The sequence below is a fragment of the Pelosinus baikalensis genome, assembly GCF_020819555.1.
GTDB lineage: Bacteria > Bacillota > Negativicutes > DSM-13327 > DSM-13327 > Pelosinus > Pelosinus baikalensis.
Window position 1 is genome coordinate 57672 of record NZ_JAJHJB010000011.1, and the last position, 57671, is coordinate 115342.

Consider the following 57671-nt stretch of genomic DNA (forward strand, 5'->3'; position numbering starts at 1 on the left):
ACGATCACTAGCAGCATGCCGATCGCCAATACGAGTATATAACTATTCTGCTGGATTAAGTTGGTTACATTTAACGGTTGTAAGAGTACACCCTTGCTGACAATTTCAAAGAATAGTACAATCGATACTAATGCAATAACCATACCATATTCTCTGATATTACTTTTAAACATCTGCTTTAGAGTTTCCATGACGATCCCTCCTTTATTTACTCATTACATATTTCATAATTCTTTCTTGTGATGCTTCCGTCCCTGCAAGCTCTCCAGTAATGCTGCCTTCACTCATAACATATATTCGATCACACATTCCCAGTATTTCAGGAAGTTCTGAAGAAATCAATACAATGCCTTTTCCATCCTTAGCTAGCTTATTAATGATGCTATAAATTTCAAATTTAGCTCCTACATCAATTCCTCGAGTAGGTTCATCCAGAATCAGAACATCTGGCTCTGTAAAAATCCATTTGCTCAAAACGACTTTTTGCTGATTTCCACCGCTCAAATTTACAGTGTTTTGCAAAACACTGGAGCATTTAATATTCATCTGCTGAAGACTTTTCTCCGCCACTAGAATTTCTTTATTATCATCAATTACATAATGGCTTGCGATATTTTTTAAATTAGCCAAGGTAATATTTCTTTTAATATCATCATTTAATATTAAACCATACTGTTTGCGATCTTCCGTTACATATGCAACACCTTCTTCAATCGCCTGGCTTACATTTTTCAAATGTATTTCTAAGCCATTCTTATAGATCTGCCCACTTATTTTTTGACCATAGGATCTGCCAAAAATGCTCATAGCAAGCTCTGTTCTCCCTGCCCCCATGAGTCCTGCAATTCCTACAACCTCACCTTGCTTAACGTGAAAATTAACATTATGAATCACTTTACGGCCACTATGTAGATGGTGGTATACATTCCAATTCTTAACTTCAAAGATGATATCGCCAATAGCTGCATCTCTTTTAGGGTATAGCTCCGTTAGTTCTCTTCCTACCATGCCTTTGATAATTCGATCTTCTGTAATATGATCGTTTCTTACATTCAAGGTTTCAATGGTGGCTCCATCACGCAACACGGTAATGGAATCAGCAATTCTTGAAATTTCATTTAATTTATGTGAAATAATAATTGAGGATATTCCCTGCTTTTTAAACTCCAACAATAATTTCAAGAGATTATCACTATCATCTTCATTCAATGCCGCCGTAGGTTCATCCAGAATTAACAATTCAACTTCCTTTGATAAGGCTTTAGCAATCTCAACTAATTGCTGTTTACCAACTCCTATATTGGTAACCAAAGTACTTGGCAATTCTTTGAGTCCTACTGTCGCCAACAACTTTTGGGTACGCATAGTAGTTGCATGCCAGTCAATAAGACCGTGTTTGCCTTGCTCATTGCCAAGAAATATATTCTCTTCTATGGATAGATAAGGGATGAGGGCTAATTCCTGATGAATAATAACAATGCCTAATTTTTCACTTTCTTTAATATTTTTGAACTCACACAATTTTCCTTTATAATGAATATCCCCTGTATAAGTCCCATGAGGATATACTCCACTTAACACTTTCATTAAGGTTGATTTTCCCGCACCATTTTCGCCCACCAGTGCATGAATTTCGCCTTTTTGCACTTGCAGATTTACATGATTTAGAGCTTTAACACCTGGAAATGTTTTAGTAATATCTATCATTTCTAGAATAACATCTTCCATATATCCTCAACTCCTTGCTATATCGCTCTTTGGCATTAGGCCATTCATAATTTAGTAATGACTTTACAGTCATCACTAAATTATTTTGGCCCGGCAATCCCTTACTATTTAAGTTGATCTGCAGTATAATATCCGCTTTCAACCAATATTTTTTCGTAGTTTGATTTATCAACAGAAACAGGTACTAATAAATAGGACGGCACTACTTTAACACCATTGTTGTAGGTTTTATCATCATTGGTTGTTGCTTTTTTACCGTTAAGTACTGCATCCACCATATCAACAGCTACTTTAGCAAGATCTCTAGTATCTTTAAATACAGTCTGTGCTTGTTCACCCTTAATAATGGATTTAATGGAAGGAGCTTCCGCATCTTGCCCCGTAACAATAGGCATTGGCTGTGATGGGGTTCCATATCCAACAGCCTTCAAGGAAGAAAGAATACCAATACTAATACCATCATAAGGAGATAAAACAGCATCTATTTTTGTCCCCGTATAGTTCTTACTTAGCAGATTATCCATTCTTGCCTGGGCAGTAGCGCCATCCCACCGTAATATAGCACAGAGGCCCATATCCATTTGCCCACTTTTCACAACTAATTTCTTCGAATCAATATAAGGTTTTAAAACCGACATAGCGCCATCAAAGAACATGTATGCGTTATTGTCATCCGGTGAACCACCAAAGATCTCAATGTTAAACGGACCTTTCCCTTCTTTTAAGCCTAAGCTTTTTTCAATATAAGCAGCTTGCAGAACTCCGACCTGAAAATTATCAAAAGTTGCATAGTAATCTACATTTGCAGTCTTTTTAATTAAACGGTCATAAGCGATAACGGGAATATTTTTATCTTTCGCTTTTTGCAATACAGTTGTTAAGGATTCACCATCGATATTGGCGATCACCAATACATTAGCGCCTTTTGTAATCATATTCTCAATTTGTGCAAGCTGGTTTTCAACATTGTCTTCCCCATACTGTAAATCAGTTTCATACCCTTTAGCTTTTAGTTGCTTAACAATATTATCACCATCTGCTATCCATCTAGATGACGACTTCGTAGGCATTGCGATACCTACTTTCTTCTTATCGCTGCTGCTGGGAGCTGAACTAGGATTTGAACCACATGCGGTCAACATTAGTACCATGGCAAACATCAGTAATAAAGCCACTACCTTTTTCATTGAAATCTCCCCTTCTTTTTATTCTTGGTAGCCCCAATCCACTAATTTTCGTTATACCTTCATCACCTACTTTCAGTCTATTAAATACATCAATTAACCTTGTACAATCGCCTAAATAGTACGAATATTTAAATTATAGCATCAATTCATGTTTTTTCAATTATAAATTAATATATTAATTTATTTTTTAATTAAATCATGAATGTTACACGAAACCATCTATTACTGTCTTTTATTGAAAAGGATTTTCGTCTTTATACATCATTGAAGGAGGCTGATTAAAGGCAATGTCCTGTACACCAAGCATCTTCATTACGGCAAATAATACTTTACCTGCATGTTTAAAGGCAATACCTGCATGATGGGGATACTGCTTACCAATCAATACATGGCGATAAAATCTGCCCATTTCCTGAATGGCAAAAATGCCAATACCGCCAAAAGAGTGAGGGTCCACGTCGATTATTTCTCCATTGGCTATATAACTTCGCAGCTGGCAGTCAGCGGTACTCTGAAGCCTAAATAAACTAATATCCCCTGGTCTTATGGCTCCTTCTAATGTTCCCCTGGTAATATCAGGTTCTGCACTCGGTTCTAACAATCTATGCATGATGAGCTGATATTTCATCGCCGAATCCTTCATACAGCAAGAAGGTGTATTGCCACAATGAAAACCCATGAATAGATCCGTCAGTTGATACCCGGCAAACTGCGCCTTATTCTTGTCATACATATCCTTAGGTACACTGTTATTAATATCAAGTAAGGTCGCCGGCCTATTCGTCGCGCAGGTAATAATGTATTCGCTTACCGCACCATAAATATCCGTTTCACAAGCTGCGGGAATTCCCTTAGCAGCCAGTCTTGAATTCACATAACAGGGAACAAACTTAAATTGAGTCTGAAAGGCTGGCCAACATTTATTGGCAAATACAGCATATTCGGATGCTCCAAGATTATTTTCCATCCAATCCAGTAGTGTCAGCTCATACTGGGCAAGTTTGGGAAGTATACCTGGATAACCATTTCCGTCCTTAAGCTCATCAGCCATTTCTCTTACGATTGCAGGAATTCTTGGATCATTTTCATGTTTCAAAAAGGAGTCAAAAAGATCCAGTTCTGAGTTTTCCATAATTTCAATACCTAAATCATATAAGGGTTTAATAGGTGCATTACATGCTAAAAAGTCATGTGGTCTAGGTCCAAAGCTAAATACCTTCAATTTTCCTAGTCCTAATATGACTCTGGCAATATTTTCGAAATCCCCAATCATCCCTGCAAGTTCATCAGCAGTACCAACAGGATACTCAGGAATATAAGGAACTAACTTACGTAATGCTAAATTATAAGAGGCATTAAGCATACCGCAGTATGCATCCCCGCGTCCCTTAATCAGATTAGCTTCGGTCTCTTCCGCTGCTGCCACAAACATTGCCGGACCAGTGAATTTTTGTGCAAGAATGGTTTCTGGTCCTTCCGGTCCAAAATTCCCAAGATAAACAACTAACGCATTTACACCTGCCTTTTGCAATTCCTCCAAGGCTTTAAGTACATCCTTCTCATTTTCAACAGCAGTTTGTGCTTCAAAAATTTCAATATTCTTATTCTCACACGCCTCTGCAACTGCTTTTCTTCGTTGTTCGCTAAGCTGGAGGGGAAAACAATCTCGACTGACAGCAACTATACCAAGTTTTACTTTTGGAATATTAATCATTCCTATTATCTCCTTTATCATTTGCTCTTTAATTATTAAGCGTTCTTCAATCAGCTATTTTGCCAAATGATAATATAAATCGTTCCACCGAAGCTCTTTCTTCAAATCACGAATCGTAGTCTCATGATTAATCAAAACAAATTCAATTCCAGCTATTTCGCTAAAATCTTCTAAATGTTCTTTCGTTACCGCTTGGCTAAAGCCGCTGTGATGGGCTCCACCTGCCAAAATCCATGCTTGTGTACCAACTTTAAGATCAGGTTGTGGCACCCAAAGGGCTCTAGCAACTGGAAGTTTCGGTAAATCGTAGTCTGGAGCCACCACATCAAGTTCATTTACGATCAATCTAAAACGACTACCCATATCAATAATTGTAGCATTGAGTCCTCTGCCAGCAGCTACATTGAATACCAAGCGCACAGGATCATCCTTACCACCGATAGAGAGGGGATGAATCTCCAGTGAAGGCTTTTGCTCAGCAATAGACGGGCATACTTCCAGCATATGAGAACCGAGCACCTTCATATTGCCGTCTTCTAAGTGATAAGTATAATCCTCCATGAAAGAAGTTCCGCCTGTAAGACCATAAGACATTACTTTCATGGCTCTAATGAGCACCGCAGTCTTCCAATCCCCTTCACCGCCAAAACCATATCCAGCTGCCATTAAACGCTGGCATGCCAGCCCTGGCAATTGTGATAAACCATACAAATTTTCGAAATTTGAGGTAAAACCTTTGAAATGACCAGCTTCCAAGAATTTTTTCATGCCTAATTCAAGCTTGGCAGCATCTTCTAATGAGGCCCGCTTAGCCCCACCTTGGGTTAGTTCGTCGTGCATTACGTATGTTTGTTCATATTCAGCAATCAATGCTCGAATTTCGGCATCACTGACACCATCCACATACTTAGCCAGATCACCTAAGGCATAACCATTAACAGAGTATCCGAATTTCATCTGAGCCTCAACCTTATCACCTTCTGTCACGGCCACTTCTCGCATATTATCGCCAAAGCGAGCAAATTTAGCACCCTGTAAATCGTTCCAAGCCAATGCTGCCCCGCACCAAACAGCCAGCTTCTGGATTACATCTTCATCCTGCCAAAATCCAACAATAACCTTACGTGCTCTCTTCATTCTCGTACAAATAAATCCAAATTCTCGATCACCATGGGCAGACTGATTGGTATTCATAAAGTCCATATCAATGTTTGACCAAGGAATATCACGGTTGTACTGCGTATCAAGATGGGCTAAGGGTTTATTTAATATCGTTAGACCACCAATCCACATTTTCGCTGGTGAAAAGGTATGCATCCAGGCAATCAGACCGATGCAACTATCTGTGCTGTTTGCTTCCACACAAAGATTATAGATAGCATCTGAATTGGTCAATACAGGTTTAAAAACAACTTTTACAGGTATTTTCTCATTTTCCCCCAGTGATGCAGCAATCGTTTGCGAATGCTGGGCTACTTCTTTTAGTGTATCTTCACCATAAAGATGCTGACTGCCAGTTATAAACCATACTTCTTTGCTTTTTAAATTCTTAAACATGATAGTAGTCCTCCTTTTTGCTAACCCCATATCACAGTTTGTTTTGTCCATAATAGGCGTTTTTGCCATGTTTTCTTAAAAAGTGCTTATCCAATAGCAGTTGATCCATGGCTTTGACCTCTGAATTCGCTGAGCAAGTATAAAAGGCCATTTTTGCCAACTCCTCTAAGACTACTGCATGATAGACAGCATCATGGGCATCTTTTCCCCAGGAGAAAGGACCATGATTGGCGACTAGAACCCCTGGAACATGAAGCGGGTTTCGCTGCTCAAATTTCTCCACAATCACATTACCCGTTTCTTCTTCATATTCCCCTTGAATTTCTTCTCTACTTAGATTACGCGTACAAGGAACTTCGCCATAAAAATAATCTGCATGAGTCGTACCAAAAGCCGGAATCGATTTTCCCGCCTGGGCCCATGCTGTAGCACAGGTAGAATGAGTATGAACAACTCCGCCAATCGCAGAGAAATTCCGGTATAAGACTATATGAGTGGGCGTGTCAGAAGAAGGTCGAAGGTTTCCCTCCACCTGGTTTCCCGCCAAATCCAGCACCACCATATCTTCAGGCTGCATCGTATCGTATTCTACACCACTAGGCTTGATAACAATCAAGCCCTTTTCCCTGTCAATACCACTGGCATTACCCCAAGTAAATACGACCAATCCATGTTTTTGTAAATTCATATTTGCTTGCCATACTTGTTGTTTCAGGTCTTCTAACATAACGATCCCAGCCTCCTTTTTTACTTCACAATCATTTTACACTCTACAACTTTTTGTATTTTTCTTAATTTCTTTAAGCCGTTTCATAACATCATTAGCACCACGGCCAAAATAGTCATGTAAGATTTTATATTCTGCATACAGCTTTTTATAGCGAGCAACATTTTCTGGATTAGGTATATATACCTGCTTTATACTAGTCATCTTCGCTGCCGCATCGAAAATAGTGTCATATCCCCCAAATTCTTTGCCTGCGGCAACAGCACCAAACATTGCAGCGCCCAATGCGGGTGTCTGCAATGAGGTAGCAACACGAATCTCTAAGCCCGTTGCATCCGCATAAATTTGCATTAGCATGTTATTTTTCTGGGACAGCCCACCGCAAGCATACAATTGTTCAATTGGCACCCCTGCATTGATAAATGTTTCGACAATCATATTGGTACCAAAGGCAGTAGCTTCTATAAGTGCCCGATAAATTTCCTCTGGTTTGGTAAGCAAGGTAGTTCCGAGCAGCACACCCGTCAGATTGGTATCAACAAGTACGGAACGATTGCCATTCCACCAATCAAGAGCCAATAAACCACTTTCTCCAGGAACAAGTTTGCCAGCCTTCTCTTCTAGTAATTGATGAATATTAATATTTCTCTCACTTGCTTGGGCAAAGTAGCTGCCGGGAACACAGTTTGCTACAAACCATTCAAAAATATCTCCTACAGCAGACTGACCAGCCTCATACCCAAAATAGCCGCCAACAATACCATCCTCAACTACACCACACATACCATCCACTGTTTTTTCTTCTTCGCCTAATACTAAATGACAAATTGATGTACCCATGCTCATAACCATTTTACCCGGCGTAACAACCCCTGCCGCTGGAACGGCAGCATGAGCATCCACATTGCCCACTGCTACAGCCGTGCCTGCTTTTAGTCCCATTTGTTTGGCCATGCCAGAAATCAAGCCTCCAGCTTTGCTGCCAATCGCTACAATGGGACTGTTTAATTTTTCTTCCACCAAATTTTCTAATCTGGGGTCTAAAGCTTTAAAAAAATCTTTTCCCGGATATCCGTCTTGCTTATGCCATATTGCTTTATAACCAGCAGTGCAGCTATTACGTACATCTATCCCGGTCATTTGCATGGTTACCCAGTCAGTGGCCTCCATGAACCGATCAGCAGCTTCATAGATTTCAGGTGCTTCATCGAGAATTTGCCAAATTTTCGGAATTATCCATTCAGAAGAGATCTTGCCGCCGTACCGAGCTAAGAAAGTCTCACCACGGGCAGCTGCAATGCGATTCAACGAATTGGCTTCATCCTGAGCAGCATGATGTTTCCACAGTTTGACCCAAGCGTGAGGATTATTTCGGTATTCTGGAAGCTGGCATAAGGCCCTGCCATCTTTAGCCACAGGCAGCATAGTACAAGCAGTAAAGTCAATCCCCAAACCAATTACATCTGCTGGGTCTATCTGAGAATCCATTAAGACTTGTGGTACTGCTTGGTATAAAACATCTAAATAGTCTTCCGGATTTTGCAGTGCCCAGTCATGCTCTAACTGAATATCAGTACCTGGTAATTGTTTATCAATTACACCATCGGCATAAGGTACTACTGCCGTAGCAATTTCTTTACCGGTTTCCACCTCAACAAGCATTGCCCTACCAGATTGCGTCCCATAATCAATTCCAATACTATACTTTTTATTTCCCATATTACTGACCTCCTTTTATTAAATAGTGATACTAACATCAAAAAGAATTGAAATTAAGAGATAAAGAGCTATTTTGCCAATGAAAAAATGTCCAATATTTGAGAAATTAAATTTTTTATATTATTAAATTTTAAATTTACTATATGGAATTATATTCCTTATAAGATGTATAATTACATTATTTTTATTAAAAGCACCTATTTATAAAGTAATTAATTAAATATTAAATTAATTACTTTATAAATACGCTATAGCTTTTGAATTTCCTTCTTTTTAGAAAGAAAAATTTCTTTTTTTCCTAAATATAAATAAAAATAAAATACCCCCTCTATAGACAGTTACTGGGTCTATACCCCTGTCTAGAGAGAGAGCATTCCTATTGGGAATATGTTATACATTTTTGATTAAATACTTTTTTCGCGTAATTGTTTCCAACACACGTCTCCTTGATCACATCATCAAAGTGCTACACTAAAAGTATATGTAGTGGTTGTTGTCGAAATTTGATCTTTCTGTAGAATGCAGGGTGGAAAATTAGAATGATGAATTGCATCAGGAAGTCCTTGGGTTTCAAGACACAATCCTAAATAGCGTCTAGATTTTACCCCATAAATATCGAAATCACCTGGTATGTGGTTCCCCGTATAGAGTACTACCCCCACTGCATCTGTTTCGATAGTCAAAACACGTCCGCTTTCCTCATCCTGCAAGACAATTTCTCCATTATGATTACTGTCTAAAACAAAGGGATGATCATAGCCTTGTCCGGCTATAGTATTTTGGGGATTAATAGAATTAATTCCCTCCATTATTTTCCGACCAGTTCTAAAGTCAAAAACCGTATCCGTAACATCCAGCAGCTTACCAGTTGGAAGCAGCTGCTGTGTTAGTTCCAAAAAGCGACTACTATCTATTTTTAAACTGTGTTGAGAGATATCTTGTTTGAAATTGCCGCTTAAATTGAAATATGTATGATTTGTAGGATTGAACAACGTAGTTTTATCTGACTGTCCGCGATAATGAATGATGAATTCATTCTTGTTATTTAACGTATAGGTTATTTGAGCCGTCAGTACTCCTGGATATCCCCCTGCACCATCCAAACTGGTATGAGAAAATTCAATAGTATCCTCTTCCTCTTTATCAGCTGCTGTTGCGTCCCATACTACATTATGAAAACCCTTTGGTCCACTATGAAGATTATTGGGACCATCATTGCTGGGCAATGTGTAGTTTTCCCCCTCTAATACAAACTGTGCATCACGTATTCTTCCAGCTACTCTGCCCACAACTGCACCAGCGAATATAGAATTTCTTTGGTAATCTGCTAACTCTTGAAATCCGATTACAATATTTTCATAATTACCTCTGCGGTCAGGTACTATAACCTTAGTAATAATGCACCCATAATTCAAACAAGAAATTTCTACACCACCATTTTTTAACGTATATTCGTATACCTCTTGCTCATTTACTTTGCCGAATAGTCGCTTGCTGATTGGCATGATTTTCACTCCTTTGTATCGTAGATATTTATATCAATAGTATACAACATCCTTTTCACCACTTCCTTCTTAACAATAATCCTTACCTATCACATTAGGCTAAACTACAAGGTTACTATCATCAATTCAGAATTATCTTTTCTGTATCTTTATCAAAAATATGTATTTTATTTGTATCAATCGCAATTTTAACAGTATCACCAGCCTTAGCAGTACTTTTGGGATTGACGCGGGCAACAAAATTGCTGCCTTCTACCTTCATAAACAGGTAAGTCTCCGCACCCATTAACTCAGTAACTTCAATGAAAGCATTCACAATACTAGCACTGAATTCCTTGAAGCACTCCTCATTATCATATAAATCCTCGGGACGTATTCCCATAATAACTTCTTTATCAAAAAAATTTTCTAAAGCTGGGTTTTTAGCTATAATATAGTCTTTGTCTACAATACACTTTGCCTTTTTCATACCATCCTTATCCATTGCGTCTGATCCCTGCATGCAAATAAGAGGATAATATGACCATTTTTCCATACTTTCCAAGGTCGTCATTGGCTTTCCGGTTTTTTCTACAACCTTTTTACCAGCGGCGATATAGTCATCCCAAGTTACAATATCATTTACATTTATACCTGCTTGGTCGAGTATCTCTTTATTATAGTACATCACCTCAGCACCCACATGATAATCAAGACCGTAATACTTACCGCTTTTGGCATAGTTTTCAAGCCTGCCCATAATAAGCTTATCCTTTACAGGTTCTATAACATCATTGAATTCCACCAGTCCAGGTTTGCTCCCCTTTAAGAAGTTTGCAAATTTCCCCAGTTCAATGTCAGCCATATCAGGAGCTCCTGTTCCTGACTGAATTGCAATTAAAAGCTTATTGTGCATCTCATCGTAAAGATATACTTCCGTTTTTACAACTATAGGTTTGTCTGGATGATTTGTATTCCAAGTTGCAACACCATCATCAATAAAGTTTTTATGCAGTTCCTGGAAGGTCCAGAAGGTAAGGGTAGTAGCTTTTCCATCACCTGCTTTTGCATCAGCTGCTCTTTGTTCTTTACCGCATCCCGATACGGTCATTGTTAAAAGCAATACTACAGAAAGTAATAATACCAAACTCTTTTTCACTATAGTTCCCTCCTCATTTTTTATGTAGCCTATAACACCTGCATGGACCCTCGACGACAAAAGTTATACGAAATAAGGAATAATGAATCTTTCTTTAATTAAGTATAATCGAATTTAAACCACTTAGTATTTAAATCATTTTACATTTTACTCAATTTTTTTTATCTTGCAAATTTTCTTTCTTTTGTTGAGAGTAAATTATCAATTTGGTGATAACTCCTCTTTAACAAAGAGTGAAGGGCATATCAGCAACTTAATGCTGACATGCCCTTCATTCTTTGATTTAAATCGTATTTACTTATGCTACTTCGTTCTTTTTGACTCAACCTGTTCAAATCCATAGTCTAGTAATTTAGCCGCATCATCCCAGCGGTAGTCACTGTTTAGGATAACGGCTATTAACTGTATATCGCCTCGTTTCGCGGAAGCCACTAAGCAATCACCAGCATCATTGGTATAGCCTGTTTTAACACCATTGCTTCCAGGATATGTCTTTAACAATTTATTCGTATTGCTAACATGAATTGCACTTCGGTTCAGAAAGTTAACATCATATTCTTGAGTGGATACGATTTTTGCAAAATCAGGATTTTTCATCCCGTATGCAGTAATTAATCCAAGATCATAGGCAGTAGTATAATGATTTATTGGATCAGGTAATCCATGGGGATTGGTAAAGTGAGTACTTGTTGCTCCGATTTTTTCTGCTTTTGCATTCATAATCTCCACGAAAGCGGGTATTGATCCAGCTACATTCTCAGCGATAGCCTCTGCTGCATCATTGCCTGATACCACCATCATACCGTACAACGCATTTTTTAGTGTTAATTGATTCCCTGCTTTTAGTTCGAGACTTGAGCCTTCACAAGCTGCATCACTGGAACTTACAGTAATGATATCATTAAAACTACCTTTTTCCAGTGCAGTGATCAATGTCATGATCTTAGTAGTACTGGCTGGATACATAATACCTTTTGAATTCTTTTCAAATAATACCTGATTGGTATTGGCCATCATTACGATAGCCGCTTCAGCCTCTACTTGAGGGGGTGTTGGGGCGGCAAGAGCAATATTTACCCCAAAGATCATGCTTAAAAACAATAGTATGAGTCGACGATACATATATGTTGCCTCCGATTTATTTTGACCACAATCTTAGCCCTGGTCAGTATATCATTTCAAATGCACGAATCCGATAGATAGAAGATCTTTTCTACTTAAGCCTCCTTCTCTAATTGGCTGTCCGCTAATAATTCTTTCATTTCATCTTGCTGTTTATATAAATAACCATGTTCCCAGTTCAAACTCATGGCCTTTTCAAAATCGGCAATCGCATTTGCTATATCATCCAGATCCTGAAATGCACGAGCCTTTCGTGCATATAGCAGCGCTCTGTTTGCATAGGCAGCATCATGTTCAGGTTCTAAAACAATAACTTGACTATAATCATGGATCGCTGCCAAAAATTCTTCTGAAACATGTGCATATGTGAGGTGATCATTCTTTTCAAGAGCTTGTTTCTCTTTATGTAATGCTATTTCGTCATATAGTTCACCCCGCCCGAAATATCCAGCTGCACTATTAGGTGCCAATCGAATCGCCTCAGAATAATCGGCCAACGACTTATCTTTTACCCGCAAGTTGCGGTGATAACATTTGCCGCGGTGAAGATAGGCTGCAGATTCATTAGGATTTACCTCAATTGCCACCGTGAAATCTTGCAATGCATCTACATATTGTCCTAATGTGCTGTATAACAAGCCTCGTTCTATTAACGCATCATAATGCTTAGGATTAGCGGATAGCACCTTTGTAAAAGCGTTACAGGCTCTTACCCAATCTTGCTGCGCTACTAGCGCCATCCCATATAAATAGTCCCGCTGTTCATGGTTCTGCTTTAATTGCTGACCTTTGCTCTTTTTTTCCTCAAATTTCATTTTAGAGTGCTTCTCGCAATATTGCTGTATGCTTGCTATTACTTCTGGTATATTAATTTCCTCATATTTTGCCAAACTATTTTTAATATATTGAGACTCAAGAGCTGCGCTAGCGGAATCTTTGGTCAAAGATTGTTTATTAAATCGATCCCCTTTTGTCAGTAAAATACGCTGTTCCAATTCCAAATGCAACTCTGTAAGGCCCTTTCCTGCACTAGTCAAACTCTTATACCGAAGTAACTGTTCCTCAAATAATTGATTAAACTGTCTTTCATCCACATAAAGTACAGTATGAAACTTCTCTGCTATCCATTCCCGAATCGGAAGAGCGATTTGTTTTGCAAGCTCTGGCTGCTCCTTGTCTAACCAAATTTCCACTCGATAATAGGTATAAGCAGCAATTTCAAAGATCGTAGCATCTCCTAAGTATTGCTTGGACATTTGCAAAATCTGGTCATCCTGCCCTTTTGTATCATACTTTCCCCAATAAACAGCAGTCTGTATGAGTCCTAGAAATAACGCGTAAACATCTGGATTTTCGATGTCCACCTTCTTAATTTCTTGTAGTATCCATTTGCGAACCATCGAATTTTTTTCCGTATTTTTTGAAAATAACCACGAAAAGATACTCAAAATCAACCCTCCTTTTATTATATAATTATCGCATAATTTGGAAAATAAACAACCCTAAAGAAGCAGGATTTACTCTAATACATGATGCTGAATAAAAAAAGAGTCAAGCAGATCAATGCCTGATTCAATGGCTTAGCAAAAACTTCTCAACGGTTTTTAATGATGGCAATCCTTTTCTTCCCCCAAGAGCCTGGGTATTAAGAGCAGCTACTGCACTGGCAAACTCGGCACATTTTTTCAGGGGCATGTTATGGAGAAGTCCATATAAGAAACCTCCGTGATAGCTATCTCCGCATCCTGTGGTGTCTACGACATTGTCCATTTTAAATGCAGGTTGATGAAAGACACCAATGTCATTGTCGAAGACCCAGCTTCCATTGATTCCATCTGTTATTACGACAAGTTCTAAGCCGGATTTTATCAATGACTCGCCTGCGCGATCCAATTTAGTTTCATCTGTATAGGTAAGAGCGAATTCCTTTGCCAAAATACAAATATCTACCTTTGGTACAATTCGCCGCATATTTGGATTGTATCGATTTGCACCACCGTCAAATGATATTTTAACCCCTGCATGTTTTGCAATATCGATTGCCGCTAAACTAGCTTCTAAATGCCTCCCATTCAAATGAAGAACTTTGGCTCCTTGTATGATAGGGGTATACTTTGTAATCTCCCTTATTTCTGGAACCGATCCAGGATGATAGAGAATTGCACGAATGCCAGTATCTTTCTCAACTAGTATATTGGCTATTGAAGAAGAGTGCTCCGGGAAAATTTCGAGGCAGTGAGTATGCACATTATATTTTTTAAAATCTTCTACAATCAGTAAGCCGCTCCAATCATCCCCTAGATTATCAATCATGATCGTGTTCGCTCCTAATTTTGCCAGCGTCACCATCGCTGTGGCAACAGGTCCTCCGCCATCAAGAACTATCTTGGATGCCTTTTGCACTTCTCTGGTCCTAGGAAAGGCGTCAACAACAGTAAACATATCCAAAGTAGATACCCCAATTCCTACCACATAGACCTTGCTATTCAATTCATCATACATGAGACAATCACTCACTCTTTCCATTTATTTTCTAATTCACTACAAAGAGAAGCAGCGTGCTATTCTTACTTCTTAGAACGGCACGCCTTTCTCGATTTTCAAATTAACCGTTGACTAGTACATGTACTAGGTTAGCCCTGCACATTGTTAATGGCATGAGCCTTAGTTTTTATATAATTTGGAATCACCAGTACTATTACTAGAATCGCTACAAGGATATAAATCCCTGCTGGACCTACTGCATCATATGCTTTACCTAACAAAATTCCTAAGAAACCAAAATCTGCATCACCGAAAGTTGTATTCTGGAATCCTAACTGTCCAAGGACAGGAAGCAGAAATGCAGGTAAAAAAGTAATGGCCAGACCATTTACAAAAGCTCCCAATGCCGCTCCTCTTCTACCACCAGTAGCATTTCCGTAGATTCCAGCCGTAGCACCGCAGAAGAAATGTGGAACAAGCCCTGGTATGATGAGCACACCTCCAGCGGTTCCTAATAGTAACATGCCTATTATACCGCCAATAAAGGAACTAATAAAGCCGATTACCACAGCTGTTGGGGCATAGGTAAAGAATACAGCACAATCCACCGCAGGAATCGCATTGGGTATGATTTTGGTTGCAATTCCTTGAAAAGCAGGGATTAAATCACCAAGGATCATTCGAACACCTGCATACACGATGGTAACACCAACAGCAAATTTCAGAGCCGACATGATGGCAAATAGGAAGGGTGACATTTCACCAGCCAAAGTGGTTACATAGCTAGGTCCCGCAGCAAAAGCTGCAATTAAATAGAATATCATCATGGTCAGCGCTGTGGATATGGTAGTATCTCTGAGAAATCCCCACTGCTCAGGTACTTCCATCTTTTCTGTACTCTCTTCTGGTTTTCCAGCAAATTTTCCAACCCATGCAGATAAATAATAACCTAGACTGCCAAAGTGTCCCATGGCAATTTCATCACCATCCGTCACCTTTAACGTATATTTCTGACCAATTGCCGGCGAGATGGCACTCCATGCTCCAAGAATAAAACCACCAATGAGAATCAGTTCGACCCCTTTCATGCCTGAGGCACCTAAAACCGCTGAAAGAAGACACGCCATAAAGAAACTATGATGCCCCGTTAGAAACACATATTTATATTTAGTAAATCTTGCAATAAGAAGATTAATTACTAACCCAGCCACGAGAATAGACATGGTTTCAATGCCTAGTACTTTTTGTGCCACCGAAACAATGGCTTCATTATTAGGAACTACACCAGTAATATGGAAACCTTCTTCAATCATTTTTCCCAGGGGTGTCAAGTTCGTAACGATGAAATCGGCACCTGCCCCTAGCATCAAATAGCCTAGAATTGGTTTTAAGGTCCCTGTCATGACTTTGAACATAGGTCTTTTTAGGGCTACCAGCCCGATCAGTGCCATAATTCCCATTAATAATGCTGGTTGTTTCAGTACGTCCCGAAAGAATTCTAGAATGATGGTAAATGTGGACATAGATATACCCCCTACATTTTACTTTCCTGTATTCTTTTTAGAATCTCAAGAACATCTTCTTCAATCTTTTTCTTATTAATGTAACTTCGAACCACCGCCACTTCACGGCCCTCAAATTGATAGGCCAGCTCTTTTACCGTAATAATCAGGTCCGCCTTTTTCCCTTGGGCCGAATTAAAATCTGCTGATTCTACAGAAGCTTTAATATGATGGTCTTCACAAATCTCATCAATTTTCATTTTCAGCATAATACTGCTGCCAATCCCATTTCCACACACGGTTAAGATGGTAAGCATAACTGGATCACCTCCTATCTACTTCTTTGCTATTGATATATGCTAAGATTTCCTCTTTACTACTTGCTGCATCTGCCACTGCTTTAAACTCTTCATCATCTAATAATTGCATTAGTTCAGCTAATGCTTTTAAATGGGTAGTATTATCTACGGCACACAGGAAGATCGCTACACTAACAGGATCATTCTCCTTGCTGCCAAAATTCACCGGGTTCTTTAGAGTTATCAATGCCATTCCCACTTTTTTTGCTCCATCTTCCGGTCTTGCATGAGGCATGGCAATCCCTTTTGCAATAACGATATAGGCTCCCATTTTCTTTACCGTATTCACCATGGCATCCACATAGCGATGTTCAATCAACCCACGATCCTCTAAAAGTTTTCCGCCGGCATAAATCACTTCCTCCCAACTCTTCGCTTTTACCTTTACCTCTATCATATCTGTTGTTAATAGCTCTCTTAACAATGGTTGTACAACTCCCTTCTGCCCTATATTGTCTGCTTTTAAAATTTTCGCCAGTCCTGCTACTAATGCATCATAATTTTTTATGTCACAATGTTCTTCAATTAGTTTTAGTGTCTGGAGAAAAATATTCTTTGGCTGAAAGTGGTATTGGGTTAAATATTTTTTTAAGTTCTCAACATCTTTTTCCAGAAGCATCGGATTGACCTGTACCCAGGGAACTACATCAAATTTTACAGGCAGTGTTGTTACAATAAGATCAACTTCCCGATATTTGAGAACTTGACTTACTTGACGATAAGCAATCACATCCACAATATTCACATGAAATAATTGCTGTAATCTGGAAGAGAGCAATCTGGCAGTACCTAATCCCGTACTACAAACCACCAGAATTTTCTTTTCCATTTCGTTTTTGTCTTTTATTTTTTCTAAAGCTGCGCCAAAATGCAAGGTAAAATACCCGATTTCTTCATCATCAAATGATTTACCGATATAACCTTCTACCGAAGCCATGCTATTTTTTACAATTTGAAACAAATGATGATATCTTACTTTTATTTCTTCTAGTACTGGATTTTTTAATTTCAAATCATTTTTTAGTCTGTAGATGGCAGGTCTTAAATGTTCCAGAAGACCGCTAAATAGTTGTTCATCCCGAATCAAAGATTCCTGCTGTAAACTTTCACTTACTTCTTCCAGAATCTTTCCTGTCACGATTTGAAGAGCAGCCCAATCTTCACTGAATGAAGGATTTACCGCATATACGTTACTGCCAAGCAAATGAATGGTGATATAACCAATTTCATCATAGGGAACTTCAACCTGAAATTCTTCTTCCAGCCTGCTAGCGACATAAGAAGCTGCGGCAAATTCTTTCGTTGTCTCATAGCTTTTAAGTTCGTTATAAGGCATTACAATATCTCTACCTAATTTGATTCTTTTTATAGCGATTGCTATGTGTATGACCAAGCCATAAAATGCCTCATCAGAAAAAGTGGTTTCTAATTGCTTTTCTGCCTCAATCACGCAACTTTCAATAAAGGGTATATTCATATTCGTAAACATATTGGAAATTGCCGATTGAGAAAGAGTATTTATATTTTTTAACATCGGTGACATTTCTTGACTTAGCATGCCTTGCACTTCTATGCTTTTCATTAACAATTCAATAGACGCACGCCGCAGATATTTTTCCTCTCCCATGACTTTTATCCCATGATTCGTGGAAGAAAGCAATGTTAAGTGATTGCCTTTCAATACCTCTCTTACTTTATTTAAATCTTTGATTACGGTACTGCGACTCGTTTTTAACCTTTCGCCCAGATCATCAATCGTCATATAATTTTGCTGCTGCAACAATACAGCCAAAATCATTTCGACTCGTTCTTCTTGAGAAGCTATATAATGATGATTTTCTCGCTCTAGCAGCTTCTGCATAATCCTTTCCACGACCTGGGGAGGGGCAGTATAGGTGATTCCCACATTAGGTTTGCGAAGGAATTGCGGAAACTTATTGTATTTTAGGAATTCATCTATTTTATCCAACTTATAGCGAATTTGCCGCGGAGTGCTGTGCAAAGCCTCTGCTAAAGCAGAAATCGTTACAGCCTGATTACTGCTTGTGATCCTTTGAAATAATTGAGCAGACATTTCATTTAGTGTAATAAATATCACCTCTTTTTCATTTCCATTATATAACACAGAAAGCCACTCACAAAAGAGTAAGATTTGGCGTACTAATTGTGACAAAACTAACCTAATAACAACATATATTCATCATAAAAAGACAAACCTCCTATAGGAATTCTCGCTGGAATTCGTATAGGAGGTTTCATGCCAGAATGGGCTATTGGGATGATCCTACTGATTGTTCACGATAACAGAATTTTACTCTGTCTACTAAAGCATAAATCAACATGCAGTATATCGGGATCAGAATCCCTTGTGTAACCAGCCTTGCTGGCAGTGTAACCCAAAAAGGAATGCCAAAATGCCATTGCAGTAAACAAGGCACTAGGATAATGGCAACCAAAATCTGACTTACAGCAATTGCTAAATACATACGCCATCGCGAACAATCTTTGGTTTTGCCGCTCCCCGCAATTAGCCCTGCAAGCAAACCATGCAAGCCAGCAGCAATCGTAAAGGTTGGCAGAAATATGCCTGAAGGTGCCAGCATAAACCCCAGCACATCACCAATCAAGCCTGCAAGAAAACCTAATCTTGCACCTAACAAAATACCACTTAGTACTAACGGCAGCGTGCCAAACCCGATTCTAATACTTTCAACACCTTCAAATGGAATATGAACGCTACAAATCCTACTTAAAATCATGTTTAGAGCAATAAAGATGGCCATGAGCGTAATACTTCGAACCGATACCGTCATTACATCACCTAAATTTCAATTCTATTACTGGTTTAGCAGTCAAAAATATTTTAGCACATTCCATAATCTGATAAAACCCCAAATTATCTACACTGCTATTTTGCAGTATTTTCATTCATTTTAATAAATCTTCAATTGTCCAACCACCGCTTCTACTTCTCCAACTATTCTGCCGCTGGCAATTAAATTGTGAAGTGTTTTGATATCCGGTGCAGGTACCCGATCCTCATCCAAATGCGGTACAACACTGCGAATGGTTTGATGAGCTTTAGCTGTGCCATCGCCTGGTGTGAGAGGTGCCAAAAAGTCAACACCTTGTGCAGCAGCCAGCATTTCAATAGCTAATACGTTGCAGACATTATCCAAAATTTCTCTGGCTTGACGAGCAGCAATCGTCCCCATGCTTACATGGTCTTCCTGATTCGCAGAAGTCGGAATGGAATCGGCACTGGCTGGATGTACCAGTACTTTATTCTCCGATACCAATGCAGCTGCAACATATTGCGTGATCATAAGACCAGAGTCAACCCCTGGGAAAGCTGTTAAAAATGCTGGCAAATCGCTTAGATGCACATCTAACAGACGATTGATACGTCGTTCAGAAATATTGCCTAGTTCAGCAATTGCTAGTTTAAGATAATCCATAACCAAAGCAATCGGCTGACCATGAAAATTTCCGCCGGAAATTGCTTCACCTGTTTCCGGCATGATGAGCGGATTATCTGTTGCCGCATTAATTTCGACATTTAAGGTTTCCTCTGCACGCCTAAGAGCATCTTTAGAGGCACCATGCACTTGAGGTATACAGCGCAGCGAGTATGCATCCTGTACTTTTTTGCAGTGAATATGAGAAGCAATGATAGCGCTATGGGCGGTCAGGCGCAGCATATTTTGGGTAGTCGCAACCTGACCGGAATGTGCTCTAACCTGACTAATCCGCGGATCAAAAGCCGCCCTGGTACCTTTTAAGGCTTCTACGCTTAATCCCGCTGCAATATCTGCTGCCTTCATCAAATTAACAGCATCATGCCAGGCAATCGTACCAACCGCCGTCATAATTTGTGTTCCATTAATCAATGCCAACCCTTCTTTGCCACTCAATACAATTGGCTCTAAACCACAAGCTTTTAGCGCATCAGCACCTGTTATCAACTGACCATTTAGATAAGCCTCACCTTCCCCCAGCATAACCAAGACCATATGTGAAAGGGGTGCTAAGTCGCCGCTGGCACCTACTGATCCTTTAGCTGGAATTGCAGGACATATGCGTTTATTGAGGAGATTTAACAGCATTTCTACTGTTGACAGCCTAATCCCCGAATAACCTTTTGCCAATGAATTAGCTCTAAGCAGCATAGCTGAGCGAACAACATCTTCTGACAAATGCTCGCCAACACCGGTAGCATGACTTAAAATCAGATTACGCTGCAGCTTTGCCCTTTCATCTTTTGAAATAAAGATGGTGCTGAAATCGCCAAACCCAGTGGAAATACCATAAACAGGTTTTTCTTCTTCTAATATTTTATCAACGATCTGTCTGCTGGCAATGATTTGCTCGCGCCCTTGATCACTGAGCCAGACTTCTTCATAGCTGCGTGCTACCTTTATCACATCTTCCAATGTTAAGGAATTTCCATCTAATACTATCATGCTGAATCGCCTCCGCATTTTTCGAAAATTTCTGCTAATTTACTTGCTAATTTCTGCTGGTTTTTCTTCACGCTTGCTGTGAATAAAAATGTAATACAAATAAATAGTTATGATGATTGGCAAACCTGTATAAAGGACAATTTCCTGTCCATCAATGAAAGCTAAACTTGCGATAATACAAATATTCAAGATAATTGCCACAATTGGCAGCGCCGGATATAATGGCGTTCTAAAAACCAAGTCTTTCAAATCACCGCCAATTTCCAGAAAGTGTTTGCGAAAATTAATTTGGCACCAAGAAATGACAATCCAAATCAAGCAACCAGTCAAACCTACACTGGACATCAGCCATATATAAACCGTGTCAGCAGCATATTCACTGGTCAACAGTGATAATGCAGATAATAGCAGTGTCAAAAATATACCGTTAATGGGAACGCCCCCTGAATTTAAATGTCCTAACCATTTTGGTGCGTGCCCGTCTTTGGACATTGACCAGAGTAAACGCGAACAAACATATAGTGCAGAATTACTGGCTGATAAGGCTGAGGTAAGTACAACAAAACTCATAATATCTTTTGCAATGGGAATACCGATACGACCAAATACGTATGCAAAGGGGCTTTCTAACACACCTGCTTCTTTATAAGGAATGGTTGCTCCCAATACAACGATTGCCAGCACATAAAACACAATGATTCGAAAAACAACACCTTTAATAACTTTAGGCACATTTTTACCGGGATTTTCACATTCCCCGGCGGCCACTCCCACCAGTTCCGATCCCTGGAAAGAATACACTACCGTAATCATAGTCAAAAACAAAGCCCAACCACCATTTGGAAATAACCCAGCCCCTGTGTTAAAATTGGAAAATCCAATAGCTCCTTCATTACCAACAGTACCAAACATTAAACCTGCACCAGCAAGAATAAAGGCAATAATAGCTGCAACTTTGATGCCGGCAAACCAAAACTCAGTTTCACCATAAACTTTTACGGAAATTAAATTCAAAGCAGTTACCAATACAGCAAATAATACACACCAGATCCAAATAGACACACCAGGAAACCACAGTGACATAATAATACCAGACGCGGTAAAGTTAGCCGCAATACAAACTGCCCAGTTAATCCAGTACAACCACCCTACTGTAAAGCCTACGCCGGGGGAAATAAATTTCATTGCATAACTTTGGAATGATCCTGATACAGGCATTGCGACGGCAAGCTCTCCTAAACATAGGAGAGCCAAATACATGACCATCCCACCGAACAGAAAAGCTAACACAGCACCAACTGGTCCCGCTTCGCTCACCACTTGCCCAGCACCTAGAAATAACCCAGTACCAATGGTGCCACCAATCGAAATCATCATCATATGCCGCGACTTCAAACCACGATTTAGACCTTTTTTCTCTGGAACCAATGCTTCTGTATCCACCGCCTGTTTTTTGGGGTCTGTCAGCGTTGTCACAATAATCCCCTCCATATTCTTTTTTCTCTTTTATTGGACTATTTTTCTCGTTTTCACAAATTTACAGCACTTTATTCTTTATATTTTTTCATTTGCAGTTTTAACGAGTTGATCCATTAACACTTCCGAACGTGCTACGATATCTTCAACCCTGCTTGTCATGTCAGCAACAAAATCAGCATCTTTGATTGACCCCAGATTAATTCGTACGTTATAGATAGCCGACCACATAGCAGCCTCTGCCATTCTTCCCGCTACAGCTGCATCACTTGCCGCATTGACGTTGCCAATAGAGAGAATTTTCCCCGATAGCTCTAATACATCCAGACAAGCCTTGGCAACGGTAAACGGTAATGTAGATGCAGCTTTGAGGGATTCTTGAATGACTTTTGTACGCACCTGTTTTTCTTCATCGGTATTCTTAGGTAATTTATAGGCTTTCATTACCTGGGTAAAGGCTTCTGTATCCTCATCAATATATTTTTCCAGCGCTGCTAAACGTTCTTCAAAATCCAACGATAACCTTTTGCATTGTTCATGCACCGTTTCATATTTTGCACTACCTACCGTTAGGTTTCCTACCATAATCCCCAGCGCTGCCCCGATGGCCCCTACTAAAGCGGCTGCACTGCCACCTCCTGGTGCTGGGGAGTCTGATTTTAGTTCTACTAAAAAACCTGTGATACTTTTGTCAATCAGCATACTATTAATACCTCCCAAATTTGTACATATCAACTAAATATTTTCTTCCAACACTTGCTTACGATTGAAGCCCTCTAGGCGTAAGTAATAGTCCGCTGTGTCAATTAGTGCCTGCATTGGTACCAACCCCACAATTTCGCTGCCAATAATGTTCACACCGTAACGAGCTGCTTCATTTTTTACCGTTTCAAATACGCGGTGTAGTGGTGTACCTTCATAATTAATCATATTGATAGTAACTTGTGCTACATTGCGTTCTTCAATCATAATGCCCATAGCACGGCAGTATTTGAAACCGCCTTTGGCTTCCCGGATAGCAGTGGCAATCTTCTTAGCTACGTTAACATCACTGGTACTTAAATTAATATTATAGGCAATTAAGCACTGCCTAGCTCCTACTACTGTAGCACCAGCCTTAGGATGCATTTTGGCCGGACCATAATCTGGCTTTCTTTCCGGCTCCGTAATGGCTGTTTTTAAGCCTTCATACTGCCCTTTGCGAACGTCTGGCAAGTTCTTACGCTCATTCTTTTTCGCGGCTGCTTCATACATATACACTGGAATGTCTAGTTTTTCAGCAATTTCTTTCCCTAATTCGTTGGCTAGATCCACGCATTCTTCAAGGCTGACTCCTCGTACAGGAATGAACGGAATCACATCAGTAGCTCCCATACGCGGATGCTCACCATGATGTTGTTCCATGTCAATCAATTCCGCGGCCTTGGCACAAGAGGCAAACGCTGCCTGTTTAACGGCTTGGGGTTCGCCCACAAATGTTACTACCAAGCGATTGTGACTGGCATCGGATTGTACATCCAGCAGCTTGATACCTTCTATTCTTTTCACTTCATTTACGATGGCCTCAATGACTTCAGGACGACGTCCTTCACTAAAGTTAGGTACACATTCTACTAATTTACTCATCTTATTTATTACCTCCCAAATTACTATATCGTTTATCCACAACCACTTGCCCTTTCTTAATAACCCGGTCGACGATATCCATCCCAGCATGATAACTCAAGAATGAATAAGATGGATATTTCAGTATAACAATATCAGCTTGCTTTCCAGGTTCTAACGTACCAATACGATCCGCTCTTCCAACGGCAGCTGCACCATTTAGCGTCAACGCCGTCAGAATTTCTGCTGGCGATAACGTAAGCTGGATAGCGGCCAATGCAATCAGCATGGGAATCGAATGACTAAAACAGCTTCCTGGATTATAGTCGGTTGCTAGTGCAAGTGCTCCGCCATTGTCAATGATCCATCTGGCTCTGGCATATTTTTCCCTCAGACAAAATGCCGTTATTGGCAACACTGTCGCCACTACACCTCGCGCCGCCATGTCAGCAATCCCCTTATCCGATGCCTGCAGCAAATGATCAGCAGAAACAGCCCCAAGTTCTGCTGCAAGCTCTGCTCCGCCAAAGGATACAATCTCATCAGCATGGATTTTTCTTTTCAATCCTAAACCACCTGCGGCCTGTAGAATCTTTCGCGTCTGATCGACTGAGAATACGCCTTTTTCGCAGAATACATCGCAAAACTCTGCAATTGACTGCTCTGCCACTGCCGGCAGAAGGCTTTCCACAATGAATGTGACATAGTCATCTTCTCGCCCACGATATTCAGGAGGCACGGCATGGGCTCCCATAAAAGTGGGTACAACCTCGACAGCATGATCAGTATTTAAATTTCCCATAGCTTTTAATTGCATAAGTTCCGTATCGAAATCCAATCCATAACCGCTCTTGCCTTCCACGGTAGTAACGCCCATGGCTAGCATGTCATCTAACCGCCTCGACGCAGTCTCAACCATTGCCTCATATCCCATAGACTGAGTGGCTTTGACGGTATTTAAAATACCACCGCCACGCTCTAAAATCTCCAAATAAGGCGTTCCGCTAAGGCGCCAGAAAAATTCTTCTGGACGATAGCCGCCAAACACAAAATGTGTATGAGAATCTACAAACCCTGGAATGACACTGCACCCTGTCGCATCAATAATCGTTAAATTTTCATGGGAAATCTCGGGCAAATCAGCAGTTGTACCCACCCATTCGATCATTCCATCTTTTGCCAATAATGCACCGTCAGTGATTCTCTCCAAGCGGTTCATACCGGTTCCCTTTCTTGCCGTTGTCCCTGTGCTGGTGACAATCTCTGCTGCATGTTTAATTAACAATATACTACCTTCACTATGCAAAGCATCTCCCCCTTTAGCACTTTTTTTGTACAAAACTATTGAAACGCTGCAGTGACAATTTTTTCGATCAGTTCTTCCGTTGGTATATAAGGAATCGTCACATGAGCTTTGCCTGCATAATCGCGGTTAAATTCAATAATGGTTTCAATTGAATGTTCATTTCTTGCCCATGATCGACGGGCTACACCCCCAATGACATCCCATAACATGGCCGATCGCAAAATTTTATCGACCCGCTCACTACCATCTAACACCATACCAAAGCCGCCATTGATTGATTTACCGATCCCCACACCACCACCATTATGCAATGCTACCAGGCTCATTCCTCTGGCAGCATTTCCGGCAAAACATTGTACTGCCATATCTGCCATCACATTGCTGCCATCCTTGATATTCGACGTTTCGCGAAAGGGTGAGTCCGTACCGCTGACATCGTGATGATCACGCCCTAGCATGACCGGACCAATCTCACCACGGCGCACCATTTCATTAAAACGTAATGCAATACTCTTACGACCTTCTGCATCCTGATATAAAATGCGCGCCTGGGTTCCTACAACCAACTCATGTTTTTGGGCATCACGAATCCAAATATAATTATCCCTATCCTGGCCGCGCCGTTCAGGATTAATGCATTGCATCGCCGCTTGGTCAGTTTTATGTAAATCTTCCGGTTTGCCGCTTAAGCAAACCCAACGGAATGGACCATAGCCGTAATCAAACAATTGTGGTCCCATGATATCTTCCACATAAGAGGGAAAAATAAAGCCATCTTTTTCATCATGTCCGTTTTTAGCAATTTCTGTAACCCCTGAATCATAAATTGCCTTCAAAAATGCATTTCCGTAATCAAAGAAATAGGTCCCCTGTTCTACCAGTTCTTTTATTAATATAAAATGACGCTGCAAGCTCTTGTTAACCAATTCATGAAATTTGCTGCGATTGTCAGTCAAAAGTGCGGTCCGCTCCTCAAAGGTCAACCCCTGTGGACAATAGCCACCGTCATAGGCCGCATGGCAGGAGGTTTGATCAGACAATAAGTCAATATGTTTATGGTTGGCTACTGCATATTCCAGCAAATCTACAATATTGCCATGATAGGCTATGGATAATGCTTTACCCGCAGCCTGATATTCTTCTGCCATCTTGAATACTTCCTCAATATTATCGCTGCATTTTCCAACCCATCCTTGTTCTAAACGTGTCTGAATGCGTGAGAAGTCTACCTCAGCAATAATGCCCACTGCACCAGCAATTTCTATTGCTTTTGGCTGCGCACCGCTCATACCACCCAATCCGGAGGAAACAAACAACTTCCCATGCAGATCATCGTGAGGCGCAACGCCCAATTTAATCCTACCTGCCGTTAATAAGGTGTTAAAAGTTCCATGAACAATGCCTTGTGGACCAATATACATCCAGCCGCCCGCTGTCATCTGTCCATAGTTGGCAACCCCCATCTGTTCGGCAACTTCCCAGTCATCCTGATTATCAAACATCCCCACCATCAGAGCATTGGTGATAATTACCCTGGGTGCTTCAGGTTTTGAGGGGAACAATCCCAGGGGATGTCCTGACTCTACAACTAGTGTTTGATCTTGCGTCATAACTTCCAAATATTTTTTAATCAATTGATATTGCATCCAATTTTGGCATACGCTTCCTGTTTCTCCATAAGTGACCATTTCATAAGGATAAAGAGCAACATCATGATCCAGGTTATTATCAATCATGACTTGAAATGCCTTACCTTCAATGCAGTTACCTTTATATTCATCTAATGGTTTACCGTAAATAGTTTCCTTCGGCATATACCGATAACCATAAATCCGCCCATATGTTTTTAGTTCTTCCATAAACTCCCTCGCCAAATGGCTATGCAACTCCTCAGGAATATACCGTAGAGCATTTTTCAATGCAACTTTACTTTGTTCAATACTTAATCGAAAACCTCTATCCGGTGCCCTGCGCACGCCCGCCTTAAATATCGGCGGCTCTGGTAATGCATCGTCCAGCTTAATCGTCATGGCACAGGTAATCTCTTTATTATCGATCTTCATCGTCATATCCCCTTCCACAAAAATAGTATTAAAACATCTATAAAATAATTAATCAAATATATTTTATTTATAATAATCTTTATATTCTGATTATAATGCGCCTACTGTCAAAATATCGTCAAAAGAATGCCCAGCATCGTCAAATTATACACCAAATATCTTCACTGTCACCTAGCCACCCCTTTCAGTCGGCAAAGAGTATCAACTACAGCAAAAATGATCACTTTGGCCAGGCTCGCAGTTGCCCTGTCATGATCAAACCGCGGTGATACTTCTGCAATGTCAAATCCAACAACTTTCTGTGTGCGAAGTATATGCTTTAAATACTTCAGCACCATCTCCGGATGCAGCCCCAAGGGCTGTGGTGCGCTGACTCCAGGAGCAAAAGAAGAAGAAAATACATCTGCACAAATCGTTACGTAAAGATTGGGTATCGACTGCATAAAAGAATCGAGCTTTTCCAGGATATGTTCTTCATATTGCATGGAAATATCACCTGCTAATAAATAACCTGCTCCTAATTGTTGGGCCGTTTTAAACAATTCAAGTGTATTGCTGCTGCGCTGGATGCCCAGGCAAAAATAATGGAATACTTCTCCCCATTTGCAAGCATCTTCGGCAATCTGCCGAAACATCGTCCCAGAATTCCCTTCCCCAATAAATGGTCGAAGGTCAAAGTGTGCATCAAAATTTAAAATACCCAGATCACATTTGCCATCTTTCTGTCGCAGAAAATCCGCTTGTCCCCGGAAATGTCCCAAAGCAGTTTCATGACCTCCTCCCATAACCAGAGGAAACAGTCCGGCTTGACGGAGATAAAGAACTGCTTGTTCTAGCGCCATCTGGCTTTTCATTAACTCTCCATCTGCACAGGTAATGTTTCCTGCATCAAACACCAACACCTCTGAAGAAAAAGAACAGGGTAAATTGGCAAGTTCACGTCGTATCCCCTCCGGTCCTGAAGAAGCACCTTGACGTCCGTTATTTCTCCGTATACCCTCATCACAGCAAAATCCCAACAAAGCAAATCCCAATTTACCCGTGAATTTAAATAATGGCTGGCGTAAATCCAACGGTTTTACCCATTGGTGCCACCGAAAAGCATCATAATTTTCCCTGCTGTCAATCCGCCCCTGCCATATTGTAAAATCCGCTGTCTCGTATCTATCCTGAAACATACTTATCCTCCTGCTCAGTCTTATCTATTAGTCTACGGCTCGTAGGCTTAAAATAATCCAGTAATTTTACCATCATTATCAATATCCATTATTTCTGCAGCAGGTTTTTTAGGAAGTCCTGGCATTGTCATGATATCGCCGGTAATCACCACCAGAAATCCAGCACCTGCAGCTATACGTATTTCTCTAACTATCATGGTAAATGCCTTTGGACGGCCAATCTTTGTTGCATCATCGGACAAAGAATATTGCGTCTTAGCAATACAAACCGGTGTCTTATCAAAGCCTAGCGCCCTTAACTCCTGAATGGTCTTTTCGGCTGCCTTGCTATAATTGACGGTTTCAGCACCATAAATTTCTTTGGCAATCACGCTAATTTTCTCTTTCACAGGCAGCGTTTCATCATATAAAAATCTAACAGGTTTAGGTTCTTTAAACATGTCAAGAAGCTGCTCAGCTAGTTCCATTCCTCCAGCACCGCCCTCGGCCCATACTTTTGAAATCGCCACTGTAACACCAATTGCCTTGCACTGCTCCCTGACAAATGACAGTTCTTCTTCTGTATCAGTTGGAAAAGCATTGATGGCAACCACCGTAGGAACATTAAACTTATGCATATTTTCAATATGTTTTTTTAGATTTTCCATTCCTTGTCCCAGCGCCTGCTGGTTGACTTTTGTCAATTCTGTCTTAGCAATACCGCCGTGTGCCTTAAGTGCCCTTACCGTGGCAACCAGCACCACCGCATCAGGCATAAATCCGGAAAAACGGCATTTAATGTCAATAAACTTCTCCGCCCCCAAGTCAGCGCCAAAGCCAGCCTCAGTAATCAATATATCAGATAGTTTTAACGCAAACTTGGATGCCATTACACTATTGCATCCATGAGCGATATTGGCAAAGGGCCCTCCATGTACAAAAGCCGGTGTGTGTTCAAGTGTTTGCACCAAATTGGGTTTAATGGCATCTTTGAATAAGAGTGTTAGCGCACCAGCAGCTTTTAAATCCTTTGCCGTAATGGGTTGATTGTCATAGGTATAGCCAACAATGATCTTGCTAATTCGTTGCTTCATATCATCTAGATCTTTCGCTAAACACAAAATCGCCATTAATTCCGATGCAACGGTGATGTCAAATCCACTTTCCCTTGGTACTCCATTGGCCTTTCCACCTATCCCAAGCACAATATGACGTAATGTCCGGTCATTAAGGTCGATTACTCTTCGCCAAGTAACGCGACGCGGATCAATGCCCAGTACATTGCCATGTTGGATATGATTATCAATGATTGCTGACAGTAAGTTATGCGCCGTGGTCACAGCATGAATATCACCAGTAAAATGCAAATTGATATCTTCCATTGGCACAATCTGCGCATATCCACCGCCAGCTGCACCGCCCTTCATGCCAAAACAAGGTCCCAATGACGGTTCCCTCAAGGCAATCATCGCCTTTTTTCCCAGCCTTCGAAAGGCATCTCCTAATCCAACAGTCGTCGTTGTTTTCCCCTCACCAGCTGCTGTCGGATTGATAGCGCTGACTAATACCAGTTTCCCATTGGGACGCTGTTTCATTTTTTCCCACGCCACCAGCGAAATTTTGGCTTTGTATTTTCCATACTGCTCAATATCGTCTTCACTTAAGCCAAGATCAGCCGCAATTTGGGTAATTGGCTGCATTTTTGCCTCCTGGGCAATTTCCACATCACTTTTCATTACAATCACCTCATCAAAAAATTTAACGTCTTACATAATGGGGCATTTCAGCTGGGATCACCATAGATAATTCCACCAGACCCGCATATTCCCCATTCTGATACCATGGCGTTTGATAAACCAGCTTTTTTACGCCGTTTTTCTCAATGGTATAACTATTGGCAGTTTTGGTTTCGATAATCTCCGTGATTTTTTTACAGGCACGGTCAGAATGAATATCTGCTACATTTTTCCCAACCAAAGTCTTACCACCATATTTTTCAAAAGTTTGAACCGAGGAATCATTCATTTCTATAATTTTGCCAGTTTTATCTGTAACGGTAATTGCAAAAGGCAATTCCTTTACCCATCCTGTAGACATATGCTTTCCCCTCCCCCTCTTAAAGTTGTTCTGCTTATATGAATTCTACAAAAAGCAATGTCTAAATATCGTCAAATAGTAGTGACACTTTTTATCTTACTATTACAAATAAAAAAAAGTGGCGAATAGCCACCTTTTTATTTGTGTCATTGGTTTTCTTTAGTTGGATAACTAGTTAATAATTCTACAAGGAAGTGTTAGAATGAAGTTTATAAATAGCAAATCACATAAAGATAAAAGCTGAATTGGTTTCTTCAGCTTTTATTCAAGATGGACTTTCCCATTAATCACTTGCTATTTGTATTGAGGTTCTTGCTTTTCAATGTATTTTTGCCTTCCCTTCAATGTATCAATAGCATTGTCAAGGGTTGTTGCTAATTGCTCAAATGTTTGTTTTGCTTGCGGATCCTGAGTTTCCATAGAAAATGTTTTCATGCTGGATGCAGCAGATTGAATAGTTGCAATAGCCTGATTCATTTGAGTACCTACCGTCATTTTTCTCACCCCCTTTTCAGAAATTTTTTTATCCTTTGGGTTTACATAGTAAAGCTGACAAAAATCCAAATATAATCGCTGCTGAAATACCTGAACTGGTGATTTTAAAAATACCCGTCAATACCCCAATAATACCAGTCTTTTCTGCCTCTTGAAGAGCGCCTTTTACCAATTGGTTGCCAAAGCTACTTATCGGAACGGATGCTCCAGCTCCAGCGAATTTTACTAAATCATCATATAAACCAAATCCTCCTAAAACAGCTCCAGACACTACTAATGTAACCATTGTATGTGCAGGAGTTAGTTTTAGCCCGTCCATGAGGAGCTGTCCAATCACACATATAGCCCCACCAACAATAAACGCCAAAATAAATTTTTCCAAACCTGGTGCCTCCTATTTTACATTTCTATGGATACTGCATGAGCAACGCACGGTATAGTTTCCTTTTGCTGGTAAGACATGGGGGACAATAAAGCACCTGTGGCTATAACCAGAATTCGATTCAGTTCTCCTTTTCGCATACGATTTAAAAGATGCCCAAAGGTTGTTGTCGCAGCACAGGCACAACCACTGCCTCCTGCAAAAACTGGCTGATTTTCCTTATACATCAAAATACCGCAGTCGGTCAATTTTTCTACAGGGATATCAAGTCCATGCTGTTTAAGCAAATCTCCTGCAATTGGGTGACCTACCCTACCCAAGTCTCCGGTGGCAATCAGGTCATATTGTAATGGGGATATGTTTAAATCCCTAAAGTGGGCTTCAATGGTGTCAACTGCAGCAGGAGCCATAGCTGCCCCCATGTTAAAGGGGTCAGAAAGCCCCATGTCTATTACACGCCCAATAGTAGATGCTACGATGCGCGGTCCTTCACCTTGCCTCGCAATAACTGCAGCACCTGCTCCCGTCACAGTCCACTGTGCAGTGGGTGGCTTTTGCGCGCCATATTCTGTAGGGTAACGGTATTGTTTTTCACTAGCTGCGTTATGGCTAGATGTGCCAACAAGTGCATTCTGTGCGAAACCACTATCAATAATAAGAGATGCTAAAGAAAGACCTTCCATAGAACTAGAGCATGCTCCATAAATCCCCAAGTAAGGAACAGCAAGGGCACGTGCAGTAAAGCTGCTGGGGATAATCTGATTCATTAGATCACCGCTGAGAAAAAACTGGATATCCTCTTTCTTAAGTCCTGATTTTTTAATTGCAGTCTCACAAGCCTGTTCCAAAAGTTTTTTTTCTGCTTGTTCATAACTGTCTTGTCCAAGCCATATATCGCCATGAAGCATGTCAAAATCCTTTGCTAGGTTGCCTTGTGCCTCAAAAGGTCCGCCTATAGCCGCAGATCCAATAATTACTGGTTTGGATTGAAAAACCCATGTTTGATGACCTTGCAACATTTACATTCCACCTAACGACTTAATCATTACACTTATAATAGCAACAATAAAAGCAGAAAAGACTCCAAATACAATGACTGGTCCTGCGATTTTAAACATATTGCCTCCAACACCTAATACAAACCCCTCACTTTTATGATCAAGAGAAGCTGATGCGATAGTATTTGCAAATCCTGTAACTGGAACCGAACTTCCCGCACCAGCCCATTGAGCAATATGATCATATACTCCAAAGCTTGTGAGTAACACTGAAATCATAATTAAAACCGCAACGGTAGGATCTCCTGCTGTCTTTTCATCAAAATTGAAATAATTTATGAAAAACCACTGTATTCCCTGACCTATTGTACAAATAATTCCTCCGCCAATAAAAGCTCGTACGCAATTTGATAGTATGGGACGCTGTGGTTCCCTTGCACGAGCAAAGTCTTGGTACTGCTGCTGCACCGGAGTGAGATTCTTTCTTTTAATACTTGACAATAAAATCCACCTCTATCGTAATAAATATGGCTTGAGTTTTTCCATAAGTTGTTCTAACTTTTCAGCATGCTCCGAATACATCTTTCGAGCTGCTTCATTTTTTGTCTCCAGCGAAAAGCTCATGAGATCAGCCTGACTTTTTTCAAAATTTGCATAGAGCATTTCCTTAACTTTAGGCTGCGGTATTTGTATAGAGTCGTCAAACAAATCTAGGTATAAATCCCCAGATGAATCTACTTGTCCGATGAAAACATTATCGATGGATACTCCTATGGTTTCCAATTGAATCTCTAGCCATTCTCTATTAAAGCCTAAAGAAAACAGGGATTCGTTTAGCATATTGCCATCTAGTATAACAGTCTGTGGTTCCGTCAGTGGTGCCAATTTCATTCCTAAATCGTAGGAAGATACAGGCTTTTTATGGGATTTCATAAATACATTTATGTCTCCGGTATCCTCCATTACAGCAAATTCTACATCTGCTAAACTGAAAGCATTTTTGGAGCGAAGTTCTCGCAGCAGTTCCTCTGCTGTTAGTCTTGTTTGTAGGAGATTTTCTTCCATGATCTTCCCATGCTTAATTAACACAGTTTCTTTTCCGCTGACAATGTCATGGATCCACTTGCTTTTTAGAGATAAATAATCCAATGCTATAGGAAATAATATCCAAACACTAAGAGCAATAAATCCAAAGGTAAGATTTGCAATTAAATTTAAGGACATTATTGCAGCAATTACTGCAGCTACAATGTAACTTACAAATCTAAAAGGCGTCATTCGGACAATATTTCTTTTTCCCATTAATCTGATCAAAATCAACATTAAAAAGAATAATGAAACTGAGCTCAGTAATATCTGTATCCATGTTTGCATTTTTAATCTCCTGACTAATTTCCTTTATATTGTGGCTCTTGATATTCCAAAACTTTTATTCTTTCCTCAAGATCGTTGATAATTTGCGCTGTAGTTTCTAACGTTTCATTGTAAACTAATTTGCTTTCTTTATCCCTCGTCTGTAGCGCATATAGTCTTAATGTTCCTTGATTACCTTTTAGAGTGGCTAATGTTTTTTTTATCTGAGAAGCAACTGTCATATCCATTACCTCCATCTTCCCTACTAGTATTACTCTTATTCTAATTATTATTCAGTAAGTTATGATTCGTCCCCAAAAAGAAGGGTTGTTAGAGACGAATCATAGCTATTAATTAAAATGACGGTGCTAAAATTGGTTATTCAGTGGAAGTCCCAAGGGTGCCGCTACCAGCGCAGCCGTATAGCATCATCGAAACAGCCAAAGCCCACGGTCTATTACCTTTTGCTGCTATATTCATCCATCATATCTTCCAAAGATTTCAGTTCAACCACCATACCCATTTTATAAAAAACTTTTCGAGCCTGCTGATAATATTCTACCGCAGGCAAAGGCAAATCATCTTCAAATACTTCTGCTACTTTTGCGTCATCTTTCATCAACAGTTTTATTTCTGCTTGGGTACGAAAGATTAGTCCATTTTGATATTGATCATTGTATTTTTTTAAGAAGTCCTTCGCCTGCTCAAAATATTTTCTTGCTTCATAAGGACGATGCTGCCTGACAGCAATCAATGCCAGTACACAATTGAGTGTACAATAACCACGCAAACACCAATAGCCTTTTTGATCGCCAAACACTTCTGCCACCGACAAAGCCTCCGTAAGATATGCAATAGCCTTTGCATAATTATTGATTTGAAAGGCTGTATAACCAGCATTAATATAAAATAAGGCTACTCCTTCGCTAATATTTTTACGTCCAGCTATTCTAGCAGCTTGCTCATAGTGATGTAAAGCTGCTTGATAATCGGAACTCTCTCGTCTTAAATCACCAATATAATTTTGGGCTGCTGCAATGGTAAAAGCATAAAAACGATTGCGAGTTGCCAACTTCTTAAATAGTGCCAATGATTGTCTGTAATAATTCTCCGCTTCTTGATTTTGCCCTTTGAGCGCGCAGGCAATTCCTAAAAATCTTAAAGCTGTCGCTTTTTTATCCGGAAGTTCATCATTTTCCGTCAAATGCAACAACTTGAGGGCAAATTCCTGGATCAAATATGCCCTCCGAGTTTGAATACCGCAATAAATAATTTGCTGATACCCTTTGATTTGATACTCTCTAAGTTTTTGCACTGAAGCTAAGCGCAGCATTTGGTGAATTAGTTTCAATCCCAGCAGGTGTTCTCCCCGCCAGATATGATAGCGACCAGACATTTCCCAGTAAGCAGCTTTATAAGCATCCAATCGTTTATCTGCTATTTTGGGATGGACTAATAAATCCAGCAATTCCTTTATTTTCTCCAGATATGTGGTAATCTGGCTCCGACTTTCCCGAAAATCAACATATCCCGTTGGGTAATAACGATTCAGTTCCGGAAACATTTCATACTGGGGACAAAAATATTTTTCGGATAATTTAATAGTATAATCCAACATTTTCAACTTTTCATCGGCATTTGTGTAATGGTATAAAATATGTTCATAAACATCTTTGCTTTGCATGCCATCTTGCAGCTGCTGATCTAAATAGGATGCCGCTTGCTTATGAAACATCCGTTGTCTGATTGTTGACATTTGATTATATACGTAATTACGAATCTGCAAATTATAAAACTTATAGACCGACCCGCCTCTATCTGAATCCAAATCTTCCATCAGTAGTTGTTTTTGTTGTAATTCCTCTAGCACTTCCACCAATTCAAATTCATTGATTCTAGAAATAGCCTGCAGCACCTCGTAATTCACATTATTAAAGAAAACGGATGCAATCTCTAAAATTTTTCTGGCATTATCAGAAACATTGCCAGTACGTTCTTTTAATACGCTGTTCAATCGGATTGAGCCGTGGCTAATATCTCTGCCAGCTGCAATTAAATTTAGACATTCAATCAAAAACAGCGCATTGCCGCCTGTATAGTCGTATAGCCTAGACTGCATCTCCTTACTAATGCCAGGCAGACGTAAAACAGACAGTTTCATTACGTCTTGCGCACTGAACCGACCAATTTCTAAGTGTTCCAACATATTGCTGCGTTCAAATTCTTCCATGGTTTTGTCAATCTGCTGTAAATACTCTGCATGACAGGTCGCTATACAGATTATATTTTTTCCATGAATGCGCAATACCTGCCACAGCAGTAGCCACCCTTGCTTATCCATCCAATGAATGTCTTCAATCAATAGTATGGTTTTCTTCAAATTAGCAGCTTTACCTAAAACCTCACACATAATTTCTTCAACCATGGTTGCACTGAATTTATAAGCATCTACCGTTATTTCTTTATGTAACAGTGTTTCACTTATTTTCGTCGTTGGAAAAACATAAGCAATTACCTGTTGCCAAAGGAGTGGCAAATGAACATCGGCTTGCATTAAACAGCTCATTACCTGTAAAAAGATATTGTTCCATGCCTTATACACATATTCAAATTCAGCCTGATAGCATTGGGTACGAAAAATATTACTATGCTTTATTGGAATACTTGAAAAAAGTTGTTCAATAATTGCCGATTTGCCAACACCTTGATCTCCCTGCAGCAATATCATCTGCTTACTATGGCCCTTTTGATAGAAGTCATCCAGCCATAGGCGCAATTGCAGTAATTCTTTTTCCCTTCCGAAAAATCTCTGGTTACTAACTACCCCTTCTTCAATGGTTCTGCTGCTTTTCCGGTCCTTAATCCGCCTGTAGAGTTCCTGGGTCTTAGCACTAGGCAGCAAAGACAAATCCTGTGCCATTTTTCTCTCAAGATCTTGATAGATTTCCACTGCTTTATAAGAGTCTTCTTTTTCATAGATTTTCATCAATACCCGATAGGCACTTTCGTTATATGCATCCATCCCAATCAATTGCTTTAAATATTTCTTGGCTGACGTATACTCTTTTTGGTTTATTAGCTTTATGATATATTTAGTCAAATACTTTATACTATCGATCCTAAACTGCTCGCGTTTTTCGGTAACCCATTCATCAAAACTGGCTGCATCTTTACAATAAAAACCACCTAAAAACTCACCAGAATTTTTTTCTAAAAATTTTACAATATCAGTTACCGTCAATAGCTCCAAATCTGTCGCTGCCACTATATCTGGATTTAATACAATCTTTGCCCGGGATGAAGTAATCAGTAAATCCACTGAAAACATTTTTCTCAACAGATACACCGTATTGCGTAAATTTCGTTTCGCGGCATGATCTCCCATATCCCCCCAGAGCAGTGCTGCCAAACCCTCTCGTGTAGCTTCACCAGTAACCAAAAGATAGTACAACAAGGCTTCCATTTTTGCAAAAGGGAATATCATTTTTTGATCATTCCAATAAACTGCTGGTTTTTCAAATAATACTGCATGTAATTTAGCCACCTACTCATCCCCTCTTGAAAAAACTTGCTATAATCAACTATATTATACTGAATTTTCTTGTAATTGCCTACATTATCCTGCAAAGTAAGCAGATATACAAAGTATGTAACATAAAAAGAAGCGGAAAATCAAAAAATGATTTTTCCACTTCTTTTTGTTATCAAATAGGTGACTATAGCGTAATTAGAGTTATAACTTCACTGCAAGAGCGAATTATCGATTCAGTACTTCATGTATACTGTAAGTATAATAGGCAGACAAAGCAAACAGAGAAAAATAGGATAACCCCATTTTAAAACGGAAACTACTATCTGTATCATAATAGGGATTTTCTCGATCTTTCCATACTTCCCATGCTTTTTTTATGGCCAATATAGAGATCAAAATACCAATTGGATTAAAGAAATATAGGGAGAAAAATACCATTACTGGGATTCCAACTATCCAAAGTTTTAGGGATATGGCAGTAACAATCCGTCCACCATCAAGGGGATGGGCCGGAATGAGATTAAAAGCAGTTAATAAAAAACCAAAATATGCTAGTGCAAGCAACAATGCGGAATTAAAGATTTCTCCAAGCAAGAGACAGACAAATGCACCAAGAGCTCCGAAAATTGGGCCAGCGATACCAACAATCGCTTCTGTCTTGGCATCCTTCGGTGCTTGTTTCATTTGAATGATGGCACCGATAAAGGGGATAAACATCGGTAGGCTCGTATCAATTCCCAATCGCCTAGAAGCAGTCAGATGTCCCATTTCATGAATAAACAATAACAAGACAATGCCTATGGCGTATTTCCATCCATATAGAAAGGTATACGTGATAATCATTAGCATCATTGACAAACCAGTAGTTAGAAATTTTCCAAATTTAAGAAATATAAAAGCTCCTTTAATGAGCGCCCATATCTTTCCTGCTTTGAAAAGCAGCAATAATCCGCCAAAGCTCGTAAACCAACCCCATTTACTTTTCTTTTTTTCAGGAAGTTCGTTTTCCTCTGAAGGCTCGGTGCTTGCTAAAATGATTTCATTTTCTTTGTTCTTATTTTCTTCCATAATTTAAAAGCCTCCTTTTATACGAATCTTTACATCTATGAACAACTACATGCTAAGCAATACATTGTCATTTACAAATCGGTGTGATTTCATAAAGCTTCTCATCCATCTCCCTTAAGAAAAGCGAGGGTTTTCCATAATAAAAAAGACTTAAACGATGCAATGTACGTGTGCATATTGTATATAATATATGACGTTCTTCTTCACTACTAAAGTTAATTGTATCAGCATTAACGACCAACACCGCATCAAATTCTAATCCTTTTGCTAAATACGATGGAATTACAACAATTCCTTGATGGAATGAGTCCTCCTCATCAATTACAAGATTCAAATCAATATGCTCTTTTAGCTCTGAAAAAACTTTTTTCGATTGATAGGTATTCTTACAAATAATGCCTATTGAATGCCATCCTTCTTTAAGGATATTCTTAATAGTATAAACGAGAACAGGAGTGTACTCGTGAAGATTTTCAATTTTGGTTACTGTGGGTAAAGCTCCTGAACGATTAATTGATTCTACTTTTGTTTTATCAGAAAGTATCGCCTGACAAAAAGCCTGAATTTGCTTTGTCGATCGGTAACTGCGCGTTAGTCGGAAGGCAATTGATTTTTCATTTCCGATAATTTCACTCATATCGGTAAAGCTTGCTGTATTTAAAAACGGATGCACGGCTTGTGCAGGATCTCCTACTACCGTCCATGTAGAGTTAGGAAAGAGTGTCACAAGTATTTGATATTGCATTCTGGTGTAATCCTGGGCTTCATCAATGATCAAATGTTTAATATCGCGATTTATGGGAAAACCTTGCAGCACACCTTGAAAATAAATAAATCCTGGAGTATCTTCGTATGGCAGCACACCATTATTTAAGTAAGAAAGGGTTTGTCTTTGAATAGACTGCCATTTTTCAGGAAAATCAGTTTTATTTGACGACCTGGCAAGCAGCCAGCCCCCTTTAAATAGTCTTCGATATTCTGCCAGCGGACTCAATTTCGTCAATCTGTCAATTTTCTCGTAAAAGGAACCAAACTCTTCCCGGGCTGCAATTCTTGCCAGAGCTTTAATGGTATTCTCGTCAACTTCTTCAGCGCGATTTACAATTTCAGCTTCCTTTTCCTTACGAACAGCATGAAACAGCGGGCGCATTCTGCTTTCGATCACCGCTCTTATCTTTTCTAATCGAATCTTCACTGGCATATCGGAAAGATTCCCAAGAAAATAATGTTTCCACTCCTCTTTTTGAAAGATCAATTGCCCGCGAAACTCAATATCTGGATACTCATCCACTAAGCTTGTTTGTATCCATTCTAGATATTCCCGTAGGATATTCTCAAAATTGCGAGATGATTTAAAACGTATATTTTCTGCACGCAGGGTCTGCTGGTGGTCGCTCCCATTTGACAATACCGTTTCCAGATGAAACGTACGGGTTTCAAATTTTATGGGAAGCTGGTTTATTGCCTCGAACACACAATCGTGAAATGTTTTTTGCAGCACATTTTCTTCTCCCATTTCCGGTAAAACATTGGAAATATAGTCGCTAAATAAATGGTTCGGTGAGAGAATCAGAACATTTTTCTCATTAATACTCTTTCTATCACGATAAAGTAAAAATGCGATACGGTGCAAGGCTACAGAAGTTTTACCACTGCCTGCTGGCCCCTCTACAAAAAGTGCTCTATGATTTGCATCACGAATAATTTGATTTTGCTCACGTTGAATGCTGTTAACAATGGTATGCATTTTATCATCAACACTTTTACCTAGTATTTCTTGCAGAACTTCATCATCTATTTTTAAATCAGCATTAAACATATACTGCATACAACCGTTTGCTATTTTATATTGACGTTTTAGTATGATCTTTCCATTGATGCTTCCTTCGGAACAATGATAAGCCGCTTCACCTAACCCATAATCATAAAACATACTCGAAATAGGTGCCCGCCAATCATAAATGAGGAATTCTCCTGTTTCTTCATCCATTAACGTAGAAAGACCAATATATACTTCTTCTTCCTGGGGTTCAATCCCAGTATCCTCTTCGATAAAATCAATACGTCCGAAGTAAGGTGAGTTTAGCATTTTTCTTAATTTAAGAGGTGTGCTATGGGTTAAGGATGAAAGTGCCCGCTGACGATTTGCGGTTTCTACCAATTGCGCTTCATCACTGCCACATTTTTCCCAATAATTTAATAGCGTTTCTTTGAGTTCAGATTGTTTTACTACACAATTTTCTTCACTTATTGCTAGTTGTTTTTTTATTTCTTTAAGAGTTTCCTCTAGTTTTATTGCTTCTTTTTGTCTTTCTTGATCGTCCATGTCGACCTCCATCTTATAGAAAAGATTCATATGAACTGAGGCACCATCAATCGGCTGCCTGCGAAGATCATATCTAGGATTGTATCATAATCCATTTACTCTGGCTATTGTGCCTCAATTTTAAGAATTCTAAAATACAAACCTCTACAAAAATTCCTTTCGAATTGGTGCAGGAGGCCCTCTTAATAAATATGTTTGTTAACCATGATTATTTTGCCTGGCTTCTTTGATTTGTTTACTTCTTAACTGCCCACAAGCAGCATCAATATCGGTTCCATGCTCGAGACGCTTGCTGCAATGAATACCATTCTTTTTCAGTATATCGTAAAACGTCCGCATGGCTTCTAGCTCGCTTCTTTGATATTGACTATGCTCGTCTACTGGATTATAAGGAATTAAGTTTACATTGACACTTTTCTTTTTATCACCAATTAGCTCTGCAAGTTCAAGAGCATGCTGACTACTATCATTCATATCCTTTAAGAGAATGTATTCTAACGTAATCCTTCTATTGTTTTTTGCCAGATAGTAATCAACAGCCTGCATTATTTGCTCTATAGAAAAAACGCGGTTTATTTTCATGATCCGCGATCGAAGTTCATTATTTGGCGCATGTAGAGAAATTGCTAAATTAACCTGCAAATTCGTATCGGCAAATTCAACAATTCGATCTGCAAGTCCGCTGGTCGATACGGTGATCCGCCTTGCAGCAATGGCTAGACCATTATGCTCTTTGATAATTAATAAAAAATCGATTAGATTTCCAAAATTATCAAGTGGTTCGCCAATTCCCATCACTACAACATGACTGACTCTTTCTTCTTGATTCTCTTGATCTAAATACTGTTCCACTTTCATAATTTGTTCCACAATTTCGCCACTGGACAAATCGCGTTTTTTCTTTAATAAGCCACTTGCACAAAAACTACATCCAATATTACAGCCAACTTGTGTTGTAACACAAACCGACAAACCAAATTTATTTCTCATTAGAACGGTTTCAATTAAATTGCCATCAAACAGCTGAAATAAAAACTTGACCGTTCCATCTGCTGCTTCTTGCCTACAGTGTTCTTTTAGTGTTTCGATAACAAAATGATCTGCTAATAATTGAATACACTCTTTATTAACATCAGTCATTTCGGAGAAATACATTACTCTTTTCCGATAAACCCACTGCCATACTTGCACTGCACGAGATTTTTTATGTCCACGTTCTATAAGCCATGTTTCTAGTTGATTTAATGTCAATCCATAAAAGGATGCTTTGTTCATTCGTTGTCCTCTTTTCAAACTAATAAAAATATCTTTTATTATCATTAGGTATTTGGAGCCTACCAATCTGTTTCTTATTATCCCAAATTTTTATTATTAAAACAAGAGGAGTCAAAATACGCGCTATTGCCGATAGCGCGTATAAAGTCCCGAAATATCAAAATATACTAAATCACCTGTGACCATCCCCTCTAGGCCACCAAAAACCACCGCCAATGATTATAACTTTTTCACCATCAGCGTATTTTAAATGTTCACCATCTTGTCGAAGAGTAAACTCATACCTGGCAGGATGCCATCCATCTTTGCCAATAAAGATTTGTTCCGAATTAATGGATTCTCCATCTAACGATAAACTAAATTTCACATAGCTCCCATAAGAAAGCTGAAAATCAAGTCCCTCTTCGTCTTTGGCAGTCGTAAAATTATATATGATTTTATTCTGGCCTTTATTAACTTCAAAATAGTCTTCATTTCCACCCTGATATCTTCCTAAAACATTCTCAAATCTCCCATCTGTACGAACCGTTCCACTGAAAGTATGAGGAATTCCAGTAGATGTGATTCTCAGGTGTAACCCGTCTGTATCCTGCCACAAAAAATATCCCATGCTTTTACCTGGGTCAAAAGCAATCGGTCTTTCCTCAAGGTTAGGTGAGTAAGACGCAAATACATAGCTGTTCAAACAAAATGCAGCCAGAAAAGCAAGAGCTAGAAGCCTCCATCTTTTCATTTCATCCTCCTGATATCAAAATTCTATGCATCATTCGTTTTAAAAATATCTCTTACAGCCCAATATTCTCCATATTTCATTTTTCCCCTTCTAAGGCTATAGTTAAATGACACTCACAATTATAAATTTCTTACCTTTTCTTAAAATTAGAGAATATTTCAAACTCGAATAGGGAAAATGTCACAGGATATAAATTTAAGGAGGTATTTTTTATGAACTATGGAATGAAACGATCACTACAAGCACAAAAAATGGGTGAAATGGGAAGGGGACACATGCTGGTAGAAGCTCATCAAATGGTGCATGTTGGCGAAGCTATAACAACAATGGTCAACTGCATGAATACATTTCGTATGTACCGTCCTCAAGTTAGAGAACCCCAAATGACGTCTATGATGGATAGACAGTTGGAGCATATGATGAGCATGTGTAATAATATCCTCAAATATATGCAAACCAAAGAAATTAACCAAATCATGCCCGATCGCATCATGAGCTGGCAATCCAGTATCAATCAAATGCATCAACCAATTAACATGAATGCCAGCCGATTAGATGAGCGTGATATGGTATGTTGTATGGCAAGTTCGCTTAAAGCATGTGTTATGTCTTTGAGCGTTGCAACCATGTCTTGCTCTGATGATACCATGCGGAAGATGGTCATGAATTGTTGTACCTCATGTATGAATATGGTATATGATATGTTAATACATATGCATCAAAGAGCGATGCACCACATATCAACTATGCAAGCCAACACGATGCATTCCGCCATGCATGTTTATCAACCCCTGTCAGAAATGCAATATCAATAAAAATGGTACGAAACTGCTTTTAATGCAGCTTCAAATAAAGATCAAGGACTGCATTTTCGCGCAACCCTTGATCTTTATGTTTTTTGTTACGTTCTAGATAACTTCACTTTTAATTTTAAGCTTTTCCATTTTATAGTACAAACTACGAATCGCAATTCCTAATTGGAGTGCAGTCTGTGTTCTATTTCCCTCATTCTTTTTTAAACAATCCTCAATAATTTTACGTTCTACTGCCTCCAGCATTTGGGTTAAACTACTGTGAGGAAAATGCGTATCCACGATATGAGCAGCCTTTATTTCTCGAAAAAATGGTGGAAGATGTCTATTTAAGATTGTCGTCTCAGAAAATTGCATGTTTATCAACGCTCGGCCAAGAACATTTTCCAGCTCTCTTACGTTGCCCGGCCACAGGTATTCACGAAATACGGCAATCGCTTCAGGGGAAACTGCGGTTACATTCCTTCCGTATTCTTGATTGAGTTTTTCTAATATATGCACAATTAACTGTGGTAAATCTGCCATTCTGTGACGCAATGGCGGAATGACAATGGGGAAGACATTTAGTCTATAGTACAAATCTTCGCGAAAGGAACCTTTTTTCACTGCAATATCCAAATTTTGATTTGTAGCAGCAATTACCCGCACATCAATACTCCTGGATTTTACCCCACCGACCTTCGTGAACTCACGCTCTTGTAAAACTCTTAAGAGCTTTGCTTGAACCATCAAAGGGATCTCACCGATCTCATCTAGAAAAATAGTCCCACCGTTTGCTTCTTCAAATAATCCTTTCTTCCCGCCTCGTAAAGCACCGCTGAAAGCTCCTGCTTCATAGCCGAAAAGCTCACTCTCAAATAAAGTCTCCGGCAATGCTGCACAATTAACCCGAATAAAGGGCTTATTATTTCGGTGGCTGGCATAATGTATGCTATGAGCAAATACCTCTTTCCCAGTTCCACTTTCTCCGGATAACAGTATTGTCGCTGGTGTTGTTGCAGCGTGACGCGATTGCTCTACGGCAAGGGACATGGCCGCATCCGTTGCCACCATAGTTTCAAAAGTATAACGTGGCTGAGATCGGTTCACCAGCATTCGTGTACGAGCTAGCTCCTTACTAAGTCGTTTAATTTCGGAAACATCATGAACGACCCCCACACTGCCACGCAATTTACCTTTAATAATAATCGGCGAGACACTTGCTAAAACCTCTCGATTGCCTGGTCCCACCTTTAAGGGAATTCCACGTACCGCATCTAAAGTCTTCACTACCTGCAAGTGCATACTCTCTCCCTCTCGGATATCAACAGTAGACAACTTGCCGACTACTTCCTCCTTGGGCATTCCAATGACTTGAGTATAAGCCTGATTCACCATAATAATCTTTCCCTCTTGATCTGCCACCGAAATGGCATCCTGGGTAACATCTATAATTGTTTCTAAAAATTTCTGCATTTCATTTCTGGAGGTAAGTTCTTCCGTTAACTGCTCTACTTCGGTAAATTCTCGAAACACTGCAGCCACGCCCACAATTTGATCCTTTTCATCCCGCAGTGGAACGCGATTCGTGACAATGTATGTTTCACCGATCATTTGCTTTTGATTAAGTTCAGCAACTCCTGTCTCCAATACACTATCGAGACGGCTGCCGGTAATAATGTCTCTTGCAAGCTGTCCGTATGCATCTTGCACAGGTATGCCCAGTATCCTCTCTGCTGCTATGTTAATAAGAATAATGACACCCATTTCATTGACGACAATCATTCCATCACTCGTTGAATTAAAAAGATCTCTCATTTGACGGCTGCCAAAGTCCCATGCAGTTTGAAAGGCACTTTTCTCTATACATTTCATATTTTCTCCCCCGCACAAATATAGTACCAGAAATGAGATACATAACAATAATCCTACTATAGCGCATATTTCCATATTAACTTATAAATTCCTGTTTCATTTGAAATTAATATAAACAAGTACGCAATTTTATGCATTATAAATATGCAAAAAATTACGTACTTGTTTAGTCCCTAAGTCACATCTTCTTTATATCTGCAATATCCTTTCCCTTTATTAACCAGTTATATGTTTAACCCCTGTTAATATTGCCAGCTCATTCGGTGCAATAATGCCAGGTTTTTTTGCAAAAATTTTCTTGAATGCTTCCATAATTCGTGAAGTATCCACTATATAACCAAGAGCTGCATTGAGTGCTCCTAAAGCAACCATATTCGCCATTCTTGCATCTCCCAAGGAGTTAGCAATTTCATTAGCAGGAACGTTGTAGGTTTTAATGTCATCCCGTTTACTTTGTCGATCAATTAAAGAACTATTTAATACCAAGATTCCACCAGAAGACAAAGAAGACTCAAACTTTTCGAATGAAGGTAAATTCATCGCCACTACTGCTGTAGCTTCCGTGACAATCGGACTACCAATTGGTTCTTGGGAAATAATAACCGAACAGTTTGCTGTCCCCCCCCGCATTTCTGGACCATAAGAAGGAATCCAGGAGACATGCGCCCCCTCCAACATTCCAGCGTAGGTTAACAATTGCCCCATAACCATAACACCTTGCCCGCCAAACCCTGCTAGAATCATCTCGTGAGTCATGTTACTCTCCTCCTGCATCTTTAAATACGCCCAAAGGATATTGAGGTATCATATTTGTTTCCAACCATTTGACCGCTTCAAGAGGCGTCATACCCCAATTGGTGGGACAGGTAGATAACACTTCTACCAAGCAGAAACCTTCCCCACTGTTTTGCAGCTGAAATGCTTTTTTGATGGCAGCTTTTGCTTTTGCCATATTCGATGGATTATTAACGGCAACCCGGGCAATGAACCGAGCGCCTTGTATCGTTGATAGCATCTCGGAAATACATAAAGGAGTCCCGGCCTGATTCACGTTGCGCCCGTAAGGTGAAGTCGTCGTTACTTGATCTACTAATGTGGTAGGGGCCATCTGCCCGCCAGTCATCCCATAAATAGCATTGTTTATAAAAATAGTCGTAATTCTTTCTCCCCTGGCAGCAGCATGCACCACTTCAGCACATCCAATCGAAGCAAGATCACCATCACCTTGGTAGGTAAATACGGTGGAATCTGGACATACTCTTTTTACGCCTGTTGCAACCGCAGGCGCACGCCCGTGAGAAGCTTGAACTATGTCAAAATTAAAATATTCATAAGCCAAGACCGAACATCCTACAGGAGCAACGCCAATTATTTGCTTCCGGACTCCCAATTCATCAATAACTTCAGCAATGATTCGATGAACAATCCCATGTTGGCATCCAGGGCAATAATGAAAAGGAGCATCAGTTAACGCTTCTGATCTTGCATAAAGTTTAGAGTTCATTTCACTGCCTCCTTTTCTCTCACGATGAGGTTGATTTGATTATATATTTCTCTGGAACTCGGCATCATACCACCCATACGACCATAAAAATGGACTGGTTTAATTTGTCTTGTGGCAAGACGTACATCTTCTATCATTTGTCCGGCACTAAGCTCTGTCACTAAGAAAGCCCTTGTCTGTTTAGCCAATGTTAATAATCGTTCACTAGGAAATGGCCATAGACTCATCGGTCGAAAGAGTCCCACTCTAAGTCCATCTCGTTTAGCCATTTCAATAGCCGATCGAGCGATCCTGGAGGTAATGCCATAAGCCACTACGATTAATTCTGCATCTTCTACGCTAAATTCTTCCCAGCGGCATTCTTGTTTTATTATCCTTTGGTACTTATTCTGAAGATGGATATTATGTGCTTCTAGTTGCTCTGGCTTAAGATATAAAGAGTTAATAATATTGGGCTTTGTTCGTTCTCCCAGCCCATTAGCGGCCCAAGGTTTTTCCTGTGGAACAAAAGGTTTTTCTTCAAGGTTCACTGGTTCCATCATCTGTCCAAGAGCACCATCACCAAGCAGCATTACCGGATTGCGATATTTATCCGCTAAATCAAAGGAGAGCATTGTTAAATCTGCCATTTCTTGCACAGAGTTGGGAGCCAGAACAATATTTCGATAATCACCGTGCCCTCCACCTTTCGTAGCCTGAAAGTAATCTGCCTGAGCCGGTTGAATACTGCCAAGTCCAGGGCCACCCCGCATAATATTAACAATCACACAAGGAAGCTCTGCTCCCGCGCAGTATGAAATACCTTCTGCTTTCAAGCTTATACCTGGGCTAGATGACGAGGTCATAACACGCGCTCCTGCGCCAGCAGCACCATATACCATATTAATGGCGGCAATTTCACTTTCTGCTTGCAAAAATACTCCCTCAATCTGAGGCATTCTCTTTGCCATATATTCCATTAATTCGGTTTGTGGCGTGATCGGATATCCAAAATAGTATCTGCAGCCAGCAACAATGGCGGCTTCGCCGATAGCCTCATTCCCTTTCATTAGTCTTGTTTCAGACACATTCACCACTCCCCATCTATTTATAAATTTCAATTACCACATCCGGGCAAGCCTTAGCACACATTATGCAGCCGATACACGCGGATTCATCGGAACAAGTTGCTGGGTGATAGCCCTTGCTGTTTAGAGAATCACTAATAACAATGATATTTTTTCTACAGGCCACGACACAAAGTCCACAGCCTTTACATCTTTCTTGATTAAATACCGGTCTTGGCATGATTCATTCCTCCTGTTTCCCATACAGATTTTCCTCTCCGCTTCATAGTATACTCTCGTAAAACAAGCATATATAGCCGTAGACAGGCAAAGGAAGAGCATAACTATAAGCGTAGTAGATTAAGTAGAAGATTGGAGCGTTAGTTATGCTCATCCTTTACCATCCTAAATGGGACTTTCCGAGAGACTATACGCACAATACATTAACTAATTTTGTTGGATCTACGCCATATTCCTAGCTTCTCGGCACCTTTAATTAACTCTTTACGAAAATTAGGATGAGCAATTTCAATAATCCTCTCTGCCCTCTCCCAAGTTGATCGTCCAGCCAAATTAGCCATCCCCCACTCTGTTACAAAATAATGAGCTTGTGTACGCGGATCTGTTACTACTGCATTCGTGGGCAGATCTACGACTATTCTAGATTTCATTAATCCAGTCTTTTTGTCAATGAAGGTAGAATTAAAACAGATAAAGCTTTTTCCCTCTTTGGACAAATAACCTCCGTTCAAAAAATCAAGCTGTCCGCCCGTGCCGCTGATCTGACGAGAACCCGATGTTTCAGCTGTCACTTGTCCTAAAATATCAACTTCAACGCAACTATTAATGGTAACAAGATTATCAATATTCGCCATCACATTTGGATCATTGGTATAGTCAATTGGATAGGAGGCTAATCCGCTATTTCCATCAACCCAATCATATAATTCTTGGCTTCCGGCACAGAAAGCCCAAGCACCTTTTCCTTTATCAACGTTTTTATATCGATTGGTGATTTTTCCTGATTTTGCCATTATCAAATAGGCATCCACTAACATTTCCGTGTGTATAGCCAAATCTTTTAGATCAGACTCAGCAATCATTGTACCTACCGCATTGGGTAACCCCCCCACACCCAATTGAATTGTAGATGCGTTATTTATTTCTTTTATAATCAACTTAGCAATTTTCCTATCCGTATCTGTAGCTTCCGCAGATTGAATGACTGGCAAATCTGGATTACTACTTTCTACTATGTAGTCAATATCACTAATGTGGATACAATTTTCTTGTCCTCCCAAAGCAATCGGTAATTTTTCATTTACCTCTAGTATGATAATTTTAGCTTTCTCACAGATAGCCCTGGATGCAGAGTTAGTGAGAGAAAAATTGAAGTATCCATGTTTATCCATTGGGGCCACTGAAAACATTGCTACATCTACTTCCAAACTCTTACGATAAAATAATGGTTTGTTGCGATAAATCATGGGTATATAGTTACATAGACCTCGGTCACTCAATTTTCTCTCATAAGGGCTAAAGTGCCAACTATTATAAAAGAAATGTTCTCTTTCATGATCGGCATTAACAATTTCTAAAGGCCTTAATGAAAAGCCTCCTCTTACCTTCACATTTACTAGTTCATTTTTTCGTGCTGCTAGCGCCTTATCTAAGGCCACGGGTTGGGCTAACGTAAAATTATAATCAACCCAATCACCAGACTGAACGACTTTAACTGCTCTTTCTGCCGTGGTCAATTTAGTACGATACTCTTGTGTATAATTCATTTGCTTCCTCCATAAAATTTATTCCAGCCTGGTTTTTTAAGAATCATCTTCTAGCAGGTGATAAAAAGGTACTGCGCACTTTTCCTAATGTATCGATCCGCCGTTCAGCTAAAATGTCAGCTGCCTTATAAGTAGGTATATTATCCCGTTTTGAAATAGCAATAATTTCTTCAATATTCCGATAAATGATTTCAACAGCTCTTAAGGCTCGCTCTTTATTGTAGTCGCCATTCAATTCATCCGCTATATTAATTACCCCTCCAGCATTAATGATATAATCAGGAGCATACAAGATTCCTTTACTATGAAGTAAATCTCCATGACGATTTTCTCCAAGTTGATTATTAGCGGCACCCGCAATAATACGGCACTTAAACTGTGGGATGGTATGGTCGTTAATAATTGCTCCAAGAGCTGTCGGAGTAAAAATATCACATTCTACACCATAAATAGCATCGGGATTAACCGCTGTCGCTCCCAATTCTTTTACCACACGTTCCACGTTGTGCTCATTAATATCAGCTACAATAAGATTAGCACCTTCTTGATGCAGATGTTTAGCCAGATAATAACCCACATGACCAAGTCCTTGAAGTGCCACTGTTTTTCCTTTCAGCTGTTCACTTCCCCAAACCTCTTTAGCACAGGCCTGCATGCCTTTTAATACCCCAAAAGCAGTGATTGGAGAAGGGTCGCCGCTAGATCCAGCTATGGCTCCTACGCCATTAACATGCTTCGTTTCCTGGCTCACAATATCCATATCCTCAACACAGATTCCTACATCCTCCGCAGTGATATAACGTCCATTGAGACTTTCAACAAATCGGCCGAAGGCTCTAAACAACGCCTCACTTTTATCTTTTCTTGGGTCGCCAATAATGACTGTTTTTCCTCCACCAAAATTAAGACCTGCTGCAGCGTTTTTAAAAGTCATGCCACGAGCTAGTCGCAATGCATCAATAACAGCTTCTTCTTCACTGGTATAGGGCCACATTCGCGTTCCGCCCAATGCTGGCCCCAGTGTCGTATCATGAATCGCAATAATGGCCTTCAAACCGGACGCCTTATCCTGGCAAAAGACAAGTTGCTCATAGTCATAATTCTCCATAGAATTTATAATTTCCATACTGGTTCCCCCTTTAGAATAATAATTTAAATTTTCTAACTTTTCAAAGTGAATTGCAAGAAACATGCCAATCAGATTTAATTCATCCTTATAACAAAATCACTATAAATCAAAGCACAAGCCTGACCAATCTCTGTGCAATATTTAGCATGCTTGCAAAATATTGCAGGCTAATTCTTGCAGCTTTATATCAAGTAATCGCCTTTATTGTATCTTATCAATGGGAAATATTACGTTAACCGCAGGGAACGAATATAGAGTATAATTTACTTAACTGACTAAAATCTATAATGAGTAAGGATGAATAAATGAAAAGACAGCTACGATTACCTCTTACGTTTATAGCTCTGCTGGTACTTGGAATGATCTCAACCTCTATGACAGCTAGTGCTGCTGCATATGGTTCCCAGAGTCAAAACATCAATGCGATTCGAGAATATCAAACCAAGAAACCCCTCAAAAACAAAGTGATCGTTGTTGATCCTGGCCATGGCGGTAGTGATGCTGGTGCCATCGGTCCTAACAGTGTTGCCGAAAAAGATGTTACACTGGCAATCGCTCGTGACTTACATGAATTACTTTCTGCCGGAGGAGCAACTGTCATTATGACTCGGACGTCTGATCGAGATGTTGCCACAGACGGATCTTCGGACATTGACGAACTGCAAGCTCGCGTCGATATCGCCAATCAGGCCAATGCTGACTTGTTTGTCAGCATTCACACCGATGCATTTGCCGAACACGGAACTGGTACAACAACCTATTTCAGCCCAGGCAGTAACGATGATCTTGCCCGTTTCGTTCAGGCTAATATGGTGAGTCAATTGAATTTGTATGATAGAGGCTCTCAGCCAAGTGATTTTTATGTTCTCAAAAATACAAACATGCCAGCCATACTAACAGAAGCTGCTTTTATTTCTAATCCGAAAGAAGAAAAACTACTTATCAATCGTGATTTTAATAAAAAGGTAGCTATGGGAATTTACAACGGGATTAAACAATATTTTATACAATAAAAAGGAACTTATTAAAGTTCCTTTTTATTGTATAGGAAAGGGAAATTAGTTTTCTTACTTGGATTTTTGTATCCATTTAGAAAGAAAACTCAGCCTCTTCATAAAATTGATAGGATGGTTCTGAAAGAATAGAAAAATAATCGGAATAATAAGCAGCGTAAACACGGTTGAACTTAATAAACCACCAATTAGAACCCATGCCATACTGACTCTTGTCTCCGAGCCTTCTGTTAATGCTAATGCTGTGGGCAGCATACCAACAACCATGGTGATCGTTGTCATAAAAATTGGTTTTAATCTTGTTTTGCCGGCTTCAATGATAGCATCAAAAGCCCCAACGCCTCGATCCATTAGCGTTATTGTATAATCTAGGAGCAAGGTTCCATTTTTGGCAACCAAGCCATCCATGACCAATATACCAATGAGAGAATATAGATTGATGGTATTATTAGTAATCAGTAGGAATAACAGTGACCCTATCATCCCTAGTGGAAGAGAAAACATACGAATAAATGGAGTTAAAAGCGACTCGTATAGAACAGTTAGTAACATATAAACTAATATAAGCGATAAGCCCAGCGCTTGAAACATTTGACCAAACGTATCACTCATACTATTTGCCTGCCCCGTATAGCGATAGCTAATACCAGTACCTAGATCTTTGGGTGTCAGTTTCTTTGTAATCTCTTGTAATACTTCATTTAAAGGACGATCGGTTATATTGGCTTGTATCGTTATGGAACGTTGTTGTCTACCCGTTGCAGCATGACTGGTCCTGTACCTTCACGTAGAACAGCAATGTCTCCTAAAGATATTTGATGGTTGCCAGCCATAACCGGCAGTGACCGAATGTCCTGCATTGCAAAGCCATCACTTCCTTTAATGCGAACTGTAATATCCGTATCTTGACCATCGTTAAATGGATCATTGGCATACACGCCAGCCTGTTGTCCAGCAATTGCAGCATTAAAAACATTTGCAACTTCAGCTACTGAACTATTATAAAATTTTAATCTGTCACGATCAATCGTCATTTGGATTTCAGGCATCCCCTCTGTATAAGAACTGCGGATGTCTTTTATTCCCTGTATTTGCGAAAGTATGCTTTGGGTTTGATACGAAGATGCAACTAAATTATCCATATTAGAGCCCAGTAATTGTATTTGTATGGGAGCCCCGCCCCCGCCCCCTCCACCTCCACCTGAAACTCCAGCTACGGAAGATTGTGATTCATTCACCCTTATGATGACGTTTGGGAAATTTTGCTTTGCATAGGCTCGTACTTGATCAGTAATTTGCCAAACTGTCCGATCACGATCTTTACGATCAACCAATTGCACACTAAGAGAACCATTATTACTGGAAGGTGTACCCGCGCTAGACAGATAATTTGTTACTTCAGGAATGGTTGATAGATATTCTTCTAATTCTTTTACGACAAGATCTGACTGCTGAATGTTTTGGCCAACGGATAGCTCTACTGAGACACGAAAACTACCTTCATCTGTGCGGGGCATATATTCTGAACCAATAACCCCTAAGGGGATTAAGGAAATAGTTACAAAGAATAAAATCAGTACGACAGCAATGACTTTTTTACTATTACTTAAACCCCAGCGTAAAACCGTCTCATATTTAGTGACTGCACCTTGTTCCATCAGATCCATAAAATCCCAGACTACACCACGAGGCTCGGTCAATCCCCCCTTAAAGAGGCGCGAATGCGTTCTTCTACTTGATTGCTGCTGTTCACTACAAAAATGCGATCTTTACCATTTAAAGACAAAACAGCTTCTTTTGGCACGAATAAGGTTTGTGACCTTAGGATCGTATTAATCTTGGTACGAGCAAACATTCCGCTTCGAATACTGTCTTCAGGCTTGTCAAGGATCATCCGAATGGCAAAGGCTTGTGTTTTACTATCTATGGATGGACTGATGTAAATAATCTTTCCAGTAAATGACTTACCCAAAGATTCAATCCCTATAGTCGTAGGTAAACCTAGAACCACTTGCCCGATATCTTGCTCTGATACGGAGCAGTCTATATAGATATTACTATTATCAACAATAGATAACACTTTCTGACCAGCTGATACGATGTTGCCTACTTCTGCCTGCCGAAAACCAATCATACCAGATCGAGGTGCTCGCAGAGTAAGGTCATTTGTAGTTTTTCTTATGTGAAGCCTTAAGTAATATAATAACAGAGTAATAGTTGCGCACGCAACTATTACTCTGTTATTATATTATATTTTAAGATCCTGAGACCTCATTCATTTTAGTTATTAGCATAACATGAAAATATGACAAAAATATGACAGGTAATTCTTTAATACAGAATTAATCTTTATTGTTAATAGCGACCTTTACTGATTAAATAGCTAAGGCGCCTTTCAATAATTTGAAAGGCGCCTTAGCTATTTAATTAGTAAAATCCTATTACAATTAAATTCGAAAATTATTTAAGCTATTTTTCAGTTCATTTGATAAATGAGCCAAATGCTCGCTAGATGCCGCAATTTCTTCCATAGATGCCGATTGCTCCTCTGTTGCAGCAGATACAGTTTGTGAATGAGAAGCCGTTTCATTAATGACTTTTTCGATATCCTTGGATGATGCTTCAATGATACGTCCATTAGCAAATAATTCATCCACTGTTGATAATATTTCCAATGTTCGTTGATATACATTGCCTACTAAATTCGCTATTTCAGAAAATTGCACTCCCGCTTCGTTGACATGTCCAATGCCCGATTGTACATCATCAACAGCACGCTGTACTGCCGTAACTGCACTATCCACATCGCTATTGGTTTCTTGAATTAATGAAATAATTTGTCCGGTTGCATTTTGTGATTGTTCAGCTAATTTACGAACTTCTTCTGCTACTACGGCAAATCCCCGCCCATGTTCCCCTGCGCGGGCAGCTTCAATTGCTGCATTTAAAGCTAATAAATTAGTTTGGGCCGCAATCCCGGATATCATTTGCACTATTTCACTAATTTTAGTGGATCCTAACGATAATTTACTGACAGCGTCATTTACTGTTTTTGCGCTTGCTCCGATATTATTCATTTGTTTTACCGCAACTTGAACCGTTTGACCACCTATATTGGTTTTTTCAACAGCAACATTTGCCATTCCATTTGCGGCTTCTGTATTTGTTTTCATGTCATTGATTTGTCCCATTAATCCTCTTAAAATACTACTTGTTTTATTTGTTGCCTCTTGCCCACGAACTACACCCGCTGCTACTTCTGTTACTGCAATAGCAACTTGACTAGCAGCCTGCGCTGATTGATTTGCACTTTCCTTTACTTGTATGGACGAACTCGTCACTTCATTGACTGAATTAGCTACTTGATTTATTAAGATCCACAAGTTGGACCGCATCTGAATCATAGCCGCACGTAGTATTCCAACCTCATCTTTGATTTGGTACTGAGAATGATCCTTTTGCTTTAGAGTCGCTTCTGTTATGTCTCCATCGGCAACTGCTGTTGCGTATTCCGCCATTTCTTTTATGGGGCGTACAATTCTGCCTGCTATCAAATTAATAATAGCCACAGAGATAATTAGTCCTAATAAAAATAGACCGCTAAAGATCCAGGTAAGTCGCTTTATAGGTGCAAATTCTTCTGCCGTGGGCGCAACCGTAAACACGCCCCATTGATCCTGAGTCGGTACAAAGGCTACAATTGACTCAATTCCATCAACTTGACCAATAAAATGTCCACTCGTACCATTCTTTATATCTTTCATTGCTTCAAGCAGTCGTTCATTTCCCAAATCTTCGATATTCTTCTTCATTACCAGCTCTTTATTGGGATGACTAGCTATCATACCATTAGGAGAGATTAATATTGTATAACCAGCTTGACCAATTTTCGCTTCATCAATCTCTTTCGTAAATTCATCTAAAGGAATACCGCCAACAACTGCACCTACTACTTTCCCATTAATAGAAACAGGAGCAGCTCCGACTAAGATGGCTTTACCAGTAGTTACAGAGACAATCGGATTATCCATAAAAGGTTTTCCCTCTGGAATCCGTTTTACATAATCAAGCTTTGATGCATCTACGATTTTACCTAAACTTGTTGCCACTTCCTTTCCTGTTAAATCAGGAAGAAAGCTGACAGGGCTCCACTGCGTGAAATCATCATGCATCATTTTAGTAAATTCTAACTGTTTTTGAACATTTCCAGTAAGGTTTAAAAACTGATGAGTTCCTTGTTTGCCAAATGAAGTCATTGTTGTTTTTTCCAACTGCATACGTATGTCAAATCCGTTGGCAAGTTCTCTAGCCTTAATTTCAAACTTTTCCTCTAAGTTGCTTTGCACTATGCTTGATGTGCTCCAATATGAGATCCCCATAACACTGAGAAGGATAACTGTAATTGTGATAGCAACAGCTGTTACCAATTGGGTGCGCAGACTTTTCATAGATTAGCTATCTCCTTTTGATTCTAGTCTTCATAAGTCCTCACTATACCAAATATTCGAAAAAGCAGTATTGCAGCAAACAAATCCTGCAAACTACCTTGTTTGCAAGATTTGTTTACTGACTGGCATTAATCGTTATGTTTATGCTCAACCTTATTGTTCAACTGCTTTTAACTCTTCACTATAGTCTTCATTTAACGCAGCTTTCCCAAAATCACTAGCATCTTGCGGCAATACCATGCGGAAGTCAGTTATACGAGCAATCTGAACTTTTCCTGATTTCAGACTACCAGTTAAAATATGTCCACCGTATTTACGATCATCGGAGATAAAGTGTAAATGATAGCCAGGAACATTAACACCGTTAACATACTGAGGGCACCAAAACCCAATTATAGTTCCTTTTATGTTGTTAAGATCAAATACAGTTTGATCTTTTGCTGCTTCTGTTAATGTTTTATATGGCTTAGTCTGTTTTGGAATGGCTCTCGTTTTTACATTCTCGAAAACACCATCAATGCGGACCGCATAAAAATAATTTTTATCATTTGTTATTTTGTCTAAGGATTTCTGTAACTGTTCATAGTTTAGATCATGAAGTTCTGCAAACCTGTCAGGTTTAAAATTTGAAGATGTCGCAAACGGCACTTTAACATTTCCTTCTAGTTTCAGTACTTGTCCATCTGCTTTTATCTGATAATATTCTCCATCAAGACCAATTAGTTCACCATCGAGGCCATTTAATGTGCCAATACCAAAATCACCCTGATCTTTTAAATCTTTAATTGTTAATTCTCCATCATAGACTCCTTGTAAGATGGCATTAATGGTAGAAGCTTGGTAAAGTGCATTTGGCGATTGCGCATAAGCAAACGCGTTAAAATAAATCAGAAATACTAGTGTCATTGTTGTACGTAATATGGTTTTCAAAAAAATGCGCCCCCTAATTTACTTATATTCTTTAGTCACAATACCGTGTATGATTATCAGTCTCCCCCCTCTTCCTC

The 57671-nt window shown here is 39.7% G+C and carries 48 protein-coding genes and 1 pseudogene (1 of these 49 only partly in view); 2 read left to right on the forward strand and 47 right to left on the reverse strand.

Annotated elements, in window-relative coordinates:
• The 36 genes from mmsB to LMF89_RS10205 all read right to left on the reverse strand — a co-directional run.
• Window positions 1–191 carry the 5' end (the start) of a multiple monosaccharide ABC transporter permease gene (gene mmsB, locus LMF89_RS10030; protein ID WP_229534937.1) on the reverse strand. The gene continues 973 nt to the left of window position 1, outside the view, so only the first 191 of its 1164 coding nucleotides appear in the window; its start codon is at window positions 189–191; its stop codon lies beyond the left edge, outside the window.
• 13 nt (window positions 192–204) lie between these two features.
• On the reverse strand, window positions 205–1728 hold the full coding sequence (mmsA, locus tag LMF89_RS10035; RefSeq protein ID WP_229534938.1) for a multiple monosaccharide ABC transporter ATP-binding protein: 1524 nt from the start codon (window positions 1726–1728) through the stop codon (window positions 205–207).
• A gap of 104 nt (window positions 1729–1832) precedes the next feature.
• Entirely contained in the window at window positions 1833–2915 is a 1083-nt protein-coding gene (gene chvE, locus LMF89_RS10040) for a multiple monosaccharide ABC transporter substrate-binding protein (protein WP_304622600.1), read from the reverse strand.
• Window positions 2916–3147: 232 nt separating this feature from the next.
• Window positions 3148–4629, reverse strand: coding sequence for an L-fucose/L-arabinose isomerase family protein (locus tag LMF89_RS10045; protein ID WP_229534939.1), 1482 nt, complete (start codon window positions 4627–4629; stop codon window positions 3148–3150).
• Between the two features lie 54 nt (window positions 4630–4683).
• On the reverse strand, window positions 4684–6186 hold the full coding sequence (araA, locus tag LMF89_RS10050) for an L-arabinose isomerase (RefSeq protein ID WP_229534940.1): 1503 nt from the start codon (window positions 6184–6186) through the stop codon (window positions 4684–4686).
• A gap of 31 nt (window positions 6187–6217) precedes the next feature.
• Window positions 6218–6913, reverse strand: coding sequence for an L-ribulose-5-phosphate 4-epimerase (gene araD / locus LMF89_RS10055; RefSeq protein WP_229534941.1), 696 nt, complete (start codon window positions 6911–6913; stop codon window positions 6218–6220).
• Between the two features lie 36 nt (window positions 6914–6949).
• Window positions 6950–8632 carry a ribulokinase gene (locus LMF89_RS10060; RefSeq protein ID WP_229534942.1) on the reverse strand — a complete coding sequence of 561 codons (1683 nt, stop codon included), beginning with the start codon at window positions 8630–8632 and terminating at the stop codon, window positions 6950–6952.
• Between the two features lie 458 nt (window positions 8633–9090).
• Complete coding sequence (locus tag LMF89_RS10065; protein ID WP_229534943.1) at window positions 9091–10137, reverse strand: aldose epimerase family protein; 1047 nt, start codon at window positions 10135–10137, stop codon at window positions 9091–9093.
• Window positions 10138–10258: 121 nt separating this feature from the next.
• Window positions 10259–11275 carry an extracellular solute-binding protein gene (locus LMF89_RS10070; protein WP_229534944.1) on the reverse strand — a complete coding sequence of 339 codons (1017 nt, stop codon included), beginning with the start codon at window positions 11273–11275 and terminating at the stop codon, window positions 10259–10261.
• Window positions 11276–11578: 303 nt separating this feature from the next.
• Window positions 11579–12397, reverse strand: coding sequence for a D-alanyl-D-alanine carboxypeptidase family protein (locus tag LMF89_RS10075; protein WP_229534945.1), 819 nt, complete (start codon window positions 12395–12397; stop codon window positions 11579–11581).
• Between the two features lie 95 nt (window positions 12398–12492).
• Window positions 12493–13845: a tetratricopeptide repeat protein gene (locus LMF89_RS10080; protein WP_229534946.1), complete on the reverse strand. Its 1353-nt coding sequence runs from the start codon at window positions 13843–13845 to the stop codon at window positions 12493–12495.
• Window positions 13846–13969: 124 nt separating this feature from the next.
• Window positions 13970–14899, reverse strand: a complete 930-nt coding sequence (locus LMF89_RS10085; protein ID WP_229534947.1) for a carbohydrate kinase family protein — start codon at window positions 14897–14899, stop codon at window positions 13970–13972.
• A 131-nt stretch (window positions 14900–15030) separates the two neighbouring features.
• Window positions 15031–16404 (reverse strand): PTS ascorbate transporter subunit IIC, encoded by a 1374-nt coding sequence (gene ulaA, locus LMF89_RS10090; protein WP_229534948.1) that lies wholly within the window; start codon window positions 16402–16404, stop codon window positions 15031–15033.
• A gap of 11 nt (window positions 16405–16415) precedes the next feature.
• Window positions 16416–16700 (reverse strand): PTS sugar transporter subunit IIB, encoded by a 285-nt coding sequence (locus LMF89_RS10095; RefSeq protein WP_229534949.1) that lies wholly within the window; start codon window positions 16698–16700, stop codon window positions 16416–16418.
• Window positions 16701–16707: 7 nt separating this feature from the next.
• Complete coding sequence (locus LMF89_RS10100; protein ID WP_229534950.1) at window positions 16708–18867, reverse strand: BglG family transcription antiterminator; 2160 nt, start codon at window positions 18865–18867, stop codon at window positions 16708–16710.
• 145 nt (window positions 18868–19012) lie between these two features.
• Complete coding sequence (locus tag LMF89_RS10105) at window positions 19013–19555, reverse strand: folate family ECF transporter S component (RefSeq protein WP_229534951.1); 543 nt, start codon at window positions 19553–19555, stop codon at window positions 19013–19015.
• Window positions 19556–19675: 120 nt separating this feature from the next.
• Window positions 19676–21205, reverse strand: coding sequence for a histidine ammonia-lyase (gene hutH, locus LMF89_RS10110; protein ID WP_229534952.1), 1530 nt, complete (start codon window positions 21203–21205; stop codon window positions 19676–19678).
• A gap of 39 nt (window positions 21206–21244) precedes the next feature.
• Window positions 21245–22681 carry an amino acid permease gene (locus LMF89_RS10115; protein WP_229534953.1) on the reverse strand — a complete coding sequence of 479 codons (1437 nt, stop codon included), beginning with the start codon at window positions 22679–22681 and terminating at the stop codon, window positions 21245–21247.
• 78 nt (window positions 22682–22759) lie between these two features.
• On the reverse strand, window positions 22760–23383 hold the full coding sequence (locus LMF89_RS10120) for a cyclodeaminase/cyclohydrolase family protein (RefSeq protein ID WP_229534954.1): 624 nt from the start codon (window positions 23381–23383) through the stop codon (window positions 22760–22762).
• A gap of 33 nt (window positions 23384–23416) precedes the next feature.
• Window positions 23417–24307, reverse strand: a complete 891-nt coding sequence (ftcD, locus tag LMF89_RS10125; protein WP_229534955.1) for a glutamate formimidoyltransferase — start codon at window positions 24305–24307, stop codon at window positions 23417–23419.
• Window position 24308: 1 nt separating this feature from the next.
• The gene (gene hutI, locus LMF89_RS10130; protein WP_229534956.1) at window positions 24309–25592 is read right to left on the reverse strand and encodes an imidazolonepropionase; all 1284 of its coding nucleotides are present in this window, start codon (window positions 25590–25592) and stop codon (window positions 24309–24311) included.
• 35 nt (window positions 25593–25627) lie between these two features.
• Window positions 25628–27655 (reverse strand): urocanate hydratase, encoded by a 2028-nt coding sequence (gene hutU / locus LMF89_RS10135; RefSeq protein ID WP_229534957.1) that lies wholly within the window; start codon window positions 27653–27655, stop codon window positions 25628–25630.
• A 167-nt stretch (window positions 27656–27822) separates the two neighbouring features.
• Window positions 27823–28833: a formimidoylglutamase gene (gene hutG / locus LMF89_RS10140; protein WP_229534958.1), complete on the reverse strand. Its 1011-nt coding sequence runs from the start codon at window positions 28831–28833 to the stop codon at window positions 27823–27825.
• 47 nt (window positions 28834–28880) lie between these two features.
• A complete protein-coding gene (locus tag LMF89_RS10145) occupies window positions 28881–30548 on the reverse strand; it encodes a formate--tetrahydrofolate ligase (protein WP_229534959.1) in 1668 nt (555 codons plus the stop codon).
• A gap of 22 nt (window positions 30549–30570) precedes the next feature.
• The gene (locus tag LMF89_RS10150; protein WP_229534960.1) at window positions 30571–30909 is read right to left on the reverse strand and encodes a diguanylate cyclase; all 339 of its coding nucleotides are present in this window, start codon (window positions 30907–30909) and stop codon (window positions 30571–30573) included.
• A 294-nt stretch (window positions 30910–31203) separates the two neighbouring features.
• Window positions 31204–31404, reverse strand: coding sequence for a DUF1657 domain-containing protein (locus LMF89_RS10155; protein WP_007955304.1), 201 nt, complete (start codon window positions 31402–31404; stop codon window positions 31204–31206).
• 28 nt (window positions 31405–31432) lie between these two features.
• Window positions 31433–31786, reverse strand: a complete 354-nt coding sequence (gene spoVAE / locus LMF89_RS10160; RefSeq protein ID WP_007935233.1) for a stage V sporulation protein AE — start codon at window positions 31784–31786, stop codon at window positions 31433–31435.
• A 17-nt stretch (window positions 31787–31803) separates the two neighbouring features.
• Window positions 31804–32805 (reverse strand): stage V sporulation protein AD, encoded by a 1002-nt coding sequence (gene spoVAD / locus LMF89_RS10165; protein ID WP_229534961.1) that lies wholly within the window; start codon window positions 32803–32805, stop codon window positions 31804–31806.
• Window positions 32806–33285, reverse strand: coding sequence for a stage V sporulation protein AC (spoVAC, locus tag LMF89_RS10170; protein ID WP_229534962.1), 480 nt, complete (start codon window positions 33283–33285; stop codon window positions 32806–32808).
• A 12-nt stretch (window positions 33286–33297) separates the two neighbouring features.
• Window positions 33298–34158 carry a DUF421 domain-containing protein gene (locus LMF89_RS10175; RefSeq protein ID WP_229534963.1) on the reverse strand — a complete coding sequence of 287 codons (861 nt, stop codon included), beginning with the start codon at window positions 34156–34158 and terminating at the stop codon, window positions 33298–33300.
• A 14-nt stretch (window positions 34159–34172) separates the two neighbouring features.
• Entirely contained in the window at window positions 34173–34379 is a 207-nt protein-coding gene (locus LMF89_RS10180) for a DUF1657 domain-containing protein (RefSeq protein WP_229534964.1), read from the reverse strand.
• A 215-nt stretch (window positions 34380–34594) separates the two neighbouring features.
• Window positions 34595–37681 (reverse strand): ATP-binding protein, encoded by a 3087-nt coding sequence (locus LMF89_RS10185; RefSeq protein ID WP_229534965.1) that lies wholly within the window; start codon window positions 37679–37681, stop codon window positions 34595–34597.
• Window positions 37682–37894: 213 nt separating this feature from the next.
• Complete coding sequence (locus LMF89_RS10190; RefSeq protein ID WP_229534966.1) at window positions 37895–38737, reverse strand: site-2 protease family protein; 843 nt, start codon at window positions 38735–38737, stop codon at window positions 37895–37897.
• 67 nt (window positions 38738–38804) lie between these two features.
• Window positions 38805–41063: a HelD family protein gene (locus tag LMF89_RS10195; protein WP_229534967.1), complete on the reverse strand. Its 2259-nt coding sequence runs from the start codon at window positions 41061–41063 to the stop codon at window positions 38805–38807.
• Between the two features lie 198 nt (window positions 41064–41261).
• On the reverse strand, window positions 41262–42338 hold the full coding sequence (gene rlmN / locus LMF89_RS10200) for a dual-specificity RNA methyltransferase RlmN (protein WP_229534968.1): 1077 nt from the start codon (window positions 42336–42338) through the stop codon (window positions 41262–41264).
• 172 nt (window positions 42339–42510) lie between these two features.
• A complete protein-coding gene (locus tag LMF89_RS10205) occupies window positions 42511–43071 on the reverse strand; it encodes a hypothetical protein (protein ID WP_229534969.1) in 561 nt (186 codons plus the stop codon).
• Window positions 43072–43283: 212 nt separating this feature from the next.
• On the opposite strand from LMF89_RS10205, the gene LMF89_RS10210 reads away from it, so the two are divergent.
• The gene (locus LMF89_RS10210; RefSeq protein WP_229534970.1) at window positions 43284–43886 is read left to right on the forward strand and encodes a spore coat protein; all 603 of its coding nucleotides are present in this window, start codon (window positions 43284–43286) and stop codon (window positions 43884–43886) included.
• 93 nt (window positions 43887–43979) lie between these two features.
• On the opposite strand, the gene LMF89_RS10215 is transcribed toward LMF89_RS10210, so the two are convergent.
• The 7 genes from LMF89_RS10215 to LMF89_RS10245 form a co-directional block, all read right to left on the reverse strand.
• Entirely contained in the window at window positions 43980–45737 is a 1758-nt protein-coding gene (locus LMF89_RS10215; RefSeq protein WP_229534971.1) for a sigma-54 interaction domain-containing protein, read from the reverse strand.
• A 216-nt stretch (window positions 45738–45953) separates the two neighbouring features.
• Entirely contained in the window at window positions 45954–46493 is a 540-nt protein-coding gene (locus LMF89_RS10220) for a 2-oxoacid:ferredoxin oxidoreductase subunit gamma family protein (RefSeq protein WP_229534972.1), read from the reverse strand.
• Between the two features lies 1 nt (window position 46494).
• Entirely contained in the window at window positions 46495–47241 is a 747-nt protein-coding gene (locus LMF89_RS10225; protein WP_229534973.1) for a thiamine pyrophosphate-dependent enzyme, read from the reverse strand.
• Window positions 47238–48308 carry a 3-methyl-2-oxobutanoate dehydrogenase subunit VorB gene (locus tag LMF89_RS10230; protein WP_369412577.1) on the reverse strand — a complete coding sequence of 357 codons (1071 nt, stop codon included), beginning with the start codon at window positions 48306–48308 and terminating at the stop codon, window positions 47238–47240. The genes LMF89_RS10225 and LMF89_RS10230 overlap by 4 nt, the downstream gene beginning before the upstream one ends.
• Window positions 48309–48324: 16 nt before the next feature.
• On the reverse strand, window positions 48325–48528 hold the full coding sequence (locus LMF89_RS10235; RefSeq protein WP_229534974.1) for a 4Fe-4S binding protein: 204 nt from the start codon (window positions 48526–48528) through the stop codon (window positions 48325–48327).
• Window positions 48529–48730: 202 nt separating this feature from the next.
• Window positions 48731–50074, reverse strand: a complete 1344-nt coding sequence (locus tag LMF89_RS10240; protein WP_229534975.1) for an acetyl-CoA hydrolase/transferase family protein — start codon at window positions 50072–50074, stop codon at window positions 48731–48733.
• A gap of 43 nt (window positions 50075–50117) precedes the next feature.
• The gene (locus LMF89_RS10245; protein WP_229534976.1) at window positions 50118–51200 is read right to left on the reverse strand and encodes a Glu/Leu/Phe/Val family dehydrogenase; all 1083 of its coding nucleotides are present in this window, start codon (window positions 51198–51200) and stop codon (window positions 50118–50120) included.
• Between the two features lie 308 nt (window positions 51201–51508).
• Between LMF89_RS10245 and LMF89_RS10250 the strand changes: the two genes are divergently transcribed.
• Window positions 51509–52216 (forward strand): N-acetylmuramoyl-L-alanine amidase family protein, encoded by a 708-nt coding sequence (locus LMF89_RS10250; protein ID WP_229534977.1) that lies wholly within the window; start codon window positions 51509–51511, stop codon window positions 52214–52216.
• A gap of 54 nt (window positions 52217–52270) precedes the next feature.
• Here LMF89_RS10250 and LMF89_RS26205 read toward each other — a convergent pair.
• The 4 genes and pseudogenes from LMF89_RS26205 to budA form a co-directional block, all read right to left on the reverse strand.
• A pseudogene (locus tag LMF89_RS26205) lies at window positions 52271–53883 on the reverse strand (efflux RND transporter permease subunit).
• Between the two features lie 29 nt (window positions 53884–53912).
• Window positions 53913–54449, reverse strand: coding sequence for an efflux RND transporter periplasmic adaptor subunit (locus LMF89_RS10265; RefSeq protein WP_369412578.1), 537 nt, complete (start codon window positions 54447–54449; stop codon window positions 53913–53915).
• A gap of 214 nt (window positions 54450–54663) precedes the next feature.
• Window positions 54664–56664, reverse strand: a complete 2001-nt coding sequence (locus LMF89_RS10270) for a methyl-accepting chemotaxis protein (protein WP_229534980.1) — start codon at window positions 56662–56664, stop codon at window positions 54664–54666.
• A 153-nt stretch (window positions 56665–56817) separates the two neighbouring features.
• On the reverse strand, window positions 56818–57594 hold the full coding sequence (gene budA, locus LMF89_RS10275; RefSeq protein WP_229534981.1) for an acetolactate decarboxylase: 777 nt from the start codon (window positions 57592–57594) through the stop codon (window positions 56818–56820).
• Window positions 57595–57671: the final 77 nt, after the last annotated feature.

Coding starts and splice junctions, on each gene's coding strand:
- mmsA (WP_229534938.1), bottom strand. CDS start 1,728: ATGGAAGATGTTATTCTAGAAATGATAGATATTACTAAAACATTTCCA.
- chvE (WP_304622600.1), bottom strand. CDS start 2,915: ATGAAAAAGGTAGTGGCTTTATTACTGATGTTTGCCATGGTACTAATG.
- LMF89_RS10045 (WP_229534939.1), bottom strand. CDS start 4,629: ATGATTAATATTCCAAAAGTAAAACTTGGTATAGTTGCTGTCAGTCGA.
- araA (WP_229534940.1), bottom strand. CDS start 6,186: ATGTTTAAGAATTTAAAAAGCAAAGAAGTATGGTTTATAACTGGCAGT.
- araD (WP_229534941.1), bottom strand. CDS start 6,913: ATGTTAGAAGACCTGAAACAACAAGTATGGCAAGCAAATATGAATTTA.
- LMF89_RS10060 (WP_229534942.1), bottom strand. CDS start 8,632: ATGGGAAATAAAAAGTATAGTATTGGAATTGATTATGGGACGCAATCT.
- LMF89_RS10065 (WP_229534943.1), bottom strand. CDS start 10,137: ATGCCAATCAGCAAGCGACTATTCGGCAAAGTAAATGAGCAAGAGGTA.
- LMF89_RS10075 (WP_229534945.1), bottom strand. CDS start 12,397: ATGTATCGTCGACTCATACTATTGTTTTTAAGCATGATCTTTGGGGTA.
- LMF89_RS10085 (WP_229534947.1), bottom strand. CDS start 14,899: ATGTATGATGAATTGAATAGCAAGGTCTATGTGGTAGGAATTGGGGTA.
- ulaA (WP_229534948.1), bottom strand. CDS start 16,404: ATGTCCACATTTACCATCATTCTAGAATTCTTTCGGGACGTACTGAAA.
- LMF89_RS10095 (WP_229534949.1), bottom strand. CDS start 16,700: ATGCTTACCATCTTAACCGTGTGTGGAAATGGGATTGGCAGCAGTATT.
- LMF89_RS10105 (WP_229534951.1), bottom strand. CDS start 19,555: ATGACGGTATCGGTTCGAAGTATTACGCTCATGGCCATCTTTATTGCT.
- hutH (WP_229534952.1), bottom strand. CDS start 21,205: ATGATAGTATTAGATGGAAATTCCTTAACATTGGAAGATGTGATAAAG.
- LMF89_RS10120 (WP_229534954.1), bottom strand. CDS start 23,383: ATGCTGATTGACAAAAGTATCACAGGTTTTTTAGTAGAACTAAAATCA.
- ftcD (WP_229534955.1), bottom strand. CDS start 24,307: ATGAGTAAATTAGTAGAATGTGTACCTAACTTTAGTGAAGGACGTCGT.
- hutU (WP_229534957.1), bottom strand. CDS start 27,655: ATGAAGATCGATAATAAAGAGATTACCTGTGCCATGACGATTAAGCTG.
- hutG (WP_229534958.1), bottom strand. CDS start 28,833: ATGTTTCAGGATAGATACGAGACAGCGGATTTTACAATATGGCAGGGG.
- LMF89_RS10145 (WP_229534959.1), bottom strand. CDS start 30,548: ATGAAAAGTGATGTGGAAATTGCCCAGGAGGCAAAAATGCAGCCAATT.
- LMF89_RS10150 (WP_229534960.1), bottom strand. CDS start 30,909: ATGTCTACAGGATGGGTAAAGGAATTGCCTTTTGCAATTACCGTTACA.
- LMF89_RS10155 (WP_007955304.1), bottom strand. CDS start 31,404: ATGACGGTAGGTACTCAAATGAATCAGGCTATTGCAACTATTCAATCT.
- spoVAD (WP_229534961.1), bottom strand. CDS start 32,805: ATGTTGCAAGGTCATCAAACATGGGTTTTTCAATCCAAACCAGTAATT.
- LMF89_RS10175 (WP_229534963.1), bottom strand. CDS start 34,158: ATGCAAACATGGATACAGATATTACTGAGCTCAGTTTCATTATTCTTT.
- LMF89_RS10180 (WP_229534964.1), bottom strand. CDS start 34,379: ATGACAGTTGCTTCTCAGATAAAAAAAACATTAGCCACTCTAAAAGGT.
- LMF89_RS10190 (WP_229534966.1), bottom strand. CDS start 38,737: ATGGAAGAAAATAAGAACAAAGAAAATGAAATCATTTTAGCAAGCACC.
- LMF89_RS10195 (WP_229534967.1), bottom strand. CDS start 41,063: ATGGACGATCAAGAAAGACAAAAAGAAGCAATAAAACTAGAGGAAACT.
- rlmN (WP_229534968.1), bottom strand. CDS start 42,338: ATGAACAAAGCATCCTTTTATGGATTGACATTAAATCAACTAGAAACA.
- LMF89_RS10205 (WP_229534969.1), bottom strand. CDS start 43,071: ATGAAAAGATGGAGGCTTCTAGCTCTTGCTTTTCTGGCTGCATTTTGT.
- LMF89_RS10210 (WP_229534970.1), top strand. CDS start 43,284: ATGAACTATGGAATGAAACGATCACTACAAGCACAAAAAATGGGTGAA.
- LMF89_RS10215 (WP_229534971.1), bottom strand. CDS start 45,737: ATGAAATGTATAGAGAAAAGTGCCTTTCAAACTGCATGGGACTTTGGC.
- LMF89_RS10220 (WP_229534972.1), bottom strand. CDS start 46,493: ATGACTCACGAGATGATTCTAGCAGGGTTTGGCGGGCAAGGTGTTATG.
- LMF89_RS10225 (WP_229534973.1), bottom strand. CDS start 47,241: ATGAACTCTAAACTTTATGCAAGATCAGAAGCGTTAACTGATGCTCCT.
- LMF89_RS10235 (WP_229534974.1), bottom strand. CDS start 48,528: ATGCCAAGACCGGTATTTAATCAAGAAAGATGTAAAGGCTGTGGACTT.
- LMF89_RS10240 (WP_229534975.1), bottom strand. CDS start 50,074: ATGAATTATACACAAGAGTATCGTACTAAATTGACCACGGCAGAAAGA.
- LMF89_RS10245 (WP_229534976.1), bottom strand. CDS start 51,200: ATGGAAATTATAAATTCTATGGAGAATTATGACTATGAGCAACTTGTC.
- LMF89_RS10250 (WP_229534977.1), top strand. CDS start 51,509: ATGAAAAGACAGCTACGATTACCTCTTACGTTTATAGCTCTGCTGGTA.
- LMF89_RS10270 (WP_229534980.1), bottom strand. CDS start 56,664: ATGAAAAGTCTGCGCACCCAATTGGTAACAGCTGTTGCTATCACAATT.